Source organism: Acidipropionibacterium timonense (assembly GCF_900605005.1).
GTDB lineage: Bacteria > Actinomycetota > Actinomycetes > Propionibacteriales > Propionibacteriaceae > Cutibacterium > Cutibacterium timonense.
On record NZ_LR027558.1, the window covers coordinates 112,123 to 157,735 of the forward strand.

Annotated in this window: 45 protein-coding genes, 1 tRNA gene and 1 pseudogene (1 of these 47 cut by a window edge); 34 read left to right on the forward strand and 13 right to left on the reverse strand. The window is 68.6% G+C overall.

The window, feature by feature from the left end:
* The 6 genes from E0E30_RS00525 to E0E30_RS00550 form a co-directional block, all read left to right on the forward strand.
* On the forward strand, positions 1-68 hold the 3' end of the coding sequence (locus tag E0E30_RS00525) for a hypothetical protein (protein ID WP_130864625.1). 148 nt of this gene lie to the left of the window's left edge; only the last 68 of its 216 coding nucleotides appear in the window; its start codon lies off the left edge, out of view; the stop codon is at positions 66-68.
* Complete coding sequence (locus E0E30_RS00530) at positions 65-247, forward strand: hypothetical protein (protein WP_130864626.1); 183 nt, start codon at positions 65-67, stop codon at positions 245-247. Before E0E30_RS00525 ends, E0E30_RS00530 begins: the two co-directional genes overlap by 4 nt.
* An 86-nt stretch (positions 248-333) precedes the next feature.
* Positions 334-1,062, forward strand: a complete 729-nt coding sequence (locus tag E0E30_RS00535; protein WP_130864627.1) for a hypothetical protein — start codon at positions 334-336, stop codon at positions 1,060-1,062.
* Between the two features lie 5 nt (positions 1,063-1,067).
* Entirely contained in the window at positions 1,068-1,376 is a 309-nt protein-coding gene (locus tag E0E30_RS13840) for an HNH endonuclease (RefSeq protein WP_130866647.1), read from the forward strand.
* Positions 1,377-1,474: 98 nt separating this feature from the next.
* Positions 1,475-1,774 carry a hypothetical protein gene (locus E0E30_RS00545; protein WP_130864628.1) on the forward strand — a complete coding sequence of 100 codons (300 nt, stop codon included), beginning with the start codon at positions 1,475-1,477 and terminating at the stop codon, positions 1,772-1,774.
* Between the two features lie 259 nt (positions 1,775-2,033).
* A complete protein-coding gene (locus E0E30_RS00550) occupies positions 2,034-3,341 on the forward strand; it encodes an ISL3 family transposase (protein WP_130864629.1) in 1,308 nt (435 codons plus the stop codon).
* 2 nt (positions 3,342-3,343) lie between these two features.
* Here E0E30_RS00550 and E0E30_RS00555 read toward each other — a convergent pair.
* A pseudogene (locus E0E30_RS00555) lies at positions 3,344-3,664 on the reverse strand (ISL3 family transposase); the annotation flags it as partial.
* A gap of 200 nt (positions 3,665-3,864) precedes the next feature.
* Here E0E30_RS00555 and E0E30_RS00560 point away from each other — a divergent pair.
* The 14 genes from E0E30_RS00560 (at position 3,865) to E0E30_RS00625 (ending at position 15,463) form a co-directional block, all read left to right on the forward strand.
* The gene (locus E0E30_RS00560) at positions 3,865-5,097 is read left to right on the forward strand and encodes a terminase large subunit domain-containing protein (RefSeq protein WP_280953291.1); all 1,233 of its coding nucleotides are present in this window, start codon (positions 3,865-3,867) and stop codon (positions 5,095-5,097) included.
* A 224-nt stretch (positions 5,098-5,321) separates the two neighbouring features.
* Entirely contained in the window at positions 5,322-6,425 is a 1,104-nt protein-coding gene (locus E0E30_RS00565; RefSeq protein ID WP_130864631.1) for a phage portal protein, read from the forward strand.
* Positions 6,418-7,887 carry an HK97 family phage prohead protease gene (locus tag E0E30_RS00570; RefSeq protein WP_167853845.1) on the forward strand — a complete coding sequence of 490 codons (1,470 nt, stop codon included), beginning with the start codon at positions 6,418-6,420 and terminating at the stop codon, positions 7,885-7,887. The genes E0E30_RS00565 and E0E30_RS00570 overlap by 8 nt, the downstream gene beginning before the upstream one ends.
* Positions 7,888-7,889: 2 nt before the next feature.
* Positions 7,890-8,207, forward strand: coding sequence for a hypothetical protein (locus E0E30_RS00575; RefSeq protein ID WP_130864633.1), 318 nt, complete (start codon positions 7,890-7,892; stop codon positions 8,205-8,207).
* On the forward strand, positions 8,207-8,599 hold the full coding sequence (locus E0E30_RS00580; protein ID WP_130864634.1) for a hypothetical protein: 393 nt from the start codon (positions 8,207-8,209) through the stop codon (positions 8,597-8,599). Before E0E30_RS00575 ends, E0E30_RS00580 begins: the two co-directional genes overlap by 1 nt.
* Before the next feature lies 1 nt (position 8,600).
* Positions 8,601-9,029, forward strand: coding sequence for a hypothetical protein (locus E0E30_RS00585; RefSeq protein ID WP_130864635.1), 429 nt, complete (start codon positions 8,601-8,603; stop codon positions 9,027-9,029).
* Positions 9,026-9,430: an HK97 gp10 family phage protein gene (locus tag E0E30_RS00590; protein ID WP_130864636.1), complete on the forward strand. Its 405-nt coding sequence runs from the start codon at positions 9,026-9,028 to the stop codon at positions 9,428-9,430. The genes E0E30_RS00585 and E0E30_RS00590 overlap by 4 nt, the downstream gene beginning before the upstream one ends.
* 8 nt (positions 9,431-9,438) lie before the next feature.
* On the forward strand, positions 9,439-9,819 hold the full coding sequence (locus E0E30_RS00595) for a hypothetical protein (RefSeq protein ID WP_130864637.1): 381 nt from the start codon (positions 9,439-9,441) through the stop codon (positions 9,817-9,819).
* Positions 9,820-9,872: 53 nt separating this feature from the next.
* Entirely contained in the window at positions 9,873-12,329 is a 2,457-nt protein-coding gene (locus E0E30_RS00600) for a phage tail protein (protein WP_130864638.1), read from the forward strand.
* The gene (locus tag E0E30_RS00605; RefSeq protein ID WP_130864639.1) at positions 12,329-13,561 is read left to right on the forward strand and encodes a hypothetical protein; all 1,233 of its coding nucleotides are present in this window, start codon (positions 12,329-12,331) and stop codon (positions 13,559-13,561) included. The genes E0E30_RS00600 and E0E30_RS00605 overlap by 1 nt, the downstream gene beginning before the upstream one ends.
* Before the next feature lies 1 nt (position 13,562).
* Positions 13,563-13,937 carry a hypothetical protein gene (locus E0E30_RS00610; protein WP_130864640.1) on the forward strand — a complete coding sequence of 125 codons (375 nt, stop codon included), beginning with the start codon at positions 13,563-13,565 and terminating at the stop codon, positions 13,935-13,937.
* A 1-nt stretch (position 13,938) separates the two neighbouring features.
* A complete protein-coding gene (locus E0E30_RS00615) occupies positions 13,939-14,274 on the forward strand; it encodes a hypothetical protein (RefSeq protein ID WP_130864641.1) in 336 nt (111 codons plus the stop codon).
* 92 nt (positions 14,275-14,366) lie between these two features.
* Entirely contained in the window at positions 14,367-15,173 is an 807-nt protein-coding gene (locus tag E0E30_RS00620; protein WP_130864642.1) for a hypothetical protein, read from the forward strand.
* Positions 15,170-15,463, forward strand: coding sequence for a phage holin (locus E0E30_RS00625; RefSeq protein WP_130864643.1), 294 nt, complete (start codon positions 15,170-15,172; stop codon positions 15,461-15,463). The genes E0E30_RS00620 and E0E30_RS00625 overlap by 4 nt, the downstream gene beginning before the upstream one ends.
* 1 nt (position 15,464) lies before the next feature.
* Here E0E30_RS00625 and E0E30_RS13845 read toward each other — a convergent pair whose 3' ends face one another.
* The gene (locus E0E30_RS13845) at positions 15,465-16,310 is read right to left on the reverse strand and encodes a tyrosine-type recombinase/integrase (protein WP_411913976.1); all 846 of its coding nucleotides are present in this window, start codon (positions 16,308-16,310) and stop codon (positions 15,465-15,467) included.
* 260 nt (positions 16,311-16,570) lie between these two features.
* On the opposite strand from E0E30_RS13845, the gene E0E30_RS00635 reads away from it, so the two are divergent.
* Positions 16,571-17,293 carry a glycerophosphodiester phosphodiesterase family protein gene (locus E0E30_RS00635; RefSeq protein WP_130864644.1) on the forward strand — a complete coding sequence of 241 codons (723 nt, stop codon included), beginning with the start codon at positions 16,571-16,573 and terminating at the stop codon, positions 17,291-17,293.
* 152 nt (positions 17,294-17,445) lie between these two features.
* Here E0E30_RS00635 and E0E30_RS00640 read toward each other — a convergent pair whose 3' ends face one another.
* Complete coding sequence (locus E0E30_RS00640; protein WP_130864645.1) at positions 17,446-19,446, reverse strand: alpha/beta hydrolase family protein; 2,001 nt, start codon at positions 19,444-19,446, stop codon at positions 17,446-17,448.
* Between the two features lie 104 nt (positions 19,447-19,550).
* Here E0E30_RS00640 and E0E30_RS00645 point away from each other — a divergent pair, with 104 nt between their 5' ends.
* Positions 19,551-20,246: a type 1 glutamine amidotransferase gene (locus tag E0E30_RS00645; protein WP_167853846.1), complete on the forward strand. Its 696-nt coding sequence runs from the start codon at positions 19,551-19,553 to the stop codon at positions 20,244-20,246.
* 15 nt (positions 20,247-20,261) lie between these two features.
* On the opposite strand, the gene E0E30_RS00650 is transcribed toward E0E30_RS00645, so the two are convergent.
* Positions 20,262-22,088 (reverse strand): potassium transporter Kup, encoded by a 1,827-nt coding sequence (locus tag E0E30_RS00650; protein WP_245306616.1) that lies wholly within the window; start codon positions 22,086-22,088, stop codon positions 20,262-20,264.
* Between the two features lie 289 nt (positions 22,089-22,377).
* Positions 22,378-24,234 carry an alpha-amylase family glycosyl hydrolase gene (locus E0E30_RS00655; RefSeq protein ID WP_130864646.1) on the reverse strand — a complete coding sequence of 619 codons (1,857 nt, stop codon included), beginning with the start codon at positions 24,232-24,234 and terminating at the stop codon, positions 22,378-22,380.
* A gap of 184 nt (positions 24,235-24,418) precedes the next feature.
* Between E0E30_RS00655 and E0E30_RS00660 the strand changes: the two genes are divergently transcribed.
* Both E0E30_RS00660 and E0E30_RS00665 read left to right on the forward strand, forming a co-directional pair.
* Positions 24,419-24,940, forward strand: coding sequence for a YbaK/EbsC family protein (locus tag E0E30_RS00660; protein ID WP_130864647.1), 522 nt, complete (start codon positions 24,419-24,421; stop codon positions 24,938-24,940).
* Between the two features lie 161 nt (positions 24,941-25,101).
* Complete coding sequence (locus E0E30_RS00665) at positions 25,102-27,465, forward strand: glycogen/starch/alpha-glucan phosphorylase (RefSeq protein ID WP_130864648.1); 2,364 nt, start codon at positions 25,102-25,104, stop codon at positions 27,463-27,465.
* A 72-nt stretch (positions 27,466-27,537) separates the two neighbouring features.
* Here the strand turns inward: E0E30_RS00665 and E0E30_RS00670 are convergent, their stop codons facing one another.
* Positions 27,538-28,326 carry an FAS1-like dehydratase domain-containing protein gene (locus E0E30_RS00670; protein ID WP_130864649.1) on the reverse strand — a complete coding sequence of 263 codons (789 nt, stop codon included), beginning with the start codon at positions 28,324-28,326 and terminating at the stop codon, positions 27,538-27,540.
* A complete protein-coding gene (gene upp / locus E0E30_RS00675) occupies positions 28,323-28,949 on the reverse strand; it encodes a uracil phosphoribosyltransferase (protein ID WP_130864650.1) in 627 nt (208 codons plus the stop codon). Before upp ends, E0E30_RS00670 begins: the two co-directional genes overlap by 4 nt.
* Positions 28,950-29,174: 225 nt before the next feature.
* On the opposite strand from upp, the gene E0E30_RS00680 reads away from it, so the two are divergent.
* The 5 genes from E0E30_RS00680 (at position 29,175) to E0E30_RS00700 (ending at position 33,703) form a co-directional block, all read left to right on the forward strand.
* Positions 29,175-29,777, forward strand: a complete 603-nt coding sequence (locus tag E0E30_RS00680) for a tRNA adenosine deaminase-associated protein (RefSeq protein WP_245306617.1) — start codon at positions 29,175-29,177, stop codon at positions 29,775-29,777.
* A 58-nt stretch (positions 29,778-29,835) separates the two neighbouring features.
* Positions 29,836-30,285, forward strand: coding sequence for a nucleoside deaminase (locus tag E0E30_RS00685; protein ID WP_210115841.1), 450 nt, complete (start codon positions 29,836-29,838; stop codon positions 30,283-30,285).
* A 218-nt stretch (positions 30,286-30,503) separates the two neighbouring features.
* Positions 30,504-31,745, forward strand: coding sequence for a lipopolysaccharide biosynthesis protein (locus E0E30_RS00690; RefSeq protein ID WP_130866651.1), 1,242 nt, complete (start codon positions 30,504-30,506; stop codon positions 31,743-31,745).
* A 249-nt stretch (positions 31,746-31,994) separates the two neighbouring features.
* Positions 31,995-32,079 (forward strand) — tRNA-Ser (locus E0E30_RS00695).
* A 115-nt stretch (positions 32,080-32,194) separates the two neighbouring features.
* Positions 32,195-33,703, forward strand: coding sequence for a potassium/proton antiporter (locus E0E30_RS00700; protein WP_130864652.1), 1,509 nt, complete (start codon positions 32,195-32,197; stop codon positions 33,701-33,703).
* Between the two features lie 30 nt (positions 33,704-33,733).
* On the opposite strand, the gene E0E30_RS00705 is transcribed toward E0E30_RS00700, so the two are convergent.
* Both E0E30_RS00705 and E0E30_RS00710 read right to left on the reverse strand, forming a co-directional pair.
* Positions 33,734-34,276, reverse strand: coding sequence for a LytR C-terminal domain-containing protein (locus E0E30_RS00705; protein WP_130864653.1), 543 nt, complete (start codon positions 34,274-34,276; stop codon positions 33,734-33,736).
* 14 nt (positions 34,277-34,290) lie between these two features.
* Entirely contained in the window at positions 34,291-34,584 is a 294-nt protein-coding gene (locus tag E0E30_RS00710; protein ID WP_130864654.1) for a type II toxin-antitoxin system VapB family antitoxin, read from the reverse strand.
* Positions 34,585-34,652: 68 nt separating this feature from the next.
* Here E0E30_RS00710 and E0E30_RS00715 point away from each other — a divergent pair, with 68 nt between their 5' ends.
* Positions 34,653-36,236, forward strand: coding sequence for a helicase HerA-like domain-containing protein (locus E0E30_RS00715; RefSeq protein WP_130864655.1), 1,584 nt, complete (start codon positions 34,653-34,655; stop codon positions 36,234-36,236).
* Positions 36,237-36,402: 166 nt separating this feature from the next.
* Positions 36,403-37,560, forward strand: a complete 1,158-nt coding sequence (locus E0E30_RS00720; RefSeq protein WP_130864656.1) for a MalY/PatB family protein — start codon at positions 36,403-36,405, stop codon at positions 37,558-37,560.
* 28 nt (positions 37,561-37,588) lie between these two features.
* On the opposite strand, the gene E0E30_RS00725 is transcribed toward E0E30_RS00720, so the two are convergent.
* Both E0E30_RS00725 and E0E30_RS00730 read right to left on the reverse strand, forming a co-directional pair.
* On the reverse strand, positions 37,589-37,900 hold the full coding sequence (locus tag E0E30_RS00725) for an AzlD domain-containing protein (RefSeq protein WP_130864657.1): 312 nt from the start codon (positions 37,898-37,900) through the stop codon (positions 37,589-37,591).
* Positions 37,897-38,589, reverse strand: coding sequence for an AzlC family ABC transporter permease (locus E0E30_RS00730; RefSeq protein WP_130864658.1), 693 nt, complete (start codon positions 38,587-38,589; stop codon positions 37,897-37,899). The genes E0E30_RS00725 and E0E30_RS00730 overlap by 4 nt, the downstream gene beginning before the upstream one ends.
* 254 nt (positions 38,590-38,843) lie before the next feature.
* On the opposite strand from E0E30_RS00730, the gene E0E30_RS13535 reads away from it, so the two are divergent.
* Positions 38,844-39,956 (forward strand): hypothetical protein, encoded by a 1,113-nt coding sequence (locus tag E0E30_RS13535; protein WP_245306453.1) that lies wholly within the window; start codon positions 38,844-38,846, stop codon positions 39,954-39,956.
* Between the two features lie 73 nt (positions 39,957-40,029).
* On the opposite strand, the gene E0E30_RS00740 is transcribed toward E0E30_RS13535, so the two are convergent.
* Complete coding sequence (locus E0E30_RS00740) at positions 40,030-41,049, reverse strand: RlpA-like double-psi beta-barrel domain-containing protein (protein WP_130864659.1); 1,020 nt, start codon at positions 41,047-41,049, stop codon at positions 40,030-40,032.
* Between the two features lie 512 nt (positions 41,050-41,561).
* On the opposite strand from E0E30_RS00740, the gene E0E30_RS00750 reads away from it, so the two are divergent.
* A complete protein-coding gene (locus E0E30_RS00750) occupies positions 41,562-42,596 on the forward strand; it encodes an NAD(P)H-dependent glycerol-3-phosphate dehydrogenase (RefSeq protein ID WP_130864661.1) in 1,035 nt (344 codons plus the stop codon).
* Here E0E30_RS00750 and E0E30_RS00755 read toward each other — a convergent pair.
* The gene (locus tag E0E30_RS00755) at positions 42,586-43,188 is read right to left on the reverse strand and encodes a DUF4126 domain-containing protein (protein ID WP_130864662.1); all 603 of its coding nucleotides are present in this window, start codon (positions 43,186-43,188) and stop codon (positions 42,586-42,588) included. The genes E0E30_RS00750 and E0E30_RS00755 overlap by 11 nt on opposite strands.
* A gap of 133 nt (positions 43,189-43,321) precedes the next feature.
* Here E0E30_RS00755 and E0E30_RS00760 point away from each other — a divergent pair, with 133 nt between their 5' ends.
* The gene (locus E0E30_RS00760) at positions 43,322-45,148 is read left to right on the forward strand and encodes a gamma-glutamyltransferase family protein (RefSeq protein ID WP_130864663.1); all 1,827 of its coding nucleotides are present in this window, start codon (positions 43,322-43,324) and stop codon (positions 45,146-45,148) included.
* Positions 45,149-45,613 lie beyond the last annotated feature (465 nt).

Here is a 45,613-nt window from a genome sequence, read left to right on the forward strand (position 1 = left end):
TGGTCGACAACCGCTTGACCCAGGCACGCCGGTGGGCAGCGCTCCTACGCCCCGAGGGGGACCGATGAGAATCGATTGGTACCGCCTCGCAGCCCTCGTCGCCTGGACTCTCCAGCTCGTCGCGCTGACCATCGCGGTCATCATGCTCGCCGTCAGCACACTCGACAACGTCGTCACATGGCTCATCGTCGCCGGCCTCACGGGCACCGTCGCCGTGTCCATCGACGACCGACGGAGACCACGATGAGTGTCCCTTCAGCCGCCTGGGACACCCCAGCCCTCATGACATCCCTCGCCCGCCACGGATGGGGGCCAGGACTCGACGGACGATCCATGGCAGGAGTCCGCCGAGTCCTCACCGCCCTCGTCGCCCTCACCGACCACCGCTCCGGCGAGGGCACCTGTACCCGCGCCCAGGTCGCCGACGTCTCCGGCGGCATGTCCGTCCGATGGGCATCACGCTGCCTCTCCATCCTCGAGGACCTGGGCATCATCACCTGGTCCCGAGGATGGCTCGACCACGGCACCCCACGACCAGGCATCATCCGCATCTCCAAACGCACGCTCGCCCGCCTCGCCCGACGCGCCGCCGGATACCTCGACCCCCGCCGAGCCACCCGCGCCGCAGCACTCCGACGACGCATCCAAACCACCCTCCGACAGCCCACCCAACACCCGCACCGACGAAACCCCTTGTCATTGCGTGGGGAACTCAGTTCACCCCTACTCCCTTACAGGGAGAGTTCGCGGGCCGGGCAGGCCCCGCGACACGAGACCGGAGACAACATGACCACGAAGCTCCTGTGCATCCACGGCGGCGACCCCACCACCTGCCCAATCTGCTCCAGCTACTACCAGCCACCACGACCACGACGCAGACGAGGCACACCCACACCACCACCCATCGACATCGCACCCATCAACACCGGCACCCAACGCACCAACGGCACCCGCATCGTCTGCGCGATCTGCGCCCAGCCCATCCCCACATGCGCCCGAGCAGGACTACGAGACCCACACCGCCACCACCCCGAGCCCACCACCGTCCAGGACACCCGATGACCCGCATGACCGGATGGGCCCAGGCACACACCATCGCCCGACTACGCCCACTCATCGCCGCCACATACGGACTCGTCTGCCACCTCTGCGGACAACCCATCAACCTCGACGAACCCCGCCACCTCGACGACGGACGACTCAACCCCGCCTACCCATCCATAGACCACCTCATCCCACGATCACACGGCGGCACCGACGACCTCGACAACCTCCGTCTATGCCACGCCCGATGCAACAGCTCACGAGGAAACCGACCCATCACCCCGCCACACCCCACAGCCGCACTCCACCGAGACCACCGATTTTTTCAATAATCCACCCCTAAGACCCCTGCTCCCACCCGCTTACTTACACACACAACCCCAAAGAAAAACCGCAATACAGCGCAAAACACGAAAGGAGACCCGCCACAATGGACGAATTATTCCAAATCACGCCCCCACACCGTGAGACCCCCCTCACCGACGCCGCCCAAGCACACATCACCGCACTCGACGACGCGGGACTCCTCACCACATCAACACGCATCACCGCAGCACTCCTCCTCGACATCTCCCGCCGCCTCGATAACGGCGTAAAGGACTACGCAGCCGCACCCCTCTACGCACAAGCCCGCGAAGCCCTCGACGCACTCCCCATCATCGTCGACACCACCACCGACGGCACCACCGACCTCGCCGCCATCCTCCGATCCCTACCCGTCGCCTCATGACCCCAGCCGAACCCCGCTACGCCACCCAACCCACCCCAGGCGCCAGAAACGAACTCACCCAAATCAGAGCCGTAGGCCACCTCCTCCAACGCCGAGACCACACCTACACACTCATTCCAGGAACCCTGAAACCGGCTCTTCAGGATCCAGGGTGTAGTTGTGGGGTTCCTGTGATGGCGGCCCGGAGTGCGTGAGGGGAGGACCCTGCGCGAGGATCGGAGTGTCTTAAGTCCCGTCCTCGTGAATCGCAAGGCCCTCCATGAACCACGCTACCTTCAGCACCCCCGACCTGACCACATTCGCCCGTCTCGACGAACTCGGTCTGGAGGTCACCGGCCAGCTGATCAGTGACGAGGAGACGGTCCTGGCCTGCCGGGTCGTCGCCCCCGACGACTGGTGCCACTGGTGCGGATGCCAGGGGGTCCCTCGTGACACGGTGATCCGCCGGCTGGCCCATACCCCGATGGGCCACCGGCCCACGATCCTTCAGATCCGGGTGCGCCGGTACCGGTGCACCGGCTGCGGACACGTGTGGCGCCAGAACACCGACCAGGCCGCCCAGGCCAGGGCGAAACTGTCGCGGGGAGGGCTGGCCTGGGCACTGGAGGGCCTGGTGCTCGATCACCTGCCGGTCTCCCGTATCGCCGCTGGTCTGGGGGTGGACTGGACCACCGCCAACGATGCGGTGCTGGCCGAGGGCACCCGCCGGCTCATCGACGACCCGCACCGCTTCGAGGGCGTGGAGGTCATCGGGGTCGACGAGCACGTGTGGCGCCACACCAGCCGTGGTGACAAGTACGTCACCGTGATCATCGACCTGACACCGCTTCGCGACGGCACCGGGGCCTCCCGGCTGCTCGACATGGTGGCGGGACGTTCCAAGAAGGTGTTCAAGACCTGGCTGGCCGGCCGCGACCAGGCCTGGCGCGACCGCATCCAGATCGTCGCGATGGACGGGTTCACCGGCTTCAAGACCGCAGCCGCCGAAGAACTCCCGGCCGCGGTCGAGGCCGTGGATCCGTTCCACGCCGTGCCGCTCGCCGGCGACCAGCTCGATGTCACCCGCCAACGCGTCCAGCAGGACACCACGGGCCATCGGGGCCGGGCGGGCGACCCCCTGTTCGGGGTCAGGCTGACCCTGCACACGGGCCGGGACCTGCTCACCGACCGGCAGGCCGCCCGCCTGGAACAGGTGTTCGCCGCCGACGCCCACGCCCCGGTCCAGGTCACCTGGGCGGTCTACCAGGAGATCGTGGCCGCCTACCGCGCCGAGAACCGTGCCGAGGGCAGACGCATCATGGCCCACCTCATCGACGCGATCGCCACCAAAGTCCCGAAGGCCCTGCCCGAAGTCACCACTCTGGGCCACACCCTGAAGAAGCGGGCCGACGACATCCTGGCCTACTTCGACCACCCCGGGACCTCGAACGGGCCCAGTGAAGCCATCAACGGCAGACTCGAACACCTCCGCGGCATCGCCCTGGGATTCCGCAACCTCACCCACTACATCACCAGATCACTCCTGGAGACCGGAGGATTCAGACCCCGACTACACCCTGGATCCTGAAGAGCCAGTTTCGCCCTGGCCTGGGCGGCCTGGTCGGTGTTCTGGCGCCACACGTGTCCGCAGCCGCCGCATCGGTAGCGGCGAATCCGCACCTGAAGGATCGTGGGCCTGTGCCCCAGCGGAGTATGGGCTAGGCGCCGGACCACGGTGTCACGCGGAGTCCCCTGACATCCGCAGCGCCGGCACCACGGATCGGGTTCGGCCACCCGGCAGGCCAGTACCGCCTGCTCGCCGGTGATGTGCTGACCGGTCACCTCCAGTCCCAGCTCGTCGAGATGGGCGAATGTGGTCAGGTCGGGGGTGCTGAAGGTAGCGTGGTTCATGGAGGGCCTTGCGATTCACGAGGACGGGACCTAGACACTCCGATCCTCGCGCAGGGTCCTCCCCTCACGCACTCCGGGCCGCCATCACAGGAACCCCACAACTACACCCTGGATCCTGAAGAGCCCTGAAACCGCACCAGGAAACCATTGCCCGCATCGTCTCCGAACGCACAGACGACGGCAAACGCTGGCGATACCCCATCGTCGTCCTCACCATGCCCCGCCGCTCCGGCAAAACAGCCCTCGTCGAAACAGTCGAGGTCCAACGCGCCATCACCTACCCAGGCCACCAGATCTATTACACGGCCCAGAAATACGGCGCCGCCCACTCGGCATGGCTCCAGCTCACCAAACAAATCGAGGACTCACCAGCCCTCACCACCCACGTCACCAACCGCGTCACCACCTTTGGTGCCGCATCACTCGACCTCGCCAACGGCTCACGCATCCGCCCCTTCACCCCCAGCGTCGACGGCCTCGACGGCAAAGACGCAGACCTCGTCATCCTCGACGAAGCATTCGAATGGGACCAGACCAAAGCATCACTCCTCATGGCCTCCGTCGGGCCAACCCAGCTCAACAGGCCGAACGCCCAGCTCTGGATAGTCTCCACCGCCGGACATTCAGGGTCACTATGGTTCCGCGACTGGGTAGAGCGAGGACGCCACTCACTGACCGAACCACACCCATCCATCGCCTTCCTCGAGTGGTCCATGGACCCCACCGGAGACCCAGACGACCCCGACGAGTGGACCAAGTTCCACCCCGGCCTGACCTCCGGACTCACCGACATAGAGGCCATGCAGGCCCAACGCGCCAAACACACACGCCCCGAATGGCTACGCGGCTACTGCAACACCTGGGTAGACGCCGTCCTGGAGCCCGTCGTCTCACTCGACGATTACGACGCCTGCGAATACACCGACCCCATCCCTCCCCTCGACACCATCCACCTCGCCATTGACGTCGCCTACGACGACTCAGCCGCCACCATCGCCGCCGCCTGGACTCTCGACAACGGAACCCCATCCGTCGCCATCGTCCAACGCGGCCCAGGCACCGACTGGGTAGCACCAACCCTCACCAACCTCACCCAACGCGGCGCACCACAACCCCTCGCAGACCCCACCGGACCCACCATCACCCTCATATCAACACTCGCCACAGCAGGACTCACCCCCACCACCACCACCGCACGCGACATCGCCGGAGCAACCCAAGACCTCATCTCCATGACCAAGTCCCGCTCATGGCACCACACGCCCTCACCAGACCTGCGCGACGCCCTCGCCATCGCAGCAACACGCCGTATCGCCGGCACCCCAGCACTCGACCCCAGCCACTCACCACGCCCCATCGACGCCGCCAGAGCAGTAGCCATCGCCCTACACGCCACCATGACCGCCCACCCATCACCACTCCAGGTCTTCTGATGCACTACTACATCGACTCCTCCGACACGACACACCTACCAATCTGCCGCGACTGCGGATGGCGCGGACAACCCGAACCCAGCCGCCTCGCAGCCCTCGCCTCACTCCAACGCCACCAACACCGCACCCACCCAGGAGAATCAGGCGACGGCCTACGCGCCAACATCACCAGGACACGCCGACACCACCGAATCTGACTACGGGCACCCCGCACCATATGAGGCATGGGAGCACTCACACGCCTAGGAGAGTCACTCGGCATCCTGCGCCGATACTCTGCCCAGAACCTCGGCGGCACGCCCCTGCCCACCATCACCCCAGGGCGCACCAGCTCGCTCGTCGACGAAACCGCACTCTCCCTCGACGCGATCTACCGCGCAGTGACCATCCTGGAGACCGCAGCAGCACAACTCACCCTCGACGTCTGGCACGGAGATACCCTCACCGACCCACCCACATGGATCACGAGGCCCGACCCATGGTCCACCCCCACAACCTGGCTCAAGGAGACCGTCGGCTCCCTCGCCCTGAGAGGAAACGCCTACTGGAAGATCACCCGCGCCAGCAACGGCCAACCCGCCCAGCTCGCCGTCCTCGACCCCCTCGATGTCACCATCACCGCCACCCGAACCGGCATCCCCATCTACCACGTCGAGGGCGACACCCTCACCGGCCGCGACATCATCCAGCTCCAACTCCTGCGCCGCCCAGGACGCCGCAACCTATACGGACTCGGACCCATCCAGGCAGCCAGCGCCGGCATCCTCGGAGCCGTCACCATGCGCGACTACGCCTCCGGCTGGATGACCACCGGCACCATCCCGAACGGCATCCTCACCACCGAGCAGGAGCTCAGCGCCGACCAGGCCTCCGCCATCAAGGACCGATGGCTCTCATCCGTCAAAACCTCAGAGCCCATGGTTCTCGGCAAGGGCACCACATACGCACCACTGAGCCTCAAGCCGCAAGAGCTCCAATGGCTCGAGGCCCAACAATTCAACGTAACATCAATAGCACGCCTATTCGGTATCCCAGGTCGGCTCATGCTCGCGGCTCTCGACGGATCGTCCTCCACCTACGCCAACCTCCAGCAGGAAGACCTCTCCTTCCTCCGGTGGACCCTCATGCAGTACCTGTCCGAAATCGAGCAGGCAATTACATGGCTACTTCCGCGCGGTAACTCTGCACGGTTCAACGTCGACGGACTATTGCGCGCCGACACCCTCACCAGATATCAAGCACACCAAATCGGACTAAATGCCGGATTCCTCGACGTCGACGAAGTACGCGCCATCGAGGGCCTGCCTCCCAGGAGTACCCATGCCTGACCTCGAGACACGATCCCTCGCCATCACCCGCGCCCAGGTCGACGGCGACGAACGTACGTTCGTCGGCCGCGTCGTCCCGTGGGACACCCCAACCACCCTCCTACCAGGTCTCGACGAGCAATTCGCGCGCGGCTCCGTCCGCATCGACGACAACCAGCCACCCATGCTCTTCCGCGACCACACAACCCCCATCGGCACGATCCGCCACCTCGACGACCAGGACGACGGCCTCTACATCACAGCCCGCATCTCGGCCACCCGCGACGGAGACGACACCCTCACCCTCATCCGAGACGGCGTCCTCGACCGCCTCTCCGTCGGATTCCAGCCCATCTCCGCCGACGAGACCAGCACCACCACCGGCACCCTCATCACCCGTACCGACGTCATCCTCCGTGAGGCATCCGTCGTCCCATTCCCGGCCTACCCAACGGCCAAGATCACCGAGCACCGAAACACCACCCCGGAGGGACCCACCATGACCGACACCATCACCCGAGCCGACCTCGACAACCTCGCCACCCGAGACGACCTTGACGACATCTCCCGACGCCTCGACACCCTCGCCGCCACCATCGACGCGGTCAACACCTGGCAGGACCGCGCCTACTCCGGCGCCACCCTCGACGACATCCCCGCCGTCATCCCCCAGGGCATTGAGACCCTCATCACCAACATCAACGACGCGAACCCCATCGCCCAGCTCTTCAAGACCGCTTCCCTCCCCGACACGGGCATGGTCGTCAACTTCCTGCGCATCAAGGACACGACCATCACGACAGGCAAGCAGGCCAAGCCTGGTGACGACCTGCCCGGACCCTCCAAGGTGTCATTTGAGACCACGGCGGCACCCATCGAGGTCTACGGAGCCTGGACCGAGCTGGACCTTGCCACCATCAGCCGCTACCCCGTGCCCGAGCTCGATACGCAGTTGACCCGCATGGCCACCGACATCGGACGGCAGCGTGCACAGCGACTCGCCGACACCCTCACCCAGACCGTGACCGACCGAGCCAAGACCACCAAGCTCACCATCTCCTCGATCTCGTCGGCCGACGCATGGTCCGACGGCATCGTCGACGCCCAGCTCGCCTACCTCGACACCGGATACCCCGTCGACGGACTCCTCGTCGCACCCGACGTCTTCAAGGCCATGCGCAAATTGAAGGACGGCTCCGGCTCCTACATCATGGCCACCTACGGCACCAACCAGAACACCGTCGGAGTCATCGACGGCCTCTCCGGAATGCTCGGACCCATCCGCGTGTCCCTGTTCTGGCTGGCAGCACCCGGCACCATGGCGTTCTACTCCAAGAACGCCCTCTCCGTGCGATCTCAGCCCATCGTGCAGCTCCAGGACACCAACGTCGTCAACCTCACCGGACAGTGGTCGCTGCACCAGCTCTCGGCTATCTGCGTGGAGCAGCCCCAGCTCATCCTTCCCGTCGTCGCAACGGCCTGACCATGACCGCAGTCGCCGCCCTCGCCGTCCATCTCGGCCTCGACCCGACCGGCATAGACCAAGCATCGGCCGAGGAGGTCTGCCAGGCCGCAGACCTCCTCGTGAGAGGGAAACTCGGCGATGGCTACGACACGTGCCCACAAGTCATCCTCGACCAGGCAGGAGTGATCGTCGCCGCCGAACTGTGGCGGCGACGTGACGCCCCCGGAGGAGTCGTCAACGCCTGGGGAGACACGACCGTACCCATCAGGCTCGCCCGAGACCCACTCACCCCAGCCCTACCCATCCTCGCCCCATGGGCAACCCCCGGAATCGCATGATGACCACACCACTCGCCGCCGACCGCGCCGCCCTCGTCGACGCCCTCACCGCCACCCTCACCGGCTGGCAGATCACTCCTGCCGAAGTCGAGCAGCCACGACCCCCACTGGCCACCATCGCACCCGGAGACCCCTGGGTCCGCTCCACAGACACCGACCTCACCTGGCTCGAGGACCTCGTCACGTGGAGAGTCCGACTCATCGTCACCCCAGGACCAGCACTCGCGGTCCTCGACCGACTCATTCACGCCGTCGACCTCATCCGCGCCTCCACCATCGCCCACACCTGGACCATCGGCGACATCACCTCACCAATGACCCTCGTCGTATCCGACTCCCTCGCCCTCCCATCCACATCCCTCACCCTCACCAGACCCATCCCTAGGAGCTGACATGGCAACCACCGCCCCCTCGACCGCACTCACCGGCAAGACCCTGTCCTTCAAGATCGGTGCCACCGAGTACATGCAGGACGTATTGAAGTGGGAGCTCAAGCCCGACAAGCAGGACAAGTCCGACCTCACGTTCGCCGAGGTCGCCGGAGGGAGCACCGCATCCTGGACCCTCAACGTCACAGCCCTGGCATCGACCGCCGCCGCGAGCTTCTGGTCATTCTGTTGGGACAACGCGGGCAAGACGGTCGCCGTGACCCTCGCACCGTGGGGCAACACCACCCCCTCGGCAGACCAGCCCACCTTCACCGGACAGTGCACGATCACCCTGCCCCCGAGCCTGTCGGACGAAGCCAACTCCGGTAAGCGCGCAACCTTCGACATCGACCTCGACGTCGACTCCATCACCAAGAAGACCTCCGCCGCATGATCGCAGACCTCGACCTCGACACCAACGGCGTCCGACTCACAGTCACCGGCCTCAGCCGCACCATCAAGCGACTCGAGAAGGCCGGGGCCGCCGCCCAGGACATGCGCGACCTCATGCACGAGGTCGGCACCATCGTCCTCGCCGCAGCCCAACCCAGAGCACCCCGCCGGTCAGGGCGCCTCGCGCGCACCGGCCGCGCCGGACACGGCAAGACCAAGGCCGTCGTCCGCTACGGCGGCGCCAGAGCCCCCTACGCCGGTGTCATCCACTACGGCTGGCCAGACCATCACATCCGGGGCCGCCACTGGGTAGACGCCGCCCTCGCCGCCACCAGACCCCAGCAGCTCGCCACCCTCGAACGCGGCATCACCCGCATCCTCAAACAAGCCGACCTCATCTAGGACACCTCATGACCTTCACCGACACCCTCACGAACGGAGAAATCTCCGCCATCTGCCGCGCCACCGGAATCACCACACCCGAAACAGACCCGATCCAATTCGGCATCGGAGTCGTATGGGCAGCAGCCCGCCGACTCGGCCACCCCATCACCATCGGCGACGCCTCGGCTCTCACAAACGCCGAAACCGAGGCCATCCTGTCGGCAGCCGACAAGCTCCCAGCAGCAGCCGGACTCACCGCCCGCTCCGCAGAACTCGAAGCACTCCTGGCATCCATCCAGGGCACTCCGAGCGCCGCGCCGGACCCCCAACCGTCGACGCCCGCAACGAGCGGGCCGCAGTCCTCGCCCTCCGAGCCGGAATCCACCCAGCCGACTACGACCTCCTGACCGTAGCCGAGACAAACGCCCTCATCACCCTCCTCAACCAGGAGTAACGACCCATGGCTAAGCAGACCATCAACGTCGCCGTCCTCGCAGACACGCGACAATTCAGCCGCGCCATGGCATCACTCGGCAAGGAGACCGGACTCACACGACTCACAGCAGGAGCACGCACTCTCGGGTCAGCCCTGGCAACTGCCGTCAAGACCGGTGCGGCCGTCGGAGGAGCCGCCGTCATCACACTCGGCAAGCAGGCCATCGACGCCGCCGGCGACCTCGAACAGTCCTCCGGCGCCATCGAGACCGTGTTCGGACGCCACGCAGGACAGATGCAGGCATGGGCAGCACAGGCCCACACAGCCGTCGGCCTCACCGCCAACGAGTTCAACGAGCTAGGCACCCTCATCGGCACCCAGCTCAAGAACGGCGGCACCGCAATCGACCAGCTCGCCCCCAAAACCAACAACCTCATCCGGCTCGGCGCCGACCTATCCTCCATGTACGGAGGCACGACCCGCGAGGCCGTCGAAGCTCTCTCCTCTGCGCTCAAGGGCGAACGCGACCCCATCGAGCGATACGGAGTCACACTCAACCAGACCGCCATCGACGCCCAGGCTGCCGCTATGGGATTCCACAAGGTCGGAGGCAGCTACGCCGCCACAGCTCAGCAGGCCGCGACCCTCGCCCTCATCACCAAACAAACCAAGGATGCACACGGAAACTTCGCGCGCGAAACCGACACCCTCCAACACAAGCAACAAGTCCTCAAGGCATCCCTCGGCGACGTCGCCGCCCAACTCGGGACACGCCTCCTGCCAGCAGCCACCGCCGTCACCGGATGGATAGGAGACCGCATCCCTGCCGCGACCCGCCTCGCCTCCACAGCCATCGACAAGATCGGGCCAGCAGCCAGAACAGCAGCCGACGCCATTCGCGTCGTCATCGCCGGATTCTCCGGCCGCGTCCCCTCCATCGACCTCGGACCATGGACCTCAGTCCTCGCCACCACAGGCCAAGGCATCCGCGCAGCATGGGACACCATCACCGCCGCCATGACCAAGGTCGGCCCCACCCTCACCACCATCGGGTCAACCGCGACGAACACCCTCACCACCATCCAAGGTGCCCTCTCCGGCACGATCATCCCGTCCCTCACGACCGCCGCAGGATGGATCGACCGTCACAGGGTGCTCGTCATCACCCTCACCTCACCGGTCCTCACCCTCATCACGGCCGCCAAGACCTACCAGGTCACCATGACAGCCGTTCATGCCGCCCAGGCCGCATGGAACACCGTGACCGGCGTCGCAAAGACTCTCCAGGCCGCCTACGCATTCGGCACCTATGGACAGATCACCGCCAATCAGGGACTACTAGCCACACAGGCCAGCCTCCTCGGCGTCATGCGACAGTGGATCATCTCCCTCGGCCGCGCCGTCGTCGCCGGTGCCAGAGTCGTCGCCTCCGTCGTCGCCCAGGCCGCCGTATGGACAGCCCAGAAGGCCGCGATGCTCGGTCATCTCGTCGTGCAGGGCGCGGTCCGAGCTGGACAACTCGCGATGGCCGCCGCGCAATGGGCGCTCAACGCAGCCATGGCAGCCAACCCCATTGTTCTGGCCACCATCGCTCTTGCCGCACTCGCCGCCGCCCTCATCTACGCCTACCGCCACTCGGCCGCATTCCGCGCAGCCGTCGCAGCCGCATTCACAGCCGTATCAGCCGTGGCCCACACCATGGGCGCCGCTATCACCGGAGCCCTCCACGCCATCGGCTCCGGCCTCACCGCCGCCGCAGCAGCCGTCACCCGATGGGCCACCGGCATCGCCTCACAGTTCGCCGCCGCCTGGACCAAGGCACGCACCGCCACCACCACCGGCGTCCTCACCGTCACACGATTCATCAGCTCGCTACCAGCCCGAGCAGTCGCAGCCATGGCATCACTCGGCTCACGCCTATGGTCGACCATCACCGGAGCATGGTCCAGGGGCACGTCGGCCACAACCTCCGGCATGGCCCGCATCTCCTCCCTCATCAGATCCCTGCCAGGACGTGTCGTCGCCGCAGCCGCAGGCATCGCAGGGTCCGTCCGATCCATCGGCCTCAACATCATCTCCGGGATCGTCGGCGGCATCACCTCAGCCGCCGGGACCCTCGTCTCAGCCGCACGCGGCGCCGTGTCCTCTGCCATCACCGCCGCAAAGAACCTCCTCGGCATCCACTCCCCATCCCGAGTCTTCCGCGACATCGGCCGATACACAGTCGACGGCATGGTCATCGGACTCTCCGACCGAACCCACGCGCTCACCACCCAAGCAACCCAGCTCGCGCGCACCGTCGCCGACAACGCCACCCCAGACCCCATCGACATCACCACCGTCACCCGCCAGCAGCAGGCATCCACCCAAGCCCAACCCATCACCATCAACATCCAGACCCTCAACTGGGACCGCCGAGTCCAGGACCAGCTCATCGCCGCACTCCGAGACGCCCACCGGCGCGGACTCAAGGTCGCATGATGAGCACCCCCACCCCCATCCGCCTCGACGCCTGGATACAGCCACCCCAGGGCAACGCCTTCCGCCTCGACCTATCGCCCCTCGATAGCGCCGCCCTATGGAATGAACGCACGTTCATCCTCGACGTATCGCGGCTCGACCAGGACGTGCTCTCAGGTCCGCGCCCGGACCGGCAGTGGTGCGACATCACCGCGCAAGCCACTGCCATCAGGACCACCGGCGGTATGCGCGACGACGGGATCACCCACGGAGCCGATCCAGGCAGCCTCACAGCGACCCTGAGCGACGAGCCACAGCTCATCGCCCTGGGACTCATCACCGGCACCCCAATCCGTCTCGCCAGCGGCTCCACCATCCTGTGGTGCGGATGGGTCGACGACGTCACCACGACCTACACCTACGACGGGCACTCCACCACCACCGTCACGGCATCCGACATCGCCGGAGTCATGTCAGGCAGCACCCGCTACGGCGCCACCTCCATCGAGCAGTCCGGAGCCGACCTCTATCGGCAGGCTGGGCGATGGGACACCCTCATACACCAGTCGGCGCCGCGGCCCGTGAAGGTCGAATGGCGCGGCACACGCAACCCAGCCATCTCGCCCAATCCGATCGCCGCCACCACCGATCACGAGACCGACCTCACCTCATGGCTCACCATGTGCTCGACCGCCGGCGGTTTCCTGTGGTCGCCGATAGGTCAGGCAGCCGACGGGTCAGCGCTCGTCCGCGCCCAATGGGCAGGCACCGTAGCCAACCTCCACACGATCTCCGACGAACCAGGCTCCCTGTCCTACCTCGACATCGACGTCTCCAGCTCGTCCTCAGAGGTCGTTACCGTCCTCGAGACGCACAATCATTGGTCAGACCAGACCGTCGACAGTTCGACAGGGTCAGTGACCTACGACTACCACGACACCCAGGCCACCTATAGCGACGAGGCATCAGCCGCGACGTGGGGGACCCGCCGCCAGTCCGTCGACATTTCCGTGAGCCTGTACGGCGGCGACCCGAGACCCGCGATGGCAGGCGCCATCATGACGGGCACCCAGATCGCCACCGCCAGTGTCCGCACCGTCCGTATGCGCGGAACCGACACCATCGGGATGACCCCACTCGACGCCATCGACGTCACCGCACGGGGCCAGACCTGGGCCTGCCTCATCGCGCAGATCACCCACGACATCACCCCGACCACCTGGACCACCACCCTCACACTCGCTAGGAGATGACATGGCATCCACCCACAAGACCTTCACACGGGGCGAGGTGTTGACCTCGGACGACGTGAACAATGCGCTCAACCCCACGACCGCAGACCACATCCCCTACGCCATCGCCACCGGAACCGTCACCGTCACCATCAGTGCGTCAGGAACCTCAGGGACAGGCTCTATCACGTTCCCGTCCGGCCGCTTCACGAGCGCGCCAACGGTCATCATCCAGCCTGCCGACACCGGCTCAGGAGCCAACGCCTGGCAGTGGTTCAGCCAGGCGATCACAGCCAGTGGAGCGACAGCAGTCGTCAACTTGACCCCAGGCACGTCCGGATTATCGTCATCGACCTCACACAGCGCCTTCTGGGTCGCGATCCAGATGAGCGCCTGACATGCTCGTACCCCTCCCGCCCGCCGACCAATGGGATGACGTCCTCATCGCCCTCGGCACGCTCCTCTCAGCCATAGCAGCACTCATCGGCGCGCTGTGGTCAGGATGGCGCACCCGAGCCGAGGTCCGACAGATGCACGACCGTCTCAACACTGAGACCACACCCGACCACGGCTCCAGCCTCCGAGACGCCATCGACCGCATCGAGCGCACACAACGCGGCATGGCCCGTGACGTCGGCCGCCTCGCCGACGCAGACGAGCACATCCGCTCCGACGCATCTCGTGAGCACGCCGAGCTACACCACCGCATCGACAGACTCGAGGACCACAAATGACCCGCGCACCCTGGTACCCACCAGCCGACCACACCACCCAGAACTACCTAGACGTATACCCAGGGGCGACACAGTCAACGATCAACACGCTCGTGCTCCACACGACCGAGGGACGCGGATGGACCGACTACGGTTCCGGCTCCATGTGCCCCACCCTCACCCTCAACTGCACCTCCGGACGCCCCCAATGGCGCCAGCATCTCCCGCTTCCACACTCAGCACGCGCCCTCCGCCAGCCCACGAGCGGACCGATCACCAACCGGCTCAACGTCGTCCAGGTAGAGCTAGTCGGCACCGGAGGATGGGCAACCGCAGCCAACCCCCACCGGCCGTACACCATCGACAGCCCCCACACCGACTGGACTGACCCCGACCAGGTCATGGTCGATGCCCTCGCCGACTTCCTCCGATGGCTCCACGATGAGTGGCCCGTCCCCCTCGTCGCTCCGTACCCGTTCGGCGACTGGACCGGCAACTACACGCACCGTATGACAACAGCCGAGTGGCAGGCATTCCATGGCATATGCGGTCACGGGCACGTCCCCGGACAGGACCACACCGACCCAGGCTCCCTTCCCATCGCCCGGATCATCGCCGCCGCCACAGGCACCAAACCAACCACCACCACACCGACGGAGACCACAGTCTCCACCACCACCCAGGAGGACACCATGCACGGCTGTTACTACCGCGACGGCAAGACCGTCATCTACCTCATCTTCGACGCGGCATCCGGTTGGTGGCACGAGTTTGGTCACGGCAAGGGTGGGGGCCCAATGTCCGCGTCCTATGTAAATCCGATTGCCTCCGGATGGGGAACCGGATCATGGCCCGAGATCACCCCATCCCACGCCAGCGTCATCAAGGCCAGCCTCGACCGAGTAAGGACGAACCGATGACCGAGACCCAGCGCAAGGCCATCTACGCCGCGGCGTCCGCGATCCTGACAGCCCTCGGCGCCCTCGGCGTCATCGACGGCGCCCAGACCGACCAGCTCCTGTCCATCGCATCGGGTGCCCTGACGATCGCCATGGCCGTCGTGCCCCTCATCGCACACCACCACACCGTCACCACCCCTCCGGCAGCCATCGTCGACGAGACGACCACCACCGAGCAGGCCAGGCCACAAGCAGCCGACCCAGCACCAGCCATCATCGACGACTACAGACCCCAGCACGCCGACGCATGAGCTAGGCCGCAGCCTCCATCGCCCGCCGTAGCGTGAGATCACTCGTCGCCACATAGCGCTGTGTCGTCGAGACTGACGCATGACCGAGGAGATGCTGGACGGCTATCAGGTCATGCGTGGCGTCATGGGCGCGGCTGGCGAACCGGTGCCGGAGCGTGTGGAGAGTCCACACGCCCGGCATCACCCTGGTAGCCAGACGCCCTACATACTCCGGTGACAGATGTCCGTCGACAGCACCAGGCAGCGCCCACCCGCCACCAGCCATGCACGCCCGCCGCAGATCACGGGCCAGCATGTCCGGCAGCGGCACCACACGGACCCGCTGGCCCTTGCCGCGCACCCGCAACGACCACCCGTACAGGTCAGGCTCGATATCATCCAGCCGTATCCGGGCGATCTCACCACGCCGTAGCCCTACCTCGGCCGCACACCTCAGGATGAGTCGCGTTCTCTCATCAGCCATCCTGACTGCGGTCTGCATCACGTCATCCGGGGCAGGACGCGGTCTCGGCTCGGTCGCGCGCACGCGGGGGAGAGCTGCCGCTGGAGACTCGGCAATGAGTCCGACCTCTACCGCCCACCCCCACCACGACCGCAACGACGCATACACCGACCGTCGCGTCTCACGCTGCCATGACTGGCGACCCACCCACGACACGACGTCATCCGCCGTCACAGACCACGGCTCGCCACCCAGGGCACGAGCAGCCCGACGCACATGGTCAGTCCGCGTCCGGATCGTCGCCTCAGACATCCCACGGGCCCTCATCGCATCCTGCCACCGTGGGACAGCAGATGCCCACGCACTCGGGATCGGCATAGCCCTAGGGTCAGCGTCATCGATCATGCCGCGAGCTTCGTACCAGATGACCGCCGATAGGTAGTCCAACTCTCAACTACCGGTCGAGACCCCCACCGAGACCCCCAAACAGAAGGTTGGGGGTTCGAATCCCTCCGGGCGCGCAAGAGATCACGACCCCGCCTCGGCGGGGTCGTTCCGTGTCCAGACCCCGCCTCGGCGGGGTCGTTCTGTGTTCGGCCCGCGCTCCCACGAGGTCTTCCGTGTTCCCGGACCCGTGCCGGGCGTCATCGTGAGAGCATCGGGTCGTGACCGCAGTGTGGGCCCATCGCGGGGCGAGCAGCAGACTTCCCGAGAACACCGTGCCGGCCTTCCTCGCGGCCATGGTCGTGGGGGCCGAGGGGATCGAGATGGACGTCCAGCTCACCAGCGACGGACATGTCGTCGTCTGTCATGACGAGACCATCGACCGCACGAGCGACGGGACGGGGAGCATCGCCGACCTCACCCTCGAGCAGCTGCGCGCCCGGTCCTTCGCGCGGAGTCGGCCCGGGTGGGGATTCGCGGCGATTCCCGAGCTCGACGACGTCCTGGCCCTCGTGGCCCACGGCCGGGCCACCCTCAACATCGAGCTCAAGAACTCCGTCATCCGGTACGAGGGGCTCGAGGAGCGGGTCGTCGAGGCGGTGCGGCGTCATCGCATGACGAACCGCGTCGTCCTGTCGAGCTTCAACCACCGGAGCCTGCGTCGGCTCGCTGAGCTGGCCCCGGACATTCGGCGCGCCATGCTCTACTCGGACGATCTGGCCGACCCGTGGGACTACGCGATCTCCCTGGGAGTCCAGGCGGTGCACCCCCAGGTCGGTCTGGTGCTGGGTCGCGACGAGATCCCCACCTTCCATGCCGCGGGACTGGGGGTGCGGGTGTGGACCGTCGACGACCCCGATCTGGCCCGGGCGGCCCGTGATGCGGGAGCCGACGCGGTCATCACCAACGATCCGGCCGCGATCCGGGTGGCCCTGGCCAGCTGAGCTCAGCTGCCCGGTGTCAGGAAATCCCCGTGAGCGCAACTTTCCTCCCCTGGAGGGGAACTTCTCCTCGCTCAGGGTGATTTCCTGACACGGTCGGTCGGGCCCGGCCCTCCTGGGCCCGGGCCTCGTGGGCCCCGGCAACCCGGCTCCCCTCACGCGGGCAGCCGACGCCCCCAGAAGTCGAGAATCGCCTCGAACCGCTGCCGCCGATGCCACGGCGACCCCGACCGGCTCAGCTCGTGGTTCTCGCCCGGGAAGACGAGCAGCTCCGCGTCGACCCCGGCCATGGTGAGCCGGGCGTGGTACTCCAGACCTTGTCCCAGCGGGCACCGCAGGTCCTGCTCGGAGTGGATGACGAGGGTCGGGGTGGTCACCTGCTCGGCCAGGCGCATCGGCGACTGCCGGTCCATCTCCTCGCGGGTCGCCCCGTTGTACTGCGGGGCGAAGAACCAGCCGATGTCGGAGGACCCGATGAACGCCGCCGGGTCGAGGTAGCCGCGCTCGACGATGGCCCCGGCCCATCGATGGTCGTGGGCGATGATCCAGGCGGTGAGGTATCCCCCGTAGGACCCACCCATGACGCCGACCCGCGCCCCGTCCAGATCCGGGTCGGCGGCGACGACCCCGTCGAGGAACCCCAGGACGTCGTCGGCGTCGATCTGCCCGAACCGCCCCACGAGGGCCCGCCCGAAGGCTCGCCCGTACCCCGAGGATCCGCGCGGATTGCAGGCGACGACGGCATACCCGGCCTCCACGTAGACCTGGAACTCGTCGAAGAAGGACCCGGTGACATGCGCGTAGGGCCCGCCGTGGATGACGAGGAGCACCGGGTGCGGCCCGGACGCCGCCGGCTTGACCACCCATCCCTCGACCGGCTGGCCGTCGACGTCGACCTCGTGGAGCACCGGCTCGACGACGCGCGTCACCTGGCGCAGATCGGCACCGAAATCACTGAGCACGGTGAGCCGTCCGCCGTGCACGAGGGCGACCTCACCCGGGGAGCTCGGCGAGACCACGGTGACGACGACGCCGTCCGAACCCGGCACCGCGGCCACCGCCTGGACGACGACGTCGGCGTCCAGCAGCACCCGGTCCCCGCCGGCGGTGAACTCGTGCACCCGCGTCGCCCCGCGCCGTTCCTCGACCGTGACGACCCCGTCCCCGCGCCGCGTGAGCGCGGCGTGGAACACGTCGTCGTCGGCCGACAGCGGGACGAAGCGACCCTCCTCGAGCAGCCCGATCCTCGGGTGCGAACCGACGAACTCCAGCCCGCTGGCACCCAGATCGGAGCGCGCGACGAAGATCCGTTGCCCGCGGGCGCCGGGCTCCTCTCCCTGCTGTCCGACGATGCAGGGCTCGCTCCAGTCGTGGATCTGCCCGTCCTCCTCGGGCAGCTCCTCCTGCTCCCCGGTCTCGACATCGAGGCAGACGAGCTCGGCACCCAGGTGGGTGGCCCCGGCCCGTGAGACCGCGGCGACCAGACCCGAGTCGTCGGCGGTGAACACCGGCACCTGCCAGTCGTCCCCGTCCTCGGTGAGACGCCGGATCGGTGCCAGGCCCGGGACGGGCTCGGCGGCGTGGTCACGGACCCAGCGTCCCACTAGGGGGACGGCCGGCTCGTCCTGCGGATCGGGGACCTCGACGAGGTGGATCTGCGACGGTCGGTCGAGGAACCATCCGGCGCCCAGGCCGTTGTGGCGCAGCTGCAGCCCACGCAGCGACCGGGCGTCCTCGCGCTCGGCCGGCACCCCGTCGAGGGTGCCGTAGCGACCGGCCTGCGGCACCCTCGCCACCACCGCGATCGTCCGCGAGTCGTGCGACCAGGAGAACCCGTCGACCCCCAGCGGCAGGTCGGTGAGGACCCACGGTTCCCCGCCGGTCGCCTCGACGAGGGCGAGCTGGGCACTGCCCCCGGGTTGACGCCGCAGGAACGCCACGAGGGTGCCGTCCGGACTCACCTGCGGGGCCAGATCGCAGTACCCGCGGGTCATCCGGCGTGCCCCCGACCCGTCGAGGGCCACGGTCCACAGCTGGCCGACCTGGTCGTCGGCGACGAAGCTGGGGCGGGTGACGCTCACCACCGCCCAGGCGCCGTCCGGATGGACCGATGGGGCGCTGAGGGTGGGCAGCAGGCTGAGGTGTTCGGGTTTCATGGCCTCGACCCTAGTGACCCCCCTCGCCGCCCCGGAATTCCGCCTTCCCGCTGTGTGGATCGCCGTGTCACCTCGCTGTGACATGGCCCCTCTACGATGCCGCCATGACGCTCATCACCGCCGTCCTGCACGAGACGAGTTGCCCCATGGGTCTGCTCGGCCGGGTGTGGCAGGAGGTCGGCGTCCGGGTACGCACCGTCGACGCCTGGGTCGACCCGCTGCCGGCGGACCCCGGCGACGCCCTCGTCGTCATGGGCGGGACGATGGGCGCCTGTGACGACGCCGACGCCCCGTGGTTGGCGCCGACCCGTGAGCTCATCGCGACCTCGGTGCACGCGGGGGTGCCCTTCCTCGGCGTCTGCCTGGGGCACCAGCTGGCGACGGTCGCGCTGGGCGGGTCGATCCGGCGGTCGGACCATCTCACCCTGGGCCTCACGCCGATGTCGCTCACCGACGCCGGCCGGGACGACGCGCTGCTCGCCCCGCTCGGGGCCGCCAGCACCATCCACTACAACAACGACGTCGCGGCCACGCTCCCCGAGGGCGCCGTCCTCCTCGCCGAGGACCCGACGGGTCAGGTCGAGGCGGTCCGGTTCGCCGACCGCGCCTGGGGGGTGCAGTTCCACCCCGAGTGCACCGCGGAGATCTTCGATGCCTGGACCGTTGGGCACGGCGTCGACGGCTGGGACCAGCGTCTGGGCTGGCAGGACGCCGTCCGCCGCGCCGAGCAGGTGCGTGCGGCCGACCCGCTGCCCTGGGCGCGCGGATTCGCCCTGGCCTTCCTCGACCAGCTCGCCTGAGCCGGGTGACCGGCCTCAGATCTCGACGACCTCCCCCATGACGACCGACCGCGTCTTGGGGGTGCGGAAGACCTTGACCCGGTCGGCCTGGTTGCGGCTCAGGGCGATGTAGACCGCCTTGCGCCAGGGCGACATCCGGTTGCGGGAGGCGGGGGAGTCGGGGTCGGCGGGATCACCGCGTTTGACTTCGGCCACCGACATGAAATACACCGCCTGGGCCATGTCGACCTGGAGCTCGGGGATCTTGTCGCAGGCCAGGGCGAGAGCCTTGGGGACGTCCTGGGAGTCGGTGAACCCCACGTGGCACTCGACATAGGCGATGCCGTCGTCGGGGTTGCCCAGGTCGGTCACCTGGACCCGGTCCTTGTGGCGGATGTGCGGGACGTCCTCGTCGACGATGGAGACGATGACGTTGCGCTCATGGAGGACGTGGTTGAAGCGCAGGTTGTTGCGCAGGGCCAGCGGCGTCGTCACCCGGTCGGGGTGCGGGTATATGGCCAGCCCGGGCACCCGGCGCGGATTCTCCCGGGCGACCCAGTCGAGGAAGTCCTCGAGCGGTCCCTCGGCGGCGGCACGCTCCCGGAAGACCATCTCGGTGCCCTTGCGCCAGGTCGTCATGATGGTGATGGCGCCGGCCCCGATGACGAGCGGGATCCAGCCTCCCGAGACGATCTTGAGCAGGTTGGCGGTGAAGATGACGAGCTCCAGTCCGCCGATGACGACGCCGATGAGGACGACCGCCCAGGTCGGCCAGCGCCAGGCGTCGTGGGCCAGGACGAGGAAGAGGGTCGTCGTGAGGAGGAGGGTCCCGGTGACCGCCAGGCCGTAGGCCGTCGCCAGATGGGCCGAGGACTGGAAGATCGCGATGAGGATGAGCACCCCGCTGAAGAGGATCCAGTTGACCTCGGGGATGTAGATCTGGCCGCCCTCCTGCTTCGACGTGTGTCGGATCGACAACCTGGGCATGAGGCCCAGGCGGGAGGCCTGGTGGCTCATCGAGAAGGTGCCCGAGATGACGGCCTGGGAGGCGATGATCGTCGCCAGGGTGGCCACGGCGACCAGTGGGATCGTCGCCCAGGAGGGGGCCATCCGGAAGAACGGGTTGTCGACCCAGTCGGGGTGGATGAGCAGCATCGCCCCCTGCCCCAGGTAGTTGAGGACGAGGGAGGGGCCGACGAGCCCGAACCAGGCGATCCGGATGGGACGGGCCCCGACGTGGCCCATGTCGGCGTAGAGGGCCTCGGCGCCGGTGATGGTGAGGACGACGGCGCCCATGGCCACGAAGGCCATCCACGGCCGGTCGAGGGCGAAGAGCACGGCCCAGTGCGGCGACAGCGCCGCCAGGATGACCGGATGACGGATGATCCACGGCAGGCCGAGGGCCGCCAGGGCCAGGAACCACGCCGTCATGACCGGGCCGAAGGCCTTGCCGATGATCCCGGTGCCGTTGCGTTGGATGGCGAAGAGGACGGTGAGGATGACGACGGAGGCCGGCAGGACGGCCTCGGCCAGGGTCGGGTCGATGACGGCCAGGCCCTCGATGGCGCTCATGACGGAGATGGCCGGGGTGATCATCGAGTCGCCGTAGAAGAGCGAGGCGCCGACGATGCCCAGGGTGAGGGCGACCGCCGTGGTGCGGGCGCGGTTCTCGAGCAGACGCCGTACCAGCGCCATGAGCGCCAGGATGCCGCCCTCGCCGGCGTTGTCGGCCCGCATGACGAGGACGAGGTACTTGATGCAGACGATGAGGACGAGGGTCCACACGATCATCGAGACGATGCCCAGGACGTCGGCATGGGTCGGCGTCACGGCGTGGTGCTCGATGGCGAAGACCGTCTGCATCGAGTACAGCGGGGAGGTGCCGATGTCGCCGAAGACGATGCCCAGGGCGGCCAGGACGAGTCCGGCCACCTTGCCCTTCCCCGGTTCCGGGGTGGGGGCGGGGACGGTGCCCGTGGCCGGGGTGTCGGCCCGGCAGGGTGTCGAGGACCCGTCGGGGGATCCGCCGGCGTCGGGTCGGGGTTCCTCGGGTGTGTCGTGCGCAGCAGCGCAGTCGTCAGTCACTGCATCAGTATGGGCCGCCGGCCTGCCGCGCCCAAGTCGGGTCGGTGACGTGATCGCGGCGCGCCGGTCAGTCCCGGGTGAGGATGATGACCGAGTACGGCGGCAGCACGAGCTGGGCGCTGGCCGGGTGCCCGTCGTAGTCGTCCTCGACGGCGGTGACCGAACCCGGCACCTCGACCCCGTCGAAGAGCTCGGAGTACACCTTGGCGTCACTGTCGAGACGGACGGTCCACGTGCCCGCTGCGGGCATCCCCACCGTGTACTCACCCCAGGTGCGCGCGTCGAGGTTGACCGCCACGACGACGTCGTCCCCCGGGCCGCCGTCGAGCCAGCGGTGGAAGGCGTAGACGTGGTTGTCCGGGTGCAGGTGGAGGGTCTGGACGTGCTGGCCGGTGAGGCCCGCCGAGACGCCGTCGCGGTCGAGGCGCAGCCCGATGAGGTCGCGGTAGAGGGCGTTGATCCCGGTGAACTCGCGGATCTGGTCCCAGTGCAACGGCACCGTGTCGCGGAACCACTCGCCCTCGAGGAACTCCTGGCCCTGGAAGAGCATCGGCACCCCGGGGGCGGTGAGGGCCAGGGCGGCGCCGAGGGTCGAGCGTTTCTGCGCGAAGTAGCCGGTGGGGTCGTCCGGATCGATCTCCTGGGGCACGCGGGCCGAACCGTTGGCCACCTCGTCGTGGGACTCGGTGTAGATGACGCGGCTGAAGGCGTCGCCGTAGCTGAACTCCACGGCGTCGCGCACGGCCGCCATGTCCCGGGCGGCGTCGTCGGGGGTGATGACGGCGGCCCGGACGGGGTGGACGAAGTGGTTGTCCCACTGGGCGTGGAAGGCGGCACCGGCGTCCGAGGTCGACACGACGAGGGCCTCCCCGTGGAGATCCTCGGCGATGGTGACGGCCCGCGGGTGGCGCGACCGCACCTCCGTGTTGATCCACCGGGTGAGGGACCACCCCTCCGGGATGTTCATGACGGTGGCGTCGACCGAGCGCATGTACGGGGTCATGTCGTAGCGCAGACCGTCGGCGTGGAACTCCTCGAGCCACATGAGGGCGTTGTCGCGGATGAACTCGCGCACCTCACCGCGCCCGTAGTCGGGGCGGGTGTCGCCCCACGGCGTCGAGGAGCGCCAGTCGTTGTAGAAGTAGATGCCGCCCTTGTCGTTCTCGGCCCACCCGTCGAACTGCCACAGGTCGAGGTCGGAGGGACCGAAGTGGTTGTAGACGACGTCGATGACGACGGCCAGGCCCCGGGCGTGGGCGGCGCGGATGACCTCGCGCAGCGCGTCGGGGCCGCCGTAGGCGCTCTCGACCGCGAAGAGGTGGCTGGGGTTGTAACCCCAGGAGTAGTCGCCGGCGAACTCCATGAGCGGCATGAGCTCGATGACGTTGACCCCGAGGGAGGCCAGGTAGCCCAGCCGCTCCTCGAGGTTCTCCAGGGTGGCCGGGTGGCCGTCGTCGGGGCTGGGGTCGAAGAAGGTCCCGACGTGGGCCTCGTAGATGACCATCCGATTGAGGTCGGGGGCGGTGAACGAGTCACCGCGCCAGTCGAAGGCCGACGGGTCGGTGATGACGCCGTTGCCGACCGAGCTCGTCACGTCGCGGGCGTAGGGGTCGATCCGGCTCAGCGTGAGGTCGCCGTTGGTGAGGACGAAGCGGTACTCGTCGCCGACCCGGGCGCCCCGGCTCCCGTCCCCGTGGCTCCCGTCCTGTCGGACCTCGCCGTACCAGTAGCCGTTGCCCTCCGACTCCAGGGGGTGTGACGGCGTCGGGCGTGGGTCGGCCTCGTCGGGCAGGGCCGACCAGTCGTCGAAGGTGCCGGTCACGGCGACCGAGTCGGCGTGTGGGGCCCACACCCGGAAGGCGACGCCGTCGGGCAGGACGATGGCTCCCATGCCGGTGGCGTGGGAGGTGGTGGTCGAGGACATGGCGCTCCTGGGGACTGGGTGAGTGGGGACTGGGTGAATGGGGGCCGGGTGAGTGGGGTTGGGGCGGGGCCGGATGCTGCCCCGGTGCGATCGTCATCCTAGGAGGATTCGGTGTCGCTCGACCGGCAGACGCGACGACATGATGATATGGGACGCCGTCTCGCAGGCTGGTTAGGCTGGGATCATGTTCGACATCTGGGAGCACCTGCCCGCCATCGACCATACCGAGCTGCTGGGGGAGCCGGTGCGTCGGCTCATCGGCCTGCTGCCCGACGCGGAGGTCTTCGTCATCGACCCGGCGCTGTCGGACACCGAGGCCCTGTGCGCCGCCGCGGGGGAGGGACCGCAGACCTGCGGCAACTGCGTCATCGTCCGCGGACGACGAGGAGACATCGAGCGGACCGTGGCCTGCCTGGCCCTGGCGACGACCAGGGTCGACGTCAACAGGCTCGTCCGCAGGAGGCTCGACGTGCGCAAGGCCTCCTTCGCCCCCATGGACGACGCCGTCGCCGAGTCCGGCATGGAGTACGGGGCCATCACCCCGGTCGGTCTGCCCGAGGACTGGCCCATCTGGATCGACCCGCGGGTCGCCGCCGCCGACCGGGTGTGCATCGGGGCCGGGACGCGCTCGGCCAAGCTCCTCGTCACCGGGGCCGACCTGCTGGCCCTGCCGAACACCGAGGTCGTCGACGGGCTCGCCAGCTGAGCCGTCCGCCCTGTGCGGGTGGGCAGGCCGGCCCGCGACGGACTATCGTGACCGTGACCATCAGGGTTTCCCTGCGCGACGACGCGCCACCGGTGGCGGCGTCGCGCCGCCGGTGGCGTCCAGCGGGCACGGCCCCTGCTGACCCATCAGGAAGGGAACACATGTCCAACGACTTCGGGTGCGACGTCGCGGCTCAGGTGCGGGCGGAGTCCGGGCGACCGGTCGACTCGTCCACGACCATGGAGGTGTGGCAGGGCCTGTCCCGCGCGGTCGTCAGCCGCGTCGCCACCGACTGGAACAGGACCACCCGCCAGTACCGGGCCGGGCGGATGGAGCACTACTTCTCGGCCGAGTTCCTCATGGGCCGGGCGCTCCTCAACAACCTGTCCAACCTCGGCATGGTCGAGCAGGCCCGTTCGGCGCTGGCCGCGCACGGGATCAACCTGTCCGACGTCCTCGACCAGGAGCCCGACGCCGCCCTGGGCAACGGTGGCCTGGGCCGACTGGCGGCCTGTTTCCTCGATTCCTGCGCCACCCTCGACCTGCCGGTCGACGGCTACGGCATCCTCTACCGCTACGGCCTGTTCCGCCAGAGCTTCTCCGACGGCTTCCAGGTCGAGGAGCCCGACTCCTGGATGGAGGACGAGTACCCCTTCATCATCCGCCGTGAGGAGGCCAAGCGGGTCGTCCACTACGCCGACCTCGACGTCTACGCCGTCCCCTACGACATGCCGATCACCGGCTACGGGACGAAGAACGTCAACACCCTGCGGCTGTGGAAGGCCGAGCCGATCCGCGAGTTCGACTACGACGCCTTCAACTCGCAGCGGTTCACCGACGCCATCGTCGACCGTGAGCGCACCATGGACATCTCCCGGGTGCTGTACCCCAACGACACCACGTACGAGGGCAAGGTGCTGCGGGTGCGCCAGCAGTACTTCTTCTGCTCGGCGTCGCTGCAGGAGATGGTCGACAACTACGTCGAGCACCACGGCGCCAACCTCAACGGGTTCGCCGACTTCAACTCGATCCAGCTCAACGACACCCACCCGGTGCTGGCCATCCCCGAGCTCATGCGTCTGCTCATGGACGAGCACGGACTCGGGTGGGACGCCGCCTGGGCCGTCGTCCGCCGGACCTTCGCCTACACCAACCACACGGTGCTGGCCGAGGCCCTCGAGACCTGGGAGGTCTCGATCTTCGAGCGCCTCTTCCCGCGGATCGTCGAGATCGTCCGCGAGATCGACCGGCGCTTCCGTGCCGAGATGGCCGAGCGCGGCCTGTCCGGCGACCTCGTCGAGTACATGGCCCCGGTCAGCGGCGGCCGGGTGCGGATGGCGTGGATCGCCTGCTACGCCTCGTACTCGATCAACGGCGTCGCGGCCCTGCACACCGAGATCATCAAGCGCGAGACCCTCAAGCCGTGGCACGACCTGTGGCCCGAGCGGTTCAACAACAAGACCAACGGTGTCACCCCACGCCGCTGGCTCAAGCAGTGCAACCCGCGCCTGGCGACCCTCCTCGACGACGTCACCGGATCGGACGCCTGGGTGCGCGACCTCACCGTCCTCGGCCGGTTCACCGACGACGTCCCCGAGACCGTCTACGACCGGCTCACCGAGATCAAGCGGGCCAACAAGGTCGACTTCGCCACCTGGGTGGCCCGACGCGAGGGTGTCGAGATCGACCCCGAGGCCATCTTCGACGTCCAGATCAAGAGGCTCCACGAGTACAAGCGTCAGCTGCTCAACGCCTTCTACATCCTCGACCTGTACTTCCGGCTCAAGGCCGACCCCGAGCTCGAGGTGCCCTCGCGGGTCTTCATCTTCGGGGCCAAGGCCGCTCCCGGGTACATCCGGGCCAAGGCGGTCATCAAGCTCATCAACTCCATCGCCGAGCTCGTCAACGACGACCCGGCCATCAATGGGCGCCTCAAGGTCGTCTTCGTCCACAACTACAACGTCTCCCCGGCCGAGCACATCATCCCGGCCGCCGACGTGTCCGAGCAGATCTCGATGGCCGGCAAGGAGGCGTCGGGCACCTCGAACATGAAGTTCATGATGAACGGCGCCCTCACCCTGGGCACCCTCGACGGGGCCAATGTCGAGATCCTCGACGCCGTCGGTGACGACAACGCCTACATCTTCGGGGCCACCGAGGAGCAGCTCCCGGGCCTGCGCGAGTCCTACGACCCGGTGTGGCACTACGAGAACGTCCCGGGGCTCAAGCGGGTCCTCGACGCCCTCGTCGACGGCACCCTCGACGACAACGGTTCGGGCTGGTTCGCCGACCTGCGCCGCAGCCTCATGGAGGGCGGCAACCAGGCCGACACGTACTACGTCCTGGGCGACTTCGAGTCCTACCGGACGACGAAGGACGCCATGGCGCAGGACTACCTCGACCAGCGGTCCTGGGCGCGCAAGGCGTGGGTCAACATCACCCGATCGGGTCGGTTCTCCTCGGACCGCACCATCAGCGACTACGCCGAGAACGTCTGGAAGGTCTCGGCCAGCCCGGTGAAGTGATCCGGCTCCTCACGCGGGCGGCTCCGGTCGCTCGTGTGAGGGCGCCCCGACCGGCGCGCGGCGTCGGGTCGCTCAGTCGAGGGTCGACGTCGCGGTGACGACCCCATCAGGTCTGCGGACCTGGTGGGGTTCGATCGTCATGACGGCCGGTGCGGTCGCCGGGGCGGCGAACCGGTAGCTGAACGTCGTCCCGGTCGGGTCGACGCCGGCGAAGGTCTCCTCGGCCATCCACAGGGCCTGCAGGGGGCCGTGGATGACGAGCCCGTCGTGCCCGGAACGGGCGCAGAAGTCCTTGTCCCAGTGGATCCGATAGGGGTTGGCGGTGAGCGCCGAGAAGGTGACGAGGGCCGGTTCGGTGACGCGGACCCTCCGGGCGCCGGTGGCGAGGGCGTCGAAGGCCGGCTCGACGAGGCGGGCGTCGGCGTCGGTGGTGCCCGAGGCAGGCTTCGCCGGCATGAAGACGTAGTCGGCCTCGTCGACCACGGCCGTGCGCCCGTCCTGACGCCACGTTGAGGTCATCGTGACGAACCGCAGCGGGCCGCGGCGTCCCTGCTTGTCGACGCTGCTCGTGAGCTCGGTGGTGCGCGTCGTCTCCCGCCCCAGCCGCAACGGTGCGAGGGTGTGGACGCGACCGCCGGCGAACATCCTCGTCACACCGGGTCCGGGGGTGGTGGGGGCGCCGACGAGGTACCCGTCGTCGTCCAGGTCCTCGGGGTGCACCGGGTCGAGGAGCAGGCACCAGTGCCAGCACGGCGGGACGAGCCCCTCCGGGTGGCCTGCCTCCTGCCGCCCCGTCGCGGGCGCCCCACGGCCGAGGAAGGCCGCCAGGGGCGCCAGGTCCTCGGCGCGAAGGACCGTCACTCGGCCAGTCCGTAGAGGCGGTCCCCGGCGTCACCCAGACCCGGGACGATGTAGCCCTTCTCGTTGAGCCTCTCGTCGACGCAGGCCACGACGAGGGTGCAGCGGATGCCGAGGTCGGCCACGAGCTCGCGGAACCTTTCGATGCCCTCGGGAGCCGCCAGGATGCACAGGCACACGACGTGGTTGGCGCCGCGGTTGGCCAGGAACTGCACCGCACCGCCGAGGGACCCACCGGTGGCGAGCATGGGGTCGAGGACGAAGCACTGGCGGCCCGACAGATCGCCGGGAAGCCGCTCGGCGTAGGTCATCGGCTGGAGGGTCTGCTCGTCGCGGGCCATGCCGACGAAGCCGACCTCGGCGGTCGGGATGAGCCGCATCATGCCCTCGAGCATGCCCAGCCCGGCGCGCAGGATCGGCACGACGAGAGGCTTGGGGCGGCTCAGCGCGACCCCGCCGGTGGTCGTGATGGGGGTGACGACGGTGCACGGGTCCACCTGGACCTCGCGGGTGGCCTCGTAGGCCAGCAGGGTGACGAGCTCCTCGACGAGCTGACGGAACACCGGGCTGGGGGTGTCGACCGACCTCAGCAGGGTGAGCTTGTGGGAGACGAGGGGATGGTCCATGACGCGCAATTCCACGGGCCCAGCTTCCCACATCGGGGCGACCGGGCGCCCGGCAGGTGCCGGTCGGGAGCAATTCGGCCCCGGGACTGTGAACGCCGCGGAATGTCTGACACGATGGGACACGTCCGTGAGTTCGAGGAGGTCGTTGTGCGTCCGTACAGTGATGACGAAGTCGATCCGACCGATGGCCGCGCCCTGTCCCCGGACGAGGACCGGCGTGTCGAGATGGACGAGGAACTCGATCCCGGCGACGACCGGGATCTCGAGGACGACGATCTCGACGACCTCGACGATGACGACGACTTCGATGATGACGACGAGGACTACGACGACCTCGACGAGTTGGAGGACGCCTCCGACGACGAGATCGACTGCGTCGTCGCCCTCTACGCCGACGACGGTGAGCGCACCGCGGTGCCCATGGACTCCGAGCTGGCCAACGACCTCGACGAGCTCATGACCCAGCTGCGGCGTCTGCCCGGGGACGCCGGGGCGGTCGCGCTGGTCTCGATCGACCACCAGTTCTTCGTCATCGTGCGGGTGCGCGGACGCAACGTCCAGGTGTTCCTCTCGGACGGCGTCCAGGCCAACGACTGGCCCATCGCCCGCGACGTCGCCGACTACCTCGGCGAGGACATCCCCGATCCCGATGACGATCCCGAGCCGATGGGCGACTTCGACCTGCTGGCCGACGTCGGGCTGGGGGAGTTCGACCTCGAGGCGATCACCGAGCTCGACGAGGACTCCGACGAGCAGCTGGCCACGGTGGCCCGTCGCATCAACTTCGGGACGCAGTTCGAGCGGGCGGCCCACACCTCGGTGCGCTGACCGCGCGGTGGGGCAGGTGAGCCCGGCGGGCGGGCCGATGGACGGCTGGCTCGCCGCCATGGACGAGGCCCTGTCGTGGGCCGAGGACGCCGGACGCCGCGGCGACGTCCCGGTCGGGGCGGTGCTCCTGGGGCCGGACGGGTCGGTCCTGGGGGCCGGAGCCAACGAACGTGAACTCACCGGCGACCCCACCGCCCACGCCGAGGTCCTGGCGATCCGGCGGGCCGCGGCCCGGCTGGCGGCCGCAGGAGGGTCGAGCGGTTGGCGCCTGGAGGACTGCACCCTCGTCGTCACCCTCGAGCCCTGCACGATGTGTGCCGGGGCGATCGTCGCCGCGCGGGTCGGACGGCTCGTGTTCGGCGCCTTCGACCCCAAGGCAGGGGCGGTGAGCTCCCTGTGGGACGTCGTGCGCGACCCCCGGCTCAACCACCGGGTGCACGTCGTCCCGGGGGTACGGGCCGACGCGTGCGCCGAGCTGCTGCGCCGGTTCTTCGACGCCCGGAGGTGAGTTCGGCGCGGGAGGCGCCGGCTCGGTGCGGCGGTCGTCCCGGGGCGGGACGGTACCGTGGTCGGGTGAGTTCATCGTCATCGTCGGGGGAGTCGGCCCCGTCCGAGCCGGCCACGAGGACCAGGGCCCCGGGGCTTCTCGGGTTCCTGGCTCGCCACGACTTCCTCGCGTCGGTCCTCAAGGTCATCTCGGGCACTGGCGTCGCTCAGCTCGTCGCGATGGTGGCCATCCTTGTCGTCACCCACAAGGTGGACCCGGCGCAGTGGGGCATCTACTCCGCCGTGTACGCCGCAGCAGGATTCGTCATCCCCGTGGCGGCGCTGCGCTACGACATGGCCATCGTTCTGCCACGCGACGATGCCGAGGCCCGTGCCATCTTCGGCCTGGCGACCAAGATCAATGCCATCATCTCGGTGCTGGCCACCCTCGTCATGATCCCTCTGGGTGGCGTGCTCGCCAGTCTGCTCGATGCCCCCGCCGGAACCCGGTGGTGGATGCTGGCCGTCGGCGCCTTCATCTTCACCTACTGCGAGTACAACATCGTCAACTACTGGGCGAACCGACGCAAGCAGTTCGGCGTCATCGGGACGAACGCCGTGTGGAACCAGGCTGTGACGGCTGCCGGACGACTCATCGGGGCTTTCACGGGGCTGGGCGCGGGCGGACAGATCGTCGCCGCGGTGGTGGGTGAGGCGGCCGGCCTCAACAACTTCCGCAGTCGGCTGGGGAAGGATCTGGTCGGTGTGAGGCCCGCCCCCATTCCGGCCCGTGAACTCATGCGCAGGTATCGCAAGATGCCCCTGCTCACGGCCCCGAATGCCATCGTCGATGCGATCCGACTCCAGGGCATCACCTGGTCGATGGGCATCTACTACTCGAAGACCGTCATGGGACTGTTCACCATGGCGTGGTCGCTCATGCAGGTGCCGGCGAGCGTCATCAATCAGGCGATGTCGCAGGTGTTCTTCCAGAAGCTGTCGGTCACTGATGGCGGCCACATGTTCCGGACGGTTCGTCAGTCGATCGTGCGGTCGGCTGTGGCCGGGATAATCCCCTTCGCCCTGCTGTACTTCCTCGTCCCGCCGATCCTCCCGCTCCTCATGGGGGCCTCCTATCGGCCCGTGGCCTCGATCTCGGTGGCGCTGGTCCCGTGGCTGTACCTCAACTTCATCACCTCCCCCGTGAGCAACCTCTTCATCGTCACGAGGAACAACGGGATCGCCCTCATCTTCGCGATCGTCTACGCGGCGGTGCCGCTGACCTATCTGGCGACCCGGCACGGCGAGATCGTCAGCACGGTGTCGGGGATGGCGTGGTGCCAGACCGTGCTGCTGGTGCTCTACCTCGGGCTCGCCCTGCTCGTCGCGTGGAGCTTTGACCGCAGGGCCGGAGCGGGAGCGGCGGATGCCCCGGCAGGGGAGGGGGGTTCGGCCGACGAGGGCGGCCCGGGCGAAGCCTGATCGCGTGGGGCTGCGGTGGTGTCAGGTCGACTCCACGTCGGGAGAACCCCCTGAGGTGAGGATTGTTCCCCTGGAGGGGAAGATTTCCGAGCTGGGGGTGATTTCCCGACATCGGTGTGCCGGCACCCTCGCGCCTGAGCCGCCATGCGGTCCCGGCGAGCCCTCATGTCGCGGTCAGTGACCCTGCCAGCGGTCCAAGAACCCCTCGGTTTGCCAACAGGGGGTGACCATCGCGTAAACTCACCTCTCGGTGACGTGTCTGAGCGGCCGAAAGTGCCCGCCTCGAAAGCGGGTGTAGCGAGAGCTACCGAGGGTTCAAATCCCTCCGTCACCGCCGAGTGCTGGGCCCGTGATCCCGATGGGGGATCACGGGCCCAGCCGCGTCGTGCCGCCGACCGCGTGGTGGATTCCTCCCGCATCGTCCCCGGCCGGCCTGAAAGAATGACCCCATGGCCATGTTCGACCTCGCCCTCCTCCTGGGGGCTCTGGTCGCGCTGTTGGCCGCGATGGCCGCACGGATCGGCAGCAGGTTGGGGCTGCCGGCCCTGCTGCTCTTCCTCCTCGTCGGGATGCTCCTGGGTCCGGTGGGGTTCGGTGTCCAGTTCAATGACCCTGACCTCGCGCACGGCCTGGGGTTCAGCGCGCTGGTCCTCATCCTGGCCGAGGGTGGCCTGTCGACGCGGTGGTCGACGATCCGTCCGGCCCTGGCCCCGGCCGTCCTCCTGGCCACCGTCGGCACCGCGGTCTCCATCGGGGCGATGACCCTCTTCGGGCACCTGGCCCTGGGGCTGTCATGGACCGTCGCCGCCCTGCTCGGGGCGGTCACCGCCCCGACCGACTCGGCAGCCGTCTTCTCCGTGCTGCGCGGGGTCCCCCTGCCCGCCCGGGTGCGGTCGGTGCTCGAGGCCGAGTCGGGCCTCAATGACGCCCCGACCGTCCTCGTCGTCATCGCCATGTCGGGTCTGGCCACGGGGCATCCGCCCCACGGTGGGCTCGTCGGCCTCCTGGCCTCCATCGTCCTCGAGCTGGCCGGCGGCATTCTCGTCGGACTCGTCATCGGCTGGGTCGGGGTGCGGGTGAGCCGGCAGGTGAGCCTGCCGTCGTCGAGCCTCTACGGCCTGGTCGCCGTGTGCTGGGCGGTGCTCGCCTACGGAGCGGCGGTGCAGGTGCACGTCTCCGGGTTCGCCGCGGTGTACGTCGCCGCCGTCCTCGTCGGCAACTCGGACCTGCCCTATCGCCATGCCACGGCGTCCTTCGCGGAAGGGGTCGGATGGATGTCGCAGATCGGGCTGTTCGTCATGCTCGGACTGTTGGCCAATCCCGACCGACTCACCTGGGGTTCGGTCGGGGAGGGGGTCGCCGCCGGCATGTTCCTCACCTTCGTGGCCCGGCCGCTGTCGGTCGTCCTGTGCACCGCCGGGTTCCGGACGCCGTGGCGTCATCAGGCCTTCCTGTCGTGGGCAGGACTGCGCGGGGCCGTCCCCATCATCCTGGCGACGATCCCCATGTCGGACCATCTCGACCATGCCGACAAGCTCTTCGACGTCGTCCTGGTCCTCGTCGTCGTCTTCACCGTCCTCCAGGGCCCGACCCTGCCCGCCGTGGGCGCGGCCCTGGGCCTCGTCGACCCCGACGCCGCCCGGGACGTCGACATCGAGGTGGCCCCGCTCGACGAGATCGACGCCGAACTCATCCAGGTGCACGTGCCCCTCGAGTCACGCCTCGTCGGGGTGACGGTCCACGAGCTGCGGATGCCGCGCAACGCCGTCGTCTCTCTGGTGATCCGGGGGGACGAGTCCTTCGCCCCACACGCCGAGACCGTGCTGCGCCCCGAGGATGAGCTGCTCATCGTCACCCCGGCGCAGCACCGTCGGGCGGTGGCCGAACGGCTCACCGAGATCGGCCGGGCCGGGCGCCTGGCTCGGTGGAACGGGGTGCGGGTGCGCGCCGAGGAGTGAGGGTCAGATCACGGTGGACGACGGAGCGACTCACTTGGACGGCGTGGCCGTGGCACTGGGCGTCGGGCTGGGGGAGGGCAGGCACACCGGCCCGCTCACCGCGATCGACGTCGGCGCCTTGGCGTTGAAGCCGGCGTAGGTCTCGCCGATGAGCACCTTGACGGCATGGTCGACGCGGGTCTTGTCCTCCCGGATCGTCGACTTGGGGAAGAACCCCTGCACGAGGCGGACCTCCGGGTCGGTCTTCGAGTATCCGACGATGATCGTCGCCTTGATCCGCTCATCGGTGTTGCCGACCCCGGTCACGGTGAACCCCTTGGCCTTGAGCTGCTTGCCGACGGTGCTGGCCAAGCCGTGCTGGTGGCCGCCGTTGAGGACGACGAGGGAGAGGTCGGAGGTCTTGAGCGTCTTGCCGACGTTCTGGTTGACGCAGGGCTGGATCTTGGCGCTGGCCGGCGGCGCGGTGAGTTGCTTCCATCCGACCTTGAAGGCGACGACGAGGATGACGACGAGCAGGACCAGCGTCACCGGGGTTCCGGCCAGGCGTAGGTATCGACGGACCTCAGGAGTCATGGTGGGCGGCTCCGTCAGTGCAGTTCGAGGACCCGGGCGTGCAACGTCTGACGCTGCTGGAGGGCTGCCCGCAGGGCGCGGTGGAGACCGTCCTCGAGGTACAGCTCCCCTCGCCAGGCGACGACATGGGCGAAGAGGTCGCCGTAGAAGGTGGAGTCGTCCTCGAGGAGGTTGTTGAGGTCGAGGGTGCTCTTCGTCGTCGTGAGCTGGTCGAGTCGCACCTGCACCGGCGGGATCTCGGACCACTGCTTCTGGACGTACCCATGGTCCGGGTAAGGGCGGCTGTCACCGACTCGTTTGAAGATCACAGGGGCGATTCTAACCGGAAGACCGTCGTCGGTCCCGGCGCCGCAGTCGCTGTGACAGTCTTGGACCCATGAGCCAGACTCCCGCATCGGACGACGTCGTCGCCGTCGTCACCCAGGGCTACACCTTCGACGGCCCCTCCCTTGACCTCGGTGTCCTCGTCGCCGACGACGCCCCGGTGCCTGCTGCCCGGGTGCGTCTGCCCCTGGCGATGATGAACCGTCACGGCCTGGTCGCCGGTGCCACCGGCACCGGCAAGACGAAGACCCTCCAGGTCATGGCCGAGCAGCTCTCGGCCGCCGGGGTCCCCGTCTTCGCGGCCGACGTCAAGGGTGACCTGTCGGGTCTGGCATCGGCGGGGCAGGCCAGCAACAAGCTGTCCGCCCGCGCCGAGAGGATGGGCCAGGACTGGGCCCCCACCGGCTACCCGGTCGAGTTCTACGCCCTGGGTGGCCAGGGCCACGGGATCCCGGTGCGCGCCACCGTCACCTCCTTCGGGCCGGTGCTGCTGAGCAAGGTCCTCGGCCTCAACGACACCCAGGAGTCGACCCTGGGCCTCGTCTTCCACTACGCCGACCAGGCCGGTCTGCCGTTGCTCGACGTCAAGGACCTCCAGGCCGTCCTCACCCATCTCGGGTCACCGGAGGGCAAGGAGGAACTCAAGGGCCTGGGCGGCGTCTCGAGCGCCACCCTGGGCGTCATCGGACGCAAGCTCATCACTTTTTCCGACCAGGGTGCCGGTGAGTTCTTCGGGGAACCCGAGTTCGACACCGCCGACCTCATGCGCACCGCCGCAGAAGGCCGCGGCGTCATCAGCCTGCTTGAGCTGCCGAACCTCCAGGACCGTCCGGCACTCTTCAGCACCTTCCTCATGTGGCTGCTGGCCGACCTCTTCCACGACCTGCCCGAGGTCGGGGACGCCGACCGGCCCAAGCTCGTCTTCTTCTTCGACGAGGCGCACCTGCTCTTCGACGACGCCTCCAAGGCCTTCCTCGACGCCATCGCCCAGACGGTGCGGCTCATCAGGTCCAAGGGGGTCGGCGTCTTCTTCGTCACCCAGACCCCCAAGGACGTCCCCGAGGACGTCCTGGCACAGCTCGGGTCACGGGTGCAGCACCAGCTGCGGGCGCACACCCCCAACGACGCCAAGGCGCTCAAGCAGACCGTGGCGACCTTCCCGCGCAGTTCGTACGACCTCGAGCAGCTGTTGCAGACCCTCGGCATCGGCGAGGCCGTCGTCACGGTCATGGACCCCGACGGCGCCCCGACCCCGGTCGCCCACACGAAGATCTTCGCCCCGACCTCACTCATGGCCCCGACTCCCGACGACGTCATCGAGTCGACGGTGACGGCGTCCTCCCTGCACGCGAAGTACGCCACGGCGATCGACCGCGACTCGGCCTACGAGATGCTGGCCCGCAAGTTGGACGCCGGGGCGCAGGCCGCGGCCCAGGAGCAGGATGCCCGCGACCGGGCCGCGCAGGACAAGGCCGCCCAGGACCAGCGTGCCTCCCAACGCGCCGAGGCCCCGCGGGCGCGCCAGGGCAAGTCGATGGTCGAGGAGATCCTCGGCTCGAGCATCGTCAAGCAGGCCGCCCGCACGGCGACCCGCGAGATCGTGCGCAGCCTCTTCGGGACGGCTCGCCGGCGGTGACCGCCGCCGAGCCCCCGTGTCAGGGCGCATCCGTGCCGCTCCCCGGTCGCCCCGCAGGTCCGGTCGCCGGTCCGCCTTCCCTCGTCGGCCGGGGGCGAGTTGGATGGACCTCACAGGTCGGCCGGGGTACGGGTTCCGTCCGGCCGGCGACGACGGAAGGATGACGATGACCGAGTTCGACTTCGACTCACCCACCCCACAGTGGCTGCGGGCGCGTGGCACCGCGCGCTGGCAGGACGTCGCGGAGGGGGTCATCCCGTTGTGGGTCGCCGAGATGGACTTCCCGGTGGCCCCGGTCATCATCGACGCCATCGAGGGGGCGGTGCACCGTCACGCCTTCGGATACCCCCGTGACAACGGCCTTCGCGAGAGTTGGGCCGCGTGGCTCGAGCGCCGTCACGGGGCCACCATCGACCCCGCCAAGGTCGTCTACCTCAAGAACGTCCTCACCGGCGTCCAGCTGGCCATCCGCACCTTCACCGAGCCGGGCAGCCCGGTCATCGTCACCTCGCCGGCGTACATGCCCTTCTGGGAGGTGCCCGGTCTGGAGCACCGCCCCATCATCGACGTGCCCATGGTCGACGGACCGGCCGGGTGGACCTTCGACCTGGCCGGGATCGACGCCGCCTTCGAGCAGGGCGCCCGCTCGATCATCCTGTGCCAGCCCTACAACCCGCTCGGCCGGGTCTTCACCGTCGATGAGCTGCTCGCCCTGAGCGAGGTCGTCGCCGCCCACGACGCCTTCGTCATCTCCGACGAGATCCACGGGCCGCTCGTGGCCGAGGGTGTCGCCACCCCGTACTTCACGGTGAGCGAGGAGGCCGCCCGGCACAGCGTCCTGGTGACCTCGGCGTCCAAGTCGTTCAACATTCCCGGTCTCATGACGGCGACGCTCACGACCTTCACCGACGAGCACGCCCGGGCCTGGCGCAAGGCCGTCCACCCCCTGGAGGCCGAGGGGGCCACCTACCTGGGGCTGGAGGCCAACAAGGCCGCCTACGACGAGGGCGGGCCCTGGTTGGACGCCGCCAACGCGTACATCCACGACAATGCCGTCTGGCTGGGGCAGACGCTGTCCCGGCGACTTCCCGAGGTGGGCTACCGGGTGCCCGAGGGCACCTATCTGGGCTGGCTCGACCTCCGCTCCTACGCCCTGCCGGCGTCGCCCGGACCGTGGCTGCTGCGTCACGCCCGCATCCGTCTCAACGACGGCCCGACCTTCGGGACCGGGGGAGAGGGGCACGCGCGGATCAACCTGGCCACGCCGCGGCATCTCCTCGTCGAGGCGGTCGACCGGATGGTCGAGGCCATCGAGGCCCGCTGACCGGCCGACCCGCGGACAGGACGGCGGTTCAGACGAGGGCGGCCAGCGCGGCGTAGACGGCGATGCCGACGAGCATCGTCACCAGCGCGTTGCGACGCCACAGGTGCACCGCCGCGGTGGCCGCCAGGGCGACGAGCCAGGTCCACAACGGGCCGGTCCGCGAGGGCTCGACGAGCGTGTAGGCGACGAGGATGAGCATGATCCCGCCGGGCATGAGGCCGGCGAGCTGCTTGACCCACTCCTGGTCGCGCAGGCGATTGACGGCCAGCAGTGGGACGTAGCGCAGGCAGAAGGTGATGCCGGCCGCGACGAGGATGACGGCCCAGTCCGCGGCTTTCATCGGACCCTCCCGCGGATGACGACCTCACCGAGGCACACCAGGGTGAAGATCCCCAATGACCAGCCGAGGAACGGGCCGGGCAGCACCATGGCCAGTGCGATGGCGACCCCGGCGTAGCCGGCGACCCGCCAGGCCCGGGTGTGGACGAAGAAATCGAGGGCCAGGGCGGCGAAGAGCCCGGTCATGGCGAAGTCGAGGCCGCGGAAGGAGGCCGGGATGAGCCTGCCGACGAGGGTGCCCAGCAGTGCCCCGCCGACCCACCAGGTCTGGTTGAGCCCCGACAGGAGCAGCACCTGACGGGTGCGGGTCGGGTGGAGTCCTGCCGCCAGCAGGGCGTAGGTCTCGTCGGTGAGCTGCCAGGCGCCCAGCACCCGCTGCCAGGGCTTGCGCAGCAGCCCGGTCGGGTAGGACAGCGGGTAGAAGACGTGGCGGAAATTCACCGCCAGGGTGGCCGCCGCGACCGACGCCAGTCCCGGCGGGGACACGAGGAAACCGACGAGGAGGAACTCGAGGGAGCCGGCGTACACGAGGAGGGCCGTGACCGGGGCGACCCACCAGGGCAGTCCCGAGGCGACGACGAGGGCCCCGAAGGCGGTTCCCAGGGGGATGTATCCCATGGCGACGGGGGCCGACTCGTGGAGGGCCAGACGCAGGTCGGCCGACCAGTCGTCGGTCGGGTCCTGGGTCATGGTCACCTCCGCTCATGGGCATGCTGCAGCTGTGTTGCCGGGGTGGACATGCTGCCACTGGGCCCGCACCACTCCTCGTCGCGCCCACGTGACGGACGGCGTCGCCCCTGTTCGGGGTCGGAGCGACGGCGTCAGGACGCGTTTTCGGCGCATTCTCGGCGCGGACGGCCGTCGTCCGGGTGAGAACGTGCGACAGTGACCAGTGAACGGTCGCCGGGTGGCGACCGCCCTGGCCCACGACGAGAGGAACTGACGTGGACATCAGCGCCATGGACCCCGGAGACATCCAGAAGCTCTTCGACGCCGACGTCATCGGCCACGACACGAGCCGGGTCGGGACCGTCGAGCAGATCTTCGCCGACGACGTCACCGGCCAGGCGACCTTCGTGACCGTCAAGGACGACGCCGGAACCGAGCACTTCATCCCGGTGCGCGGGGCGAGTTTCGAGGATGGCACGCTGTCGGTGCCCTATGACGCCGATGCCATCAAGGCGGCGCCGGTCGCCAAGGGCAATGCCGACCTGTCGCACGAGCAGGAGCTCGCGGTGTTCGAGCACTACGGCGCCGGATCGGCCCGGCCCTCCGAGGATCCCGCGACGGAGGACGTCGTCGACGCCGACGTCGTGCCCGGTCACGACGCCTACCGTCCGTCGGCCGAGTCGGCCGAGGGGGAGGTGCCGGAGTCCGAGGCGCAGTCCGGGCCCGTCGAGGGGCAGGACGTTGCCGAGCCCACGCCGGAGCCTGCTGAGGCCACCCAGCCGTGGCAGGTCGCCGGTGGCGCCGACGTCCCGACCGAGGACTCGTTGGCCCGCGACGCTGCCGAGGAGGCGCCGTCTGCCGCCACGGAGGGGAAGGAGGCCGACCCCGCCTCGGTGGAGGCCCGGGAGGACCAGCCCGCGACCGAGGAGGGTCCGGACGGTGCAGCGCTCGGTCTGCTCGCCGGTGGGGCGGTCGCTGGCGGGGCGGTGGTGGCCGCTGCCGAGCACCATGAGCCCGCCACCGACGAGCCGACGCCGGCCCAGGGTGTCGACACCGTCGAGCCTGCTGACGACGAGCAGCCCGAGGCGCCTGCCGAGCCCACCACCAGCGAGTCGGCCGCCTCTCCCACCCTCGGGCTGCCTGCTGGGGCGAAGCTGCGCAAGTACGTCGTCACCGAGTTGATGACCGTCCAGATTCCGGTGCGGCGTGAGATCGTGTGCTGGGAGGACGCCGACGGCGCCCTTCACGAGTTGGACGTCGTCGAAGCGCCGGTGCCTGATGAGTCGACCCCGGAGGGGCGGGCCCGCACCGACGTCAACCGCGACCCCCACGACCCGGCCAACTGGTGGTTCGCCGACGCGAACGAAGGCGTCGACCCGGTCGGCTGAGTCCGATCGAGAACACTGGTGCCCCCGTCCCAGGACGGGGGCACCAGTGCGTTCGTGGCGTGTGGTCCGGGGGTCAGCCGACGACCGAGTACGAGACGTTGACGACACCGGCGCCCAGGGACGCGATCTGCGAGAAGGCAGCCGGGGTGAGGTCGAGGCAGCGGCCCGAGACGTAGGGCCCACGGTCGTTGATGGTGACGATGACGGAGGCGCCGGTCGAGGTGTTCGTCACCTTGAGCTTGGTGCCGAAGGCGTAGGTCTTGCTAGCAGCCGTGAGGGCCGAGGAGCTGAAGGCCTCTCCGGAGGCGGTCTGGGTGTCGGTGTAGTACGACGCCTGGCAGGTGCCGGCGACTCCACTGGTGGAGCTCGAGGAGCTGGACGAATAGGTGGACGTCGAGCTGCTCGAGGAGGAGCTCGTCCGGCTGCTCGAGCGGGAGGTCGTGGACGAGGAGCTCGAGCGGCTGGAGGAGGTCGACGTGCTGGATGGGGTCGAGCTGCTGGACGAGGACCGATTCGCGGCGGCCCTCTGCATCGCGGCCCACGTGGACGAGTCGGTGATGCCGGTGGCGCTCAGCCCGTGGGCACGCTGGAAGGCCTTGACAGCGTTCGTCGTCGCGGGGCCGTACTTGGCGCCGACCCAGGAGGACGGGAAGTAGCCGAGCGAGGCGAGCTTGGACTGGACGTTCGTCGAGTGGGAGTTGTGGTCGCCACGCTCGGCGTAGATGGTCTTCGTCGAGGTGTGGATCGACAGGTACTTGGCGCAGATCCACGCAGACTTGCCGTTGAAGGTCACCGGGGCCCACCCGTTGACGGTCGGGCCGGTCACGGTGACGGTGTGGCCGCCGAGGAGCAGACCGATCTTGGAGTGGCTGATCGAGCCGCCAGTACGGACGTTGACGTTGACCTTCGCGACGGCGTACCGCGTGGTGATGGTGCGCTGCTGGGCCGGCGCCTTCGTCACCGTCTGCGTGGGGTGAGCCGTGACCGGGGCCGCGTGGGCCTCCTGGGCGACGGACCCCATGACGGCCAGTCCGGCAACGGCCGTCAGTGCGGTCGCCCGGCGGAGCGTGGTGCGGGGGGTCAAGGTGTTCATGTGGTCTTCCTTCCGGGAGCGCCGCGGTTGCGGCCGGGACCCGACTCTAAACACAAGCTGAGAGATTCTCAACTGTGCTTCAGGAACTCACAGGAGTGCCTTGTCATCGTGGGATTGCGGTGTGGGGAAGCTGTGAGTTCGATGGTGCCGCAAGGGACGAGGTGAGCGGTGTCCCACAGGGCGGGGTCGGGGTCGAAGCGCGAGGCCGGGCCAGAGACGGTGGATTTCTGACCTGGGGGCCCGGTCCGGGACGTGAAACTCGCCTTTCAGGGCTCTCCACGTCAGAAATCCACCCTGTGCCCGGTCGCGTGGGGCGCCGGCGCGGCCGGAAGGTCCCGCAAAGGTGCAGGACGGTCGCCTTCCCGTGACTGCGCTGCCCCCGCGGGATTCGATGGCCCGTACCCCCAGCTCAAGGAGACCTTCGAGCAGCTCCACGAGCTGGCCTCGCGCTACCCGAGCACCCGGCCCGAGTCCCCCAGGGTCGAGGCCTGAACCCGAGAAAGGACACCGACATGTCACGATTCACCGTTCTGGGCGCAGGAGCCATGGGCACCGCCCTGTGCCGGCCCCTCGTCGACTCCGGCTGGGACGTCAACCTCTGGGGCACCTGGCTCGACGACCACCTCCTCGACGCCATCGAGGCGGGCCGGCCGCACCCCCGGATCAACGTCGAGGCGGCGCCAGGGTTGCACACCTTCCGGTCGGACGCCCTCGGCCAGGCCCTCGAGGGGGCCGACGTCGTCGACATCGCCGTGACCTCCGAAAGTCTGCCCAGGGTGACCGAGCTCGCCCTCGAGCACCTCGGCGGGTTGCGTGCCCTGTGCCTCACGGCCAAGGGGTTCTGGACCGCCCCCGACGGCACCGTCACCCTGCTGCCCGACGCCATCCGGGCCATCGCCGCGGACAAGGGGGTCGACCTGCCCCCGATCGTGGCCATCGGCGGGCCGGTCAAGGCCAACGAGTGCGCCGCCGGTGAGGTCACCGCCACGATCTGGGCCTGCCGCGAGGCCGACGTCGTCCGGGGACTGGCCCGTGACGTCAGCACCGAGCGCTACGGCGTCCGCCCCAGTGACGACGAGGTCGGCGTCGAGTTGTGCACAGCTCTCAAGAACGTCTACGCCATCGGGTTGGGGATCGCCGACGGGCTGGGGGAGTCGACCGGGGTGCCGCGGCACAACCTCAAGGCGGCGACCTTCGCCCAGGCGGTGCGCGAGATGTCGATCATCGTCGAGGCCTGCGGCGGACGCGCCGAGACGCCGTACGGGCTGGCCGGCGTCGGCGACCTCGAGGTCACCGGGCTGTCGGGGCGCAACAAGCTGTACGGCGTCCGGCTCGGCAAGGGGGAGCGGCCGGACGAGGCGCTGGCCGAGATGAACCGGCTCGAGCAGACCGTCGAGGGTCATCCGGCCGCGCCGTTGGCGGTGGCGTTCGTGTCCCAGGCGGGTCTGGGGGAGTCCGACCTGCCGTTGCTGCACGCCATCGCCGGCATCCTGCGTGAGGGCACCGACGACGTCTACGCCGCGGTGGCGCAGGTCGTCAGGCCCTGACGTCGGGGGAGCGGCGGCGCACCCGTCTGCCCAGGGCGCGGGCGCGCCGCACCACCCACACGATGAGCACGACCAGAGCCACCAACAGTACGATGACGAGCACCGGGACGGCGATCGCCACGACCGACAGGAGCGCCGAGGTGCCGTCCTCGGCCGCGGAGACCACCGGCGTGCCGACCCCGGCGGTCGAGGCATTGATGACCGGACGCAGGCCCATCTTCGTGCCGTGGGTGATGAGGGCCAGGATGACCCCGGCGAGCACCCCGACCCACGGGTAGCGCTCGTAGTAGTGGCTCTCGACCGTGCCGGCGGCGGCCGTCGCGACGAAGATGAGACCACCGACGGTGGGACGGATGGCCGTGCCGATGGCGTCGTTGACGGTGTCGACGGCGGGAATCTTGTCGAGGACGATCTCGACGACGAGCAGCACCGCGGCGATCCCGATGACCCACCACGACTGCACCCACGCGTACTGGCTCGGTAGCTCGATGAGGTGGGTGAACCTCGCGGTGAGGGCGACGATGAGCAGCGGGATGTACGCGTTGAAGCCGGCGGCAGCCGACAGGCCGGCGCCGGTGAGGGTGGCGAGCATGGTCAGTCCGTTCCATCGGCCCGGGGCGCCCGGGCGACTGGTGCGGACACTACCGAACCACGGGCTGGTTCCGCGGCGCATCGGATTCGCCGGCCGACCCTGACGCGTATCTTCGGCGCTCAAGGAGGACGCCATGGTCACCTTCACCACCAGACCCACCCTGCGCGGCACCTTCGGCATGGTCGCGGCGACGCACTATCTGGCTTCGGCCAGCGGCATGGCCATGCTCGAGCGGGGAGGCAATGCCGCGGACGCCGCGGTGGCGGCGGGTTTCGTCCTGCACGTCGTCGAGCCCCACCTCAATGGGCCCGGTGGCGAGGTGCCGATCATCGTGGCGCGGCCCGGCGAGGACCCGCGAGTGCTGTGCGGGCAGGGGACCGCTCCGGCCGGGGCGACGATCGGGCACTACCGTGACGAGTTCGACCTCGATGTCGTGCCCGGCACCGGGCCGCTCGCCGCCGCGATCCCTGGGGCCTTCGACGCGTGGATGGTCCTGTTGCGCGACGTCGGCACCATGAGGCTGCGTGAGGTGCTCGAGCCTGCGATGGGGTACGCGCGACATGGACACGACCCGCTGCCCCAGTTGTGCGCGACGGTGGACGCCGTCCGGGACCTCTTCGCCGAACACTGGTCGTCGTCCGCGGAGCTGTGGCTCGGGGCCGATGGTCCTCGGGTCGGGCGGCTGTTCCGCAATGTGGCCCTGGCACGCACGTGGGAGCGGCTGTGTGACGAGGCCAAGGAGGCGTCACGGGGCCGGGTGGGGCAGATCGAGGAGGCCCGACGGATCTGGCGTGAGGGATTCATCGCCGAGGCGGTGGTCGCCCAGAGTGCTCGCCCGACGCGCGACACCTCCGGGCGTGACCATGTCGGCGTGCTCGACCGCAGCGACCTGGCGGGCTGGGAGGCGACGTGGGAGCCGACGGTGTCGGCGTCGTGGGGTGAGTGGACGGTTGACAAGTGCGGGCCGTGGAGCCAGGGCCCGGTGTTCCTCCAGCAACTGGAGATGCTCGACGACGTCGCTCCCGGGGAGGTGTTCGCCGATGGTCTCGATGCCGGGGTGGTGCACCGGTTCGTGGAGTCGGCAAAGCTCGCTTTCGCGGATCGGGACGGTTTCTACGGGGATTCCGGAGACGTTCCCATGGCTGAATTGCTCGCCGCTGAGTATGCGGGGAGTCGGCGTCGGCTCGTCTGGCCGACGGCGAACGGGACGCTCCGTCCTGGCCGGCCGGGTGGCCGGGTGGCTCACTGGCCGAAGCGGGTCAGGGACGGCGTCGTCGCGCTGGCGGGGGCGTCGGGGGGTCGTGACGACGTTGGGTGGGGCTCGGGTGAGCCGACGGTCCGTGCTGACGGTCTGACCAGGGGTGACACCTGCCAGGTCGACGTCATCGATGCGTCGGGCCTCATGATCGCGGCGACGCCGTCCGGTGGATGGTTGCAGTCGAACCCGACGATCCCCGAGCTCGGTTTCTGCCTGGGGACGCGACTGCAGATGACCTGGCTCGATGAGGGTCTGCCGTCGTCGTTGATGCCGGGGCGTCGTCCCCGGACGACCCTCTCGCCGTCGATCGCGAGCTGGCGGGGGATTCCGGCGCTGGCTTTCGGGACTCCCGGCGGGGACCAGCAGGATCAGTGGACCTTCCATTTCTTCGTGCGGGTGGCAGATGAGTATGCACGGAGTACGAGACTCGAACTCCAGCAGGGGATCGACGCCGTCAACTGGCACACCGATTCCCTCGTCGCGTCCTTCCACCCCAGGGGCTTCGTGCCGAACAGCCTCGTCATCGAGGGACGCGCGGGTGACGACGTCGTTGCCGAGTTGCGGGAGCGTGGGCATGACGTCACGGTTGGGCCGGACTGGTCGGAGGGGCGGATCTGCGCGGTCGGGCGGGACCCGGTGAGCGGGATCCTCTGCGCCGGGGCGAATCCGCGGGGGATGCAGGGGTATGCGGTCGGAAGGTAGGTCGGGAGGTAGGGGGAACCGAGGGTTGGGGAGTCTGGAAACGGACTGGTTGTGTCGACGGAAACCGTGCCCTGAGTAGACGGATTTTCACTTCGGGCCCACCCCGCCCAGAGGACGAGAAAAACCCAGCTGCCGCCAAGTCGCCGCACGGGATCCGCCGTGGGCCGCTGCGGCTCTCAATGGCGCGGAAGCGCTAGTTCTTCTGCCAGTCAAGCGCTGTTGCGTTTGTCGCTGCCAACTGTGTCAATGGGGACACGTCGCCCTTCCGCAGTAGTAGTTGGAGTCACGACCCAGGTTGGTGGCTCTTCAGGATCCAGGGTGTAGTTGTGACTTGACTGTGTGAGAGTCTGCTGTAGTTGGCCTGTGGGGCCGGGGTGCGTGGGGGGAGGACCCTGCGCGAGGATCGGAGTGTCTTAAGTCCCGTCCTCGTGAATCGCAAGGTCCTCCATGAACCACGCTACCTTC

Excerpts from the sequence above, each read along its gene's own strand:
- E0E30_RS00530 (WP_130864626.1), top strand. The coding sequence starts at position 65 with ATGAGAATCGATTGGTACCGCCTCGCAGCCCTCGTCGCCTGGACTCTC.
- E0E30_RS00535 (WP_130864627.1), top strand. The coding sequence starts at position 334 with ATGGCAGGAGTCCGCCGAGTCCTCACCGCCCTCGTCGCCCTCACCGAC.
- E0E30_RS13840 (WP_130866647.1), top strand. The coding sequence starts at position 1,068 with ATGACCGGATGGGCCCAGGCACACACCATCGCCCGACTACGCCCACTC.
- E0E30_RS00545 (WP_130864628.1), top strand. The coding sequence starts at position 1,475 with ATGGACGAATTATTCCAAATCACGCCCCCACACCGTGAGACCCCCCTC.
- E0E30_RS00550 (WP_130864629.1), top strand. The coding sequence starts at position 2,034 with ATGAACCACGCTACCTTCAGCACCCCCGACCTGACCACATTCGCCCGT.
- E0E30_RS00565 (WP_130864631.1), top strand. The coding sequence starts at position 5,322 with ATGGGAGCACTCACACGCCTAGGAGAGTCACTCGGCATCCTGCGCCGA.
- E0E30_RS00570 (WP_167853845.1), top strand. The coding sequence starts at position 6,418 with ATGCCTGACCTCGAGACACGATCCCTCGCCATCACCCGCGCCCAGGTC.
- E0E30_RS00575 (WP_130864633.1), top strand. The coding sequence starts at position 7,890 with ATGACCGCAGTCGCCGCCCTCGCCGTCCATCTCGGCCTCGACCCGACC.
- E0E30_RS00580 (WP_130864634.1), top strand. The coding sequence starts at position 8,207 with ATGACCACACCACTCGCCGCCGACCGCGCCGCCCTCGTCGACGCCCTC.
- E0E30_RS00585 (WP_130864635.1), top strand. The coding sequence starts at position 8,601 with ATGGCAACCACCGCCCCCTCGACCGCACTCACCGGCAAGACCCTGTCC.
- E0E30_RS00590 (WP_130864636.1), top strand. The coding sequence starts at position 9,026 with ATGATCGCAGACCTCGACCTCGACACCAACGGCGTCCGACTCACAGTC.
- E0E30_RS00595 (WP_130864637.1), top strand. The coding sequence starts at position 9,439 with ATGACCTTCACCGACACCCTCACGAACGGAGAAATCTCCGCCATCTGC.
- E0E30_RS00600 (WP_130864638.1), top strand. The coding sequence starts at position 9,873 with ATGGCTAAGCAGACCATCAACGTCGCCGTCCTCGCAGACACGCGACAA.
- E0E30_RS00605 (WP_130864639.1), top strand. The coding sequence starts at position 12,329 with ATGAGCACCCCCACCCCCATCCGCCTCGACGCCTGGATACAGCCACCC.
- E0E30_RS00610 (WP_130864640.1), top strand. The coding sequence starts at position 13,563 with ATGGCATCCACCCACAAGACCTTCACACGGGGCGAGGTGTTGACCTCG.
- E0E30_RS00615 (WP_130864641.1), top strand. The coding sequence starts at position 13,939 with ATGCTCGTACCCCTCCCGCCCGCCGACCAATGGGATGACGTCCTCATC.
- E0E30_RS00625 (WP_130864643.1), top strand. The coding sequence starts at position 15,170 with ATGACCGAGACCCAGCGCAAGGCCATCTACGCCGCGGCGTCCGCGATC.
- E0E30_RS13845 (WP_411913976.1), bottom strand. The coding sequence starts at position 16,310 with ATGATCGATGACGCTGACCCTAGGGCTATGCCGATCCCGAGTGCGTGG.
- E0E30_RS00640 (WP_130864645.1), bottom strand. The coding sequence starts at position 19,446 with ATGAAACCCGAACACCTCAGCCTGCTGCCCACCCTCAGCGCCCCATCG.
- E0E30_RS00645 (WP_167853846.1), top strand. The coding sequence starts at position 19,551 with ATGACGCTCATCACCGCCGTCCTGCACGAGACGAGTTGCCCCATGGGT.
- E0E30_RS00650 (WP_245306616.1), bottom strand. The coding sequence starts at position 22,088 with ATGCAGACGGTCTTCGCCATCGAGCACCACGCCGTGACGCCGACCCAT.
- E0E30_RS00655 (WP_130864646.1), bottom strand. The coding sequence starts at position 24,234 with ATGTCCTCGACCACCACCTCCCACGCCACCGGCATGGGAGCCATCGTC.
- E0E30_RS00660 (WP_130864647.1), top strand. The coding sequence starts at position 24,419 with ATGTTCGACATCTGGGAGCACCTGCCCGCCATCGACCATACCGAGCTG.
- E0E30_RS00665 (WP_130864648.1), top strand. The coding sequence starts at position 25,102 with ATGTCCAACGACTTCGGGTGCGACGTCGCGGCTCAGGTGCGGGCGGAG.
- upp (WP_130864650.1), bottom strand. The coding sequence starts at position 28,949 with ATGGACCATCCCCTCGTCTCCCACAAGCTCACCCTGCTGAGGTCGGTC.
- E0E30_RS00680 (WP_245306617.1), top strand. The coding sequence starts at position 29,175 with ATGGACGAGGAACTCGATCCCGGCGACGACCGGGATCTCGAGGACGAC.
- E0E30_RS00685 (WP_210115841.1), top strand. The coding sequence starts at position 29,836 with ATGGACGAGGCCCTGTCGTGGGCCGAGGACGCCGGACGCCGCGGCGAC.
- E0E30_RS00690 (WP_130866651.1), top strand. The coding sequence starts at position 30,504 with ATGGTGGCCATCCTTGTCGTCACCCACAAGGTGGACCCGGCGCAGTGG.
- E0E30_RS00700 (WP_130864652.1), top strand. The coding sequence starts at position 32,195 with ATGGCCATGTTCGACCTCGCCCTCCTCCTGGGGGCTCTGGTCGCGCTG.
- E0E30_RS00705 (WP_130864653.1), bottom strand. The coding sequence starts at position 34,276 with ATGACTCCTGAGGTCCGTCGATACCTACGCCTGGCCGGAACCCCGGTG.
- E0E30_RS00715 (WP_130864655.1), top strand. The coding sequence starts at position 34,653 with ATGAGCCAGACTCCCGCATCGGACGACGTCGTCGCCGTCGTCACCCAG.
- E0E30_RS00720 (WP_130864656.1), top strand. The coding sequence starts at position 36,403 with ATGACCGAGTTCGACTTCGACTCACCCACCCCACAGTGGCTGCGGGCG.
- E0E30_RS00725 (WP_130864657.1), bottom strand. The coding sequence starts at position 37,900 with ATGAAAGCCGCGGACTGGGCCGTCATCCTCGTCGCGGCCGGCATCACC.
- E0E30_RS00730 (WP_130864658.1), bottom strand. The coding sequence starts at position 38,589 with ATGACCCAGGACCCGACCGACGACTGGTCGGCCGACCTGCGTCTGGCC.
- E0E30_RS00740 (WP_130864659.1), bottom strand. The coding sequence starts at position 41,049 with ATGAACACCTTGACCCCCCGCACCACGCTCCGCCGGGCGACCGCACTG.
- E0E30_RS00750 (WP_130864661.1), top strand. The coding sequence starts at position 41,562 with ATGTCACGATTCACCGTTCTGGGCGCAGGAGCCATGGGCACCGCCCTG.
- E0E30_RS00755 (WP_130864662.1), bottom strand. The coding sequence starts at position 43,188 with ATGCTCGCCACCCTCACCGGCGCCGGCCTGTCGGCTGCCGCCGGCTTC.
- E0E30_RS00760 (WP_130864663.1), top strand. The coding sequence starts at position 43,322 with ATGGTCACCTTCACCACCAGACCCACCCTGCGCGGCACCTTCGGCATG.